Here is a 56,614-nt window from a genome sequence, read left to right as displayed (position 1 = left end):
CGGGAAGCTTCCCTCCGACGGCGAGTTCGACGGCATCGGCGAGTGGATCCCGCTGGCCAGCGGCGACGAGTCGTTCGTCCCCGGTTTCACGGCCGAGGAGGTCTACGTCTTCACGCGGCTGGCCGCCGACCAGGTGGGCGCGACGAAGATGGACCGGCCCGAGGACATCCAGCCCAACCCGGTCAACGGCAAGGTCTACTGCGCACTGACCAACAACAGCAACCGCGGCAGCGAGGGCAACGCCGCTCCGGACGAGGCGAACCCGCGCGTCGGCAACAAGCACGGTCACGTGCTGGAGGTCGACGACGACACCACGGGCACCCGCTTCGGCTGGAAGCTGCTGCTGGTGTGCGGCGACCCGAACGACGCGGGCACCTACTTCGGCGGGTTCGACAAGACGAAGGTCAGCCCGATCTCGTGCCCGGACAACGTGGCCTTCGACCGCCACGGGAACCTGTGGATCTCCACCGACGGCAACGAGCTGGACTCCAACGACGGACTGTTCGCGGTGCCGGTCGACGGGCCGGAGCGCGGTTTCGTCAAGCAGTTCCTGACCGTGCCCAAGGGCGCCGAGACCTGCGGCCCCGTGGTGCGCGACAAGCTGGTGACCGTGTCGGTGCAGCACCCGGGCGAGCTCGACGGGCACAGCGCGGAGAACCCCGGATCGCACTGGCCGGACGGCGGCACCTCGCAGCCGCGTCCGTCGGTCGTGGCGATCTGGCGAGAAGACGGCGGTGAGATCGGCCGCGGCTGATCCACCTTGCGAGCGCGGGGGTCCCCGGCCACACGGCCAGGGACCCTCGTTGCGCTCTCGGGCCCGGAGGTCGGCCCTGGCGTTGCGCGGGGGCACCCCCGGGGCATCCCAATTTCGCGCGAAATTGGGATCCTCCCCCGTGCTCGGGCGAGTCTTCGCAGTTCAGGGGACGTTCTCGAGCCAGGGTGATTCCAATTTCGCGCGAAATTGGGATCACCCTGGCTCGGGTGGAGTTCGAGGTCAGTCCTGGCGTTGCGCGGGGGCGGCGCGGAGCGCGATGACCGTGAGAGCTGCGGCGATCATGACGATGCCGACCACCCAGAGGCCGGTGCGCTGGGATCCGGTGACGTCGGCCAGGGCTCCGGTGATGTACGGGGCGGCGAAACCGCTGATGTTGCCCAGCGAGTTGATCAGCGCGATGCCGCCCGCCGCCGCGGCGCCGGCGAGGAAGTTGCTGGGCAGCGCCCAGAAGGTCGGTAGCGCGGCGCACACGCCAACCGCGCAGATCGTCACCGCCACCATCGCCATGAACGGGTTGCCCAGGTAGAGCGCGATCGGGATGGACACGCCGCCGAGCAGCATCGGCAGCGCAACGTGCCACACCCGCTCGCGGGTGCGGTCGCCGTGCGCCGCCCAGATCACCATCGCCACCGCACCGATCACGTACGGAACCGCCGTGACCAGGCCGGTTTCCATCGTCGACAGCTCGGTCCCGTACTGCTGCTCGAAGCCGTTGACGATCGTGGGCAGGAAGAAGCCCAGCGCGTACAGGCCGTAGGCGATGCCGAAGTAGACGAACGCCAGCGCCAGGATCCGCGGGTGCGTCAACGCCTTGCGCAGCGGCCACGCGTGCGCCGACTCGGTCTCGGCGCGCTCGGCCTCCAGCTGGCCGGACAGCCACTCGCGCTCCTCGGCCTCGAGCCACGTGGCCTGCTCCGGCCGGTCGGTCAGGAAGAACCAGGTGGCCACCGCCAGCAGCATCGCCGGCACGCCCTCGACCAGGAACATGAACCGCCAGCCGGACAGGCCGAGGAGTCCGTGCCCGCTGCTGATCAACGCGCTGGAGACGGTCGCGCCGATGGCGCTGGAGACGGGGACGGCGGCCATGAACAGCGCGACCGCCTTGGCCCGCTGCACGGCCGGGAACCAGTACGTCAGGTACAGGATGATGCCCGGGAAGAACCCGGCTTCGGCGATGCCCAGCAGGAATCGCAGCACCACCAGCGTCGTCGCGTTGGGCACGAACGCCATGACGGTGGCGACGATCCCCCAGGTGATCATGATCCGAGCCAGCCACTTGCGGGCGCCGAAGCGGTGCAGGGCGAGGTTGCTCGGCACCTCCAGCACCAGGTAGCCGAGGAAGAAGATCCCCGAGGCGAAGCCGAAGACCGTCGCGGTCATGCCCAGCTCGTCGTTCATCCCGTTCGGCCCGGCGAAACCGATGTTCACGCGGTCCAGGTAGTTGACGAAGTACAGGAGGCACAAGAAGGGCATCAACCGGACCGCGACCTTGCGCAGGATCCGGTTCTGCATCTCGGCGGAGACGACGTTGGCGCTGCTCACCGGAAGGGCATACGCGCCCGCCACCCACCCGGTCAAGACCGGACCGGAGGATGGGACGGCCGGTGACCTGCGTGAAATGCGCCACCTGTAGCGTTAAAGACATGCCCGAACGCCCGATTGCCCTGGTCACCGGCGCCTCACGAGGCATCGGGGCCGCGGTCGCGCGTGAGCTGTCCACCACACATGACCTGTTGTTGGGCGGCCGCGACACCGACGCCATCCAGTCCCTGATCGACGAACTACCGGGCGCCGCCCGCGCGTGGCCGGTCGAGTTGACCGACCAAGCCGCGCTGGCCGACGCCGCGACCGACATCGAGCGCGTCGACGTCCTGGTGCACTGCGCCGGACTCGTCGAGCTCAACACCATCGCCGACGCCACCGGCGATTCCTGGCGGCGCACCTTCGAGGTGAACCTCTTCGCCGTCACCGAGCTCACCCGCCTGCTGCTGCCGCAGCTGCGCGCCTCGAAGGGGCACGTGGTGCTGGTGAACTCCGGTTCCGGCCTGAACCCCAAGCCGAACTGGGGCGCCTACTCGGCCAGCAAGTTCGCGCTGCGCGCGTTCGCCGACGTCCTGCGGGCCGAGGAAGCCACCAACAGCGTGCGCGTGACCTCGGTGTTCCCCGGCAGGACCGCGACGGACATGCAGCGCACCGTCCGCGAGCAGGAAGGCGGAGCCTTCGAGGCCGACCGCTACCTGCGCCCCGAGTCCGTCGCCCGGCCGATCATCTCGGCCGTGCACGCCACGCCGGACTCGCACCTCACCGAGATCATCGTGCGCCCCGCCGCTGCTTGATCTTCCACACCGAGCCCCGGACCTGCGCGGTCCGGGGCTCATTCGTGTCCTGACCCGGTTGGTTCGGTGGGTGGGGAAGTTTTCATGAAAACTTCCCCACCACTCAACCCCTGACGTGCTGGGCGGCGGTGCGGGCCGCGGCCTGGACCGTGCGGCGGTCGACGCGGGTGGGTTCCCGGTCGCTGAGGACCTCCTCGCCGGCCACCCACACGTCCCGCACGCTGCGAGAACCCGCCGCCCACACCACGTTGGACAGCACCTGCTCGTCGGGTGCGTCGAGACCCGTTGCGAACGCCGGGTTGTCGACGTCGAGGTGCACGATGTCAGCCCACCGGCCAGGTTCCAGCACGCCGATGTCGTCGCGGTGGAGCGCCTCGGCGCCACCCCGGGTCGCGGCCAGCAGCGCCGCCCGGGCGCTGAGCGCGGTCGCGTCGCCGGTCACGGTGCGCGCGAGCAGGCCCGCGAGCTGCACCTCTTCCCACAGGTCGAGGTCGTCGTTGCTGGACGGCCCGTCGGTGCCCAGCCCCACCGGGACACCGGCGCTGAGCAGCTCGACCAGCCGTGCGGTGCCGGAGGCGAGCTTGGCGTTGGAACCCGGGCAGTGCGCGACGCCGACGCCGCGACGCGCGAAGAGCGCGATGTCCTCGTCGCTGAGGTGCACGCCGTGCGCCGCCACGACGCGGCCTTCCAGCACGCCGAGCTTGTCCAGCAGCGCCGGAACCGAGCCGTACTCCTCGCGCTGGACGACGTCCTCGGTGAGGGTCTCGGCGACGTGGGTGTGCACGAGGGCGTTGCGCTGCTGCGCCGACTCGCCGATGGTCTGCAGGGCCTCGGTGGGCAGCAGGTAGGCCGAGTGCGGGCCGTAGGCGAGCTCGACGCGCTCGCCGGGGCCGAAGCGCAGGCCGTCGGCGTCGATCCAGCGGTCGATGGTCTTGACGGCACCGCGCCAGCCACCGAGCGCCTCCAGCGCCGGGGTGTCGATCACGGCGGAGGCCAGCACCGCGCGGGATCCCACCGCCAGCGTCGCCTCGACCATGGACTCGGCGATGAAGTACATCTCGGCGCTGGTCGTGATGCCCGCGCGCAGCATCTCCACGCAGCCCAGCTCCATCCCCGCCCGCACGTCGGACGGCCGCAGCCTGGCCTCGGCCGGGAAGATGACCTCGTTGAGCCAGCGCAGCAGCGGGAGATCCGCGCCCATGCCGCGCAGCAGCGTCATCGGGCTGTGGGCGTGCGCGTTGATCAGACCGGGCAGCAGGATCCCGACGCACTCCCGGACGACGGCGTCGTTCGGGCGTTCCGGTGCGCCCTGTCTGGGCCCGCAGTAGCTGATGCGGCCGGTGTCCTCGACGTCCACCACGGCGTCCCGGATGACCGAGCAGGTCGGGTCGCAGGGCAGGACCATCGGTGCGTGCAGGCGGAGTGCGGTCGGCATGACGGCATTCTGCCGCACCGCTTTCCACGCTCGGACGACCTCGGCGCCGTGGCCCCGACCGCCCAGCTCACCGCCTCCGGCGTTGGCCGAAAGGTCGACGGCGCGCTGGCCGATGGGCTGATCTCCGAGCCCTGATCGCTGGCCTGCGGGCCGATACCGGTTTCCGGCCTGGTGGACGAACCTGGAACCAGGCCGCAGCGAGGCCCCGCCCCTTAGGGCAGGACCCCGATGGGCCAACCGAATGATCAGGGAAAACATCCCCGGCTGGCCGATCCGCGCAGGCCCTGGCAACAGCCACGCTGGGAATGACGAACCCGAGTCGGGGAGGTTCACCATGTTCGAAACGACGATGACCGCAATCGCCGCCGCGATCGCCATGCTGGCGTTGCTGCTGATGGCGCTGAGCTCGGTGCTGCCGGATCTGCTGGAGAACGGCAATCACGGCGAGAGCACCGGCCGCTTCAGTCCTGGGGCAGGTCCGTGCCCAGACACCGGCGGCTCATCCGGGCCAGAACGTCGTAGCGGGGCCGATTTCGCCCTTCTGGAGACGCGGCCTGCTCAGGCGCGACCGGCGCTCGGCGCCCGGTTACCCGCGCCTCCGGCGCTGGTGGATCGTCCGCTCCGCTTCTGGCCCGGTGGGCCGCGGTCCTGCTCACCGTGAACGCCGGCGCCGAACCGCTGGGACGCCGTCCCGCGCGCAGCCACTCGAGCCGGTGCAGGGCTTCGCTGTGGTGATCGGTGATGGTCACGCGGGCGGCGTCGAAGGAGTGCAGGACGGCCCGGTTGATCTCGACGATCGCCCGGTCCCGCCACAGGCTGCGTTCGGTCGAGGTGTCCATGCCCAGGCGTTCGGCGACCTGCCGGGTCTGGCCGTAGGCGTTGTCGTCCGCCAGGCCGCGGGTGCCGATCTCGGTGCCCACGAACCAGGTGTTGAACGGTGCCGCCGGGTAGCGGATCCCGCCGATGGTCAGCTGCATGTTGCTGATCAGCGGAACGCTGTGCCAGCGCAGTCCGAGCTCTTCGAACCAGCGGTAGTCGGGGTGCTCCAGCGGCACTTCCTGGACGACGTCGCGCGGCACCGGGGCGAGCTTGACGCCCTCGTGCCGGGTCTCCACGACCAGCGGCAGGTGGTCGAAGCGCCCGCGCTCGGCCGGGGGTTTCCACCCGAGGCGCTGCGCCTGCGAGGTGAAGCCCTGGTAGCGGGCGTCGCCGAGCACGCCGCCGCCGGCCAGCGCGTAGCCGGCGTAGCGGACGACCTGCTCGTTCCAGATCTGCGGCCCGGGGGCGTCGGGGGAGTCCGGGGCGAAGACGGTGACCAGGGGCTGGATGCGGCCTGAGTTGGTGGCCAGCCGGAGGTGCTCGAAGCACTCGCTGGCGATGGCCGAGGCGTTGCGCAGCCCGCGCAGGTCGCGGACCTTCAGCCGCCGCCAGGGCAGGCCGCTGGTGCACCAGCCGCTGTCCCGGAGCGCGACGCGAGCGCCGTAGGCGAGCTCGGCGGTGGTGTGCCGGTAGGTCCCGGTCTCGGCGATGCTGCGGCGGACCTCGGCGAGCCGATCGCGCAGCGAGCCTGCTCCGGAGTGGGCGGAGTGGAACGAGCGCAGGAATTCCTCGGCGGCCGATTCCGACGGGGTCGTCTGACTCGGGGTGAGTTCCTCGCGAATAGCCGTCACGCCGCGCAAACGTAGTCGTGAAACCTGCTCACTCGGCAGCCCGTGATCTGTCCTCTTTCCGGTGATCTTGGCTCGCCACGAATGAGTGGTCAATGACGTGATGTAACTAGTTTCGACGCGATTGACGGATCCCTTGATCGACCATTCGAGTGAACATCTCGGTCGATCAAGGTTCGTCCACGTGGAGTCAGACCCGCTCGTAGATGAGGTCGTGGATCTCGCGGCCCTCGTCGTGCGCGCGGTTCTCGAACTTCGTGACCGGACGCCACTCGGGCCGCGGAGCCCAGCCGCCGGGCTCGTCGGCGTAGCGGTTGCGCAGCTGCGGTTCGGCCTCGCACACCTCGAGCATCTGCTCGGCGTAGTTCTCCCAGTCGGTGGCCAGGTGCAGCACGCCGCCCGGCCGCAGCCGCGAGGTGATCAGCTCGACCGATCCGGGCTGCACCAGGCGGCGCTTGTGGTGGCGCTTCTTCGGCCACGGGTCCGGGAAGTAGATCCGCACCTCGTCCAGCGAGCCGGGCTCGACGTGGTCGCGCAGCAGCACGACGGCGTCACCGCGCAGCAGCCGGAGGTTGGTGGCCTCCAGCTTCTCGGCGCGCAGCATCAGCTGGGCCAGGCCGGGCTTGTAGACCTCGACCGCCAGGTAGTTGACGTCCGGCTGCGCGGCGACGAGCTGCGCGGTCGTCTCGCCCATGCCCGAACCGATCTCCAGCACCACCGGGGCGCTGCGGCCGAACCAGGACTCGACGGCCAGCGGCCCCTCGGGCAGCTCGGTGACGTCGGAGCCGAGCTCGGGCCAGTAGCGGTCCCAGGCCCGCTGTTGCCCGACGGTCATCCGCTCGCCTCGCTGGACGTAGCTGACGACGGTGCGGCGGAACGGAACCTGCTGGTCAGAGGAACTCACGAGGAAGAATTATCGCAAACCGGCGACAGCCCCCGCGTGCAGGCCCGGCCTCGCAGGCCCGGCGATGGCTCACGTCACCAGGCCTCGACCTGCGGGAGCAGGGACAGCAACGTGGCGGTACTGGTCGGCACGGGCAGCGGTTCCGCGTCCCGGTAGGCGGGCACGACGTTCAGGTAGCCCTCGTGCTCGTCGGTCAGGACGACCGCGGTGGGCATCTTGACCGTGCCGTAGTCGGACGGCGCGTACTCCCAGTACCCGGCTTCGCTGATTCCGGCCCAGGGCACGAAGACCCATCCGGGCCGGGCGGAGAGGACGGCGTGCACCTCGTCCTCGACCTCGAAAGCCGCAGCGCGCGAAGCGATGTCACCCCGGTCGAGCGCGCGCAGCCACCACGGAGCGGGCAGCCTGCGCTTCGCCCCGTTGAGCTTGCGGAACAGCTCCAGGACCTGGCGCTCGGACGCGGTGTGGATCCAGCTGCCGCGGAGGGACGCGGGTGACGCCGCCTCCGTGGCGGGCGGGTGCGCTTCGGTCGCCAGCGACCACTCCAGTCGCGGGACCGGTTCCAGTTGGACGTCGTTGCCGACGCGCTTGGGGCGGATGTTCCCTCCGCGCGTTGCCTCGACCAGTGCAGGCTCTTGTGAAGACAGCATGTGGCCCACTCCTCATCGTGTGGAGAAAGACGCGAGCCGAACTACTCGCCCACGGCCAGCGCATGCCCCCAAGCGACGCTGGTTGCGGGACAACTTCTCCTTAATGCCTTACCACAGCCAAAACGACGGATGAGACATCCATGTAAAATGTGATCGCAATCACAGACAAAACTCGTTCGGTTGACCTAGTGGACGTTGGCTCGACAACACGAGCCCAGGCGGTTGGAGTAGAGGCGTGCCGGACCAGACGTTCCAACGCGTGGAGATCAACGGCGGGGTCGTGGTGGGTGTCGACACCTCCGCCTCGTCGCTGCGAGCCCTGACCGTGGCCTGCGAGGAGGCCGAGCGGCGCAACGCCGTGCTGCACGTCGTGCGGGCCTGGAGCATGCGCACGGCTCCCCGCCCCGCCGACTGCCCGCCGAACGCGGTCCCCAGCACCGAGGCCTTCCAGCGGGAGGTGGAGCGCGAGACGGCGAACCTGGTCGCGAGCAAGGTGGGCGACCCGCCGAAGGTGACCGCCGAGATCCACGTGGTCCACTCACCCTCCCCGCAGGCCCTCCTAGCCGCCTCCAGAGGCGCGGACCTCCTGGTGGTGGGCCACAGAGGCAGAGGAGGCTTCGCAGGCCTCATGCTCGGCTCAGTAGCCGAACAATGCGTCCGCCACGCAGCCTGCCCAGTACTGGTGGTCCGCCCACAGGTCTGAGAAGAAGACCACAAGAGCACGTCAGGCAAACGGCGAAGCCGTTTTCTCCTTGCCCCACCTGAGCAACGCGCACCGCCGGGGGTTCTGAGCGGCGCTGTGGCGAGCACGCCGCGACGCCGCGTATTGGCATACATCAGGAGTGGCGCGCGGAGTCCACAGCGCCGCTCAGGTTCCCCTACCCGCACCGCCAAGCAGGATGACCACGGAGTCGTGTCCGTAAACAGGACCACGCCCAGGACAGAAGGCGAGCCGAGGAACGGCCGCGACAAAGCGAAAAGAGAAAAGAGAAAAGCACAGGGCCCGGGCCATCCCCCGAATGACAGCCCGGGCCCTCCCCCGTCCCGACCGCCGGCGCCCCCGAGCGCTACTGCAGTCGGTCGTCTTTGGTTGTGCTTCAGCGTTCTCGAATCACCGGGTGATCCTTCGCTGACCCACCGTGTCCGATGTGACCCGGTGCGATCGGGGTGCCGATGGCGACCGCTCGATCTTGCAGGTGATCCTATCGGTCGGCGTGATCAGACTCTCGGCCGGGCTCGGTAACGTTTTGCGATCCCGGGCCCAGCTGGGGATTCCCCGGTTTGATCAAGGTTTTCGGGTTCCATGATCAAATCCGCTGGTCAGGCATCGCGCCGGTGCGTCACGGCCAGTCCGATCACCCAGACACCCACCGTGACCGCCGCGAAGTACGCGAGCGCTCCCCAGGGCCCCAGGGGCATCTCGATGGCCATGCTGCCGCCGCCCGACAGGAAGTGGTCGGCCATCACGAAGGGCATCCACTGCTGGACGTCCGGGCCGATCTCGGGGATCAGCGCGACGAGGTTCTCCACGAGCAGCGACCACAGCAGGAGCAGGGTCACCGCGCCGGCGGTCTGGCGCAGCAGCATGCCGACGCCGACGGCGAGCACGGCGGAGAGCGCGAACACGGGCCCGATCCCGGCGACCTGGCGCCACTGCTCGGCGGTGGTGATCGCGAGTTCGCCGGACTCGGGGTGCAGGAGCTTGGAGACGCCCCAGGAGCCGAACGCGCCGACCTCGCCGATGATCAGCGCGAGGACGCCGACGACTCCGGTCTTGGCCAGCAGCACGGCGGTTCGGTTGGGCACGGCCTGGAAGGTCGCGCGGATCGTGCCGAACCGGTACTCGGTGGTGATCGCGAGCGCGGCCAGCACGAGCGTCACCATCAGCCCGAACTGGTGGCCGAACTGCGTGGTGCTCAACGCGATTCCGTCGGAGTAGGCGGCGATGAGCGCGGTGAAACCGATGGGCAGCGCCAGCGCGAGGAACACGCACCACCACGGGGAGCGGGTGGAGAAGAGCTTCATCCGCTCGACGGCGAGCAGGGTCATCGGGCCACCCCCTGGGCGGTCAGCTCGGTCGCCTGGCCGAGCGCGGTCTGGTATTCGACGGCGTCGCTGGTCATCTGCATGAAGGCGTCCTCGAGCGAGCCGCGCTGGGCGGTGAGCTCGTGCAGCACGATCTGGTGCTGGGCGGCGAGTTCACCGATCTGCTCGGTGGTGGCGCCGTCGACGACGAGCCGGTCCGCCTCGGAGGTGCGGACGGTGAACTGCTCGCCGAGCAGCTGCTGGAGCTGCTGGGCTCCCGGCGAGCGGACCAGCACCGAGGTGCTGCCCGCGTTGTCGACGAACTCGGCGGTGCTGCACTGGGCGATCAGCTTGCCGCGGCCGATGACGACGAGTTCTTCGGCCGTCAGCGCCATTTCCGACAGCAGGTGGCTGGAGACGAAGACCGTGCGCCCTTCGGCGGCGAGGCCCTGCATGAACCGACGGATCCAGTGGATGCCTTCCGGGTCGAGGCCGTTGACGGGTTCGTCGAAGAGCAGCACCTCGGGGTCGCCGAGCAGCGCGGTCGCGATGCCCAGGCGCTGCGACATGCCCAGCGAGAACCCGCCCGCGTTGCGCCGGGCGACGTCGGTGAGGCCGACCTGCTCCAGGACCTCGTCGACGCGCTGCATCGAGATGCCGTTGGAGCGCGCCATCCACCGCAGGTGCGCGCGGGCGGAGCGGTTGGGGTGCACCCACTTGGCGTCCAGCAGCGCTCCGACGGTGCGCAACGGGTTGCGGAGGTCGCTGTAGCGCTTGCCGTTGATGTGCACTTCGCCGGCGGTGGGGTTGTCCAGGCCGAGCATCATCCGCATCGTGGTGGACTTGCCCGCGCCGTTGGGGCCGAGGAACCCGGTGACGTGGCCGGGTTTGACGGTGAACGACAGGTCGTCGACCGCCACCTTCTGGCCGTATCGCTTGGTGAGGCCTTTCGCCTCGATCATGATCACTCCTGTTGCTGGGACGCGGAGCTGTGCCGGTAGTAGTGAACCGGCTTCGAGGATGACGCACCTCAGGGTTGTCCCCGAGCGGCACCCCTGTCCCAGGGGCCCGACCCGCAGATCGGGTCCACAGTGGATCTCTCAGCGGAAGAGGCGGTCCAGCTCCGCGGCCAGGCCGTCCTCGGCGACGGTGCCGATGGTCGCGTCGGCTGCGGCGCGCAGCTCCAGTGGCGCCTGGCCCATGGCGACCCCGCGAGCGGCCCAGCGCAGCATCTCGAAGTCGTTGGTGCCGTCGCCCGCCGCGAAGGTGTGGCCTTCGGCGATGCCGAGTTCGGTGCGCAGCTTCTCCAGCGCAGCGCCCTTGGACAGGCCCTCGGGGACCACGGTGACCCACGGCTCGTAGGTGTCGACGGTGATCGTGCATTGCGGCAGCCGGACGCCGGCGACGGTCTCGGCGAGCTCGGCCGGGTCGTGCCCGGTCCACTCGGCGATCAGGCGCGGCACCGGCTCGGCGGTCAGCTCGCCGACCGGCGTGAGCCGCTGCGGCCCGTGCAGCTTCTCCGGGTCGAACGGGGCGGAGACGAGGTTGCCGATGCCGACGTCCTCCGCGGCGAAGATCGCGCCGGGCAGGTGCTCCTGGAGCACGCGCAGCGTCGGGGTCGCGTCGAACGAGGCCACCGACACCGGCTCGCGGCGAGCCACGTCCGCCAGCACCGAGCCGTTCGAGCACAGTGCGAATCCGCTGGTCAGCGACAGCTCGTCGAGCACGGGGAGGACGCCCAGGAAGGTGCGGCCGGTCGCCAGGACCAGCTGCGCGCCTGAATCCACCACGCGCCGCACGGCGGCCTTGACCGCATCGGAGATCGTGTCGGTGTCCGGGTTCAGCAAGGTTCCGTCGATGTCGAGGGCGACGAGTTCGGGCTTCAGATCAACGCTCACCTCCGCAGGCTAGCCGCGCGGGCGGGAGGGCCGGGCGGTGATCGCTCATCAGTCCTCTGTGGACTGATCCCGTGGCGTGGGTGCGGCGTGGCAGGATGGGGCGGGCGGGTTCCCGGGAAGTCCGGATCGTCCGAACCGCCGGAAGGGCATCGAGCGCGTTGAGCACGGCACCCGAGCAGCAGAGCTGGCCAGGCCCGTTGTCGGCCTCGGTGGCCCGGCTGTGCGCGGGACTGCAGCCGGAGGTCTCCGAGCGGACCGCCGAGGGCTTCGCCGAGGTGCTGGACCGGCTCGGCGCCCCGCTGCAGGTCGCCGTCGCCGGGCGGATCAAGTCCGGCAAGTCCACCCTGGTCAACGCGCTGATCGGGCGGCGGGTGGCACCCACCGACGTCGGCGAGTGCACGCGACTGGTGACGCGCTTCCAGTACGGAACGGTCGACCGCGTCGAGGTCGTCTTCCACGACGGCCGCAAGCAGGCGGTGCCCTTCGACCCGGGCGGCGGCATCCCGGCCGACCTGGGCGTGGACTTCGACGAGGTCTCGCACCTGGAGGCCTACCTGACCAACGCGGTGCTGCGGGACCTCACCGTGATCGACACCCCCGGGCTGGGGTCGCTGGACTCGGCCTCGGTCGCCCGCACCGAGCAGGCGCTGGGCACCCAGCAGCTCGACCCCGTCTCCCGAGACGCCGTGATCGGCGCGGAGGCGGTCGTCTACGTCGTCACGCAGGGCGTCCGAGCCGACGACGAGCAGGCGCTGGCCGCCTTCACCGCGGCGACGGCGAGCCGCGAAGCCGGCCCGGTGAACGCGATCGCGGTGCTCAACAAGGCCGACATGATCGAGGCGGACACCGTCGAGGGCGCCGACGACGACCTCTGGAAGGCCGCCGAGATCCTGGCCGCCAAGCAGTCGGAGCTGCTCAAGCCCAAGGTCGCCGACGTGCTCCCGGTGATCGGGCTGCTCGCCGAGACCGCCGAGACCGGTGGTTTCACGGCCCACGACGCCGAGGCGCTGCGCTCGCTGGCCAAGCTCGACGCCTCGACGCGGGAAACCCTGCTGCTGTCGGCGGACCTGTTCACCAGCTGGGAGTGCGACGTCCCGGCGGGCACCCGCACCCACCTGCTGGAGCGGATGGACCTGCACGGCGTGCGCCGGGCCCTGGACGCGCTGGACGGCGAACCCGACATCACCGCGGGCGAGCTGCGGCGCCGGGTCCGCGACGCCTCCGGGCTGGCGTCGGTGCTCGACCGGCTGGACTCGGTGTTCCGGGTGCGCGCCGACGGCATCAAGGCGGCGGCGGCGCTGGCGTCGATCACCGCCCTCGCGCACTCCTCCGGTGAGCGCGAGGAGCAGCGGAAGGTGCACGACGCGATCGAGGGGCTGCTGGCCAGGCCGGAAGCTCACCAGCTCCGCGTCCTGGAGGCGTTGACGCTGGTCGCGGCCGGCTCGGTGGAGATGCCGCCGGACCTGGCCGACGAGGTGATGCGGGTGGGCGGCAGCACCGCCCCGGCCGAGCAGCTCGGCAGCCAGGGGCTCTCACCCGCCGAGCTGACCGATCTGGCGCTGGAACGCGCCAACTGGTGGCGGTCCTTCTCCTCGTTCGGCGCGACGCCCGCGCAGAGCCGGGTCGCGCACGTGGTGCACCGGGCGTACTTCCTCCTCTGGCAGCAGCTGCGGACCAGGTGATCACGGTGCGGAGCTGGCGGCGACCGAAGAAGTCACCCGAAAGCGGAACCGAGCACCTTTCGGGTTCGTCTGCTCTGGAAGAAGCCGGTGCCCCGGCCTCCGACGCAGACGCCGATCAGGGGACAGACATGACCGCCGTGACCAGCGAAACCGTCATCGACCCGCTCGACCAAGCGGTGACGGACCGGGCCGCGCTCATCCAGCTGTGCGTGTACGCGGTGGATCGCGCCCGCACCGCAGCCGTCGCCGACCGCCTCGCCGAAGGGCTCACCCAGGTCGGGGTGTTCGCACTGCGGCCCGAGGGCGAGCGCTTCGACCCCGCGATCCACGAAGCCGGCGGCACCGCGCCCACCGACGATCCCGCGCTCGACGGCGTCATCGCCGAGACGGAACTCCTCGGCTTCGCCGACCGGGACCGGGTCCTCCGCACCCCGGTGGTCACCGTCTACCAGCTCCGCAGGTGAACCGGTACGTTCGGAGCGCTTGACGAGCCGCACGCAGGACCAACGGCCAGGAGGTGGGGAGATGACGACTCCTGGAGTTGCTGTTGCCGCTGCGCTCCCGCAGCAGGTCAAGCAGACCCGGGACAAGCTGCTCGGCTTCCTTCGGGAAGCCGACCCCGAGGCGTGGGAGTGGGTCGAGCAGGTCCGCCGCAGCCGTCCCACCACGCCGAGCGCCGCGGTGGTCGGCGAGACCAACCGCGGCAAGAGCTCCCTGGTCAACGCCCTGCTGGAGCACCCGGAGCTGTCACCGGTGGACGCCGACGTCGCCACCGCCACCTACCTGCAGTTCGAGCGGGGGGAGCAGTGGGAGGCGCACGCCTGCTACCCGGGTCAGCAGGACCCGGTGCCCTTCGACCTCGACGAGCTGCCGAACTGGACCACCGCGGGCCGCGAACTTCCCGAGGGGCAGCTGCCGCCGCGCTACGTGCGCGTCACCGCGCCCCTGGACGCGCTGAGCCGGCTGACCGTCGTCGACACGCCCGGCGTCGGCGGGCTGGAGGAGCTGCACGGCGAGCTCGCTCGCGAAGCGGCCGCGTCGGCGACCGCGCTGCTGTTCGTCGTCGACGCCTCGTCCCCGTTCACCCGGGGCGAGCTGGAGTTCCTGCAGCAGGTCGGCGACCGCGTGGAGACCGTGCTGTTCGCGCTGGCCAAGACCGATCAGCACCGCGGCTGGCGGCAGGTGCTGGCCGAGGACCGCAGACTGCTGGCCGAGCACGCACCCCGGTTCGCCGAGGTCCCGATCTTCCCCGTCTCGGCCCGCATGCACCTGCGCGCCGCCCAGGCACCCGAGTCCGCCAACGCCGCGCTGCTGCGCGAGAAGTCCGGCGTGGTCGAGCTCCGCGACGAGCTGGAACGGCTGATCGCCGGCCGCTCGGCGATGCTCGGCGAGGCCAACACGATGCGTGCGCTGTCGACCGTGCTGGGCGAGCTGACCGCGAACCTGGAATCCGAGAAGCGCGCGCTGACCGTCGGCGAGGACGAGGCCGAATCGCTGCGCGCGCGCCGGGACGAGCTGGCCACGGCCCGCCGCTCGTCGACCCGCGGCTGGCAGGTCAAGCTGCGCGGCGAGATCCAGCGCACCCGGGTGGAGACCAGCCACGAGGTCAGCCGTCAGGTCCGCGACGTGCAGAACTGGTTTCGCCGGTCCATCGACAGCGCCGGGCGCAAGGACATCGCCGACCTGCCGCGTCAGGTCGACATCGCGTTGCAGATGGTCTCGACCCGCATCGCCACGATGCTCTCGGCCCGGCTCGCGGCGGTCGCCGAGCAGGCGCTCAACGACCTGTTCTCCGCCGAGGAGCTCGACGTGATCCGCTCCCAGTTCGCGCGGGGCGCGCAGGCTCCGATCGTGCTGCGCCCGCCGGACAAGCGGCCGCCGACCGCCGAGGACAAGCTGCTGGTGTTCATGGGTGTCTCCGGCGGGCTCGGCGTGGGCCGCGCGGCGGCGATGCCGCTGACCGGGCTGGGCGTGGCGGTCCTGAACCCGGTCGTGCTGCCGGTGACGATCGTGCTCGGGCTCGGCGCGGGGTGGTGGATGGCCCGCACCCGCAAGCACGCCGCCGACAAGCAGCACCTCAAGCAGTGGCTCACCGACGCCATCGCCGACGCCCGATCAGCGCTGGACCAGCTCGTCGCGGAGCAGCTCATCGAGGCCGAGCAGCAGCTCTCGCTGGCCCTCGACGACGCGCTGACCAGGCGGATCGAGGCGATCGAGGGCGAGCTCCGCGACGTCGACAAGGCCCTGAAGATGGACGCGGCCGAGCGCAGCCGCCGCCTCCAGATCGTCGACCGCCGACTCGCCGAGGCCACCACCGGCCGGGAGCGCGCCGAGCACCTCCTGGCCGGCATCAGGAACCTCCGCGACACGGCCCCCTGACGCGGCCGTTCCCGGTTCCAGTCCTGATTGGGGCCCTTTCGCGCCCGAGATGTCTGGTCAGTGGGGTGGGGAAGTTTTCATGAAAACTTCCCCACCCCACTGACCAACCTCCCCGGACATCACCACTCAAACCGGGAACTGCCCAGGTCATCGGTCCAGTTGGTCATCGGTCCAGCTGGTCGTCGATCTCGGGGTGGAAGGCGCTCACGTCGGCGAAGCTCGCGTAGTTCTTCTCCTGCGTGAGGGAACCGCCACCCACGACGCCGACGAGCTCGCCGTCGACCACCAGCAGACCTCCGCTGTCGCCTCCTCCGGTGGTGGAGCCGTCGATCGGGTCGCGGGTGCAGACGTACTCCGCCAGGTCGAAGGTCATCGGGTTCAGCCCGTCCTCCTCGTGGGCGCGCAGGCACGGCGCGTCCGGCGTGATCCACATCCGCGCTTCGTGCAGCAGCGGCGTGGCCATCGCATCCTCGGGTGCCTCGGTGAGCGATCCCCAACCGAGCACCACGGCTTCCCGGCCGGGCACGTAGAGGTCCGCGTCGTGCTCGTCGGCGAGCGGGATCGTCGGACGCGACACCGGCGCGTCCAAGGTCAGCACAGCCACGTCCGAGGTCATCCGGGGCAGTTGCCCCGGCGGCGGTGCCTCGTGGCGGAAGTCCGGGTGGATCCAGACCTCCGAGACCTTCCGCTCCTCGCCGTCCTGGGTCCGCAGGTCGGTGCGGCCCGCGGCAACGGTGAAGTCCTCCTTCGGGTCCTCGTCCACGCAGTGCGCGGCGGTGACCACCTTGTCCGGCGCGACCAGCGCTCCACCGCACCCGCTCCGCCACGGCAGCGGCACTGACGGGTTCTCGTCGATCACGTTGACCGCCCACGGGTAGCGATCCGTGGTCGTCTCCTGACCTCCGACGATCGCGCTCGCCGGACCTGCGCTCAGCACCATCCCGGCGGCCACGGCGACCGGGATCCAACTCAGTTTCCGCATGTCCCGACCATGACCGGAGCAGAGGATCACGGGATCCGGCAACACCCCGGCCTCTCCCCGCAGAGCGCCCCGAGGGCCCCGGGATCCGAGCCGTCCATCTCGGTGAAATCGGTGGGTTGCGGGTCATCCGGTTCCGGGCGGGAACCCCTGACCTCTAGGCTGCGTCCAACGCGTGCAGGTGAAGGCGGCGGAGGGTGCCGACGTGTACATCGAGGAGACCGGCGCCGGAGACGGGGACATCAAGGTCACCGTCGACGGCGAGGAGTACACCGCCGAGGCCAACTACGACCTCGACGGCGACGGCTTGGACGAGACCGGGTCGGTGATGACCGACGACGGCTACGTCGCGTACGTCGACGAGAACGCCGACGGCCAGGCCGACCTCATGCAGACGATCACCGAGGACGGGCAGGTCGTCGACCAGGCGCGCTTCCACGCCGACACCGGGGAGTGGACGGCCGAGACCCCGCACCAGAACCCCGGCGGCGCCCCCGACGGGCACCCCGACGAGGGCAAGCAGATGGTCATGGACACCCCGCAGGGCGACGTCCAGGTCGGCCCGGCGACCGAGGACACCAACTCCGACGGGATCGCCGACACCGCGGTCGTGCAGTCCGAGAACGGCAACACCGTGATGGTCACCGACGTGGACGGCGACGGCTCCGCCGACCAGGTCGTCGAGATCACCCAGACCGGCGACGTGACCATCTCGCACCACACGGGCGACGGGGAGTGGACGGTCGTCGAGCAGGGCCAGATCGGCGACAACGGCCAGTACGCGCCGAACCAGGTCGCCTCCGCGACCGACGACGCGACCTGGACGTTCGACGAGCCCGAGTTCCAGCCGAAGCCCCCGGCGGCCGAGGCCGGCCTCGAAGCCCCTTGCACCGGCGAACCGTCGACGTCCGCGAAGGACAGCACCTGGGTGTGACGCCCGGTCGCGAATTTCTCGACGGAATGTGATTCCGCCACCCGCTCGTGGCTCATTTCTCCAGCCATCGAGCGGTTTTCGTGTTTTCTCCTCAGCAAGCAGCAACCGCCATTCGGCGGCTATCCCGGGTTCGCCGGTCGTTCGCACTCATGTCCGCTTCGCCGGAAAATCTGGCACCTCAGGCACGTCCTGCGACGAGATTTCCGCGAGCACCGGAGCGGAAAAGCCAACTGAATCGATTCCCTTATCGTTCCTGTGAGAGAACCGACAACCCCGATCTTCATTGCGCGCCGCTATCCCCGTTAGCCTCGTTGCATCCCTTTTTTGACTTCGCCCGGCTCTCCGGGCCGGGCGAAGCGTTCCCTGCACACGTCGGCGGGTGAGCTCGCCGATGACCAGTCCGGGCTGTGGCGCCCAGTCAGGAGACACGTCGCGATGACCGCATTGACCATTCCCGGTCTCGACCAGGCCCCGACCAAGCACGAGCGCCTGTTGTCGTGGGTGCGTGAGGTCGCGGAGCTGACCACACCCGACCGCGTGGTGTGGTGTGACGGTTCGCAGGACGAATGGACGCGGCTGACGGACCGCCTCGTGGAGGCAGGCACCTTCAAGCGTCTCGACAAGAAGACGAACTCGTTCTACGCGGCATCGGACCCGTCCGACGTGGCGCGCGTCGAGGAGCGGACCTACATCTGCTCCGTCGAGGAGAAGGACGCCGGGCCCACCAACAACTGGATGGACCCGGCCAAGATGAAGGCCACCATGACCGAGCTCTACCGGGGCTCCATGCGCGGCCGCACGATGTACGTCATCCCGTTCTGCATGGGCCCGCTGGGCGCCGACGAGCCGAAGCTGGGCGTGGAGATCACCGACTCCGAGTACGTCGTGGTCTCGATGCACATCATGACCCGGATGGGCGAGAAGGTGCTGGAGCGCCTGGGCACCGACGCCCCGTTCGTACCCGCCCTGCACTCCGTGGGTGCGCCGCTGGAGCCGGGCCAGGAAGACGTGCAGTGGCCGTGCAACGACACCAAGTACATCACCCACTTCCCCGAGGAGCGGATGATCTGGAGCTACGGCTCCGGCTACGGCGGCAACGCGCTGCTGGGCAAGAAGTGCTACTCGCTGCGCATCGCCTCGGCGATGGCGCGCGACGAGGGCTGGCTCGCCGAGCACATGCTGATCCTCAAGCTGATCTCCCCGGAGAACAAGGTCCACTACATCGCGGCCGCGTTCCCCTCCTCCTGCGGCAAGACCAACCTGGCGATGCTCCAGCCGACCATCCCGGGCTGGAAGGTCGAGACCCTCGGTGACGACATCGCCTGGATGCGCTTCGGCGAGGACGGCCGCCTGTACGCGGTCAACCCCGAGGCCGGCTTCTTCGGCGTCGCGCCGGGCACCGACGAGCACACCAACCCGAACGCGATGCGCACCATCGAGAAGGGCAACTCGCTGTTCACCAACGTCGCGCTGACCGACGACGGTGACGTCTGGTGGGAGGGCATGGGCGGCGAGACGCCCGCGCACCTGACCGACTGGAAGGGCAACGACTGGACCCCTGACAGCGACGTCAAGGCCGCGCACCCGAACTCCCGCTACTGCACGCCGATGTCGCAGTGCCCGATCCTCGCGCCGGAGTGGGACGACCCGCAGGGCGTGCCGATCTCGGCGATCCTGTTCGGCGGCCGCCGCAAGACCACGGTTCCGCTGGTCAACGAGTCGTTCAACTGGCAGCACGGCGTGTTCATGGGCGCCACCATGTCCTCGGAGACGACCGCCGCCGCAGCCGGCCAGGTCGGCGTCGTGCGTCGCGACCCGATGGCCATGCTGCCCTTCATCGGCTACAACGTGGGCGACTACCTGCAGCACTGGGTCAACACCGGCAAGGACGCCGACGCCTCCAAGCTGCCGAAGATCTACTACGTGAACTGGTTCCGCCGCGACGAGTCCGGCAAGAAGATCGTGTGGCCGGGCTTCGGCGAGAACTCGCGCGTGCTCAAGTGGATCGTCGACCGGATCGAGGGCAACGCCGCCGCCGTGGACACCCCGATCGGCCGCGTCCCCTCCGCCGACGAGATCGACATGTCCGGCCTGGACACCCCGGTCGAGGACGTCGAGATCGCGCTGAACTTCGACGCCGACGAGTGGAAGGCGGAGCTGCCGCTGATCCAGGAGTGGTTCGACACCATCGGTGACGACCTGCCCACCTCGATGCGCGACGAGTTCGAAGCCCTCAAGCAGCGCCTGGGCTGATACCAGCGCGGGCGGTGGGACCGGATCGTCGTGGGAAGCCCCGGTCCCGCACCCGCCTGACGCGGACGTCGAACGTGCGCGTACCCGAAGCGGCGTCTCCCCTCTGCGGAGGGGAGGCGCCGCTTTCGCATGTCCCCGAACTAGTTCGATGACGATCAGCAACCCGGCGGGTGTGCCGCGCGTCCTACGGACATCCGCTTCGCGACGACGCGAGGCGGCAGTCCGGACCAAGGGGGTGTGTCCGATGGCCAACCTGGCGATGCTGGCGTTGTCCCTGGTCGCGACCGCAGCGGTGCTCCTGATGCCGCGCAGCGCGACCGTCGGGTCGAACGAGAAGACCAGCGCTTCGTCCGACGAATCGCTGCGCCACCGCGAGGGCGGAGGAGCCCGTTGAGGCCTCCGCTCCCGGTGCGGGGGCGGAGGTTCCAGCCGGGACTCCCGCCCCCGCGCCGCTAGTTCTTGATGGCGCCTGCCAGGTTGAAGGCCCCGCCCAGGTAGCGGGAGACGACCAGGTAGAGCGCGATGACCGGTGCCGTGTAGAGGATCGAGTAGGCGGCGAGCTGGCCGTAGGCGATCAGGCCGCCTTGGCCGAAGAACGCGAAGACGCCCACGGACGCCGGTTGTTTCGCCTGGTCCAGCAGGAGCACGAAGGGGACGAAGAAGTTCCCCCAGGCGTTGATGAAGGTGAAGATCGCGACGACGCCGACGCCCGGGACGATCAGCGGCAGCACCACGGCGCGCAGGGCCTGCATCGCCGACGCGCCGTCGACCCACGCGGCCTCTTCGAGGCTGATCGGGACACCGTCCATGAAGTTCTTGGTCATCCAGATCGCGATCGGCAACGATGTCGCGGCCAGGAACAGCGTCGTGCCGAACATCGAATCCACGAGCTCCACCTGCACGAACATGCTGTAGACCGGGACCATCACGGCGGTCATCGGCAGGCCGGAGGCGAACAGCACGAGGTACAGGAACGGCCTCCGGAACCGCAGCTGGTAGCGCGACAGCGGGTAGGCGCACAGCACCGCCGAGATCACCGAGATCGCCGAGGCGCCCCCGCACATCAGCACGCCGTTCCACAACGGCCGGCCGCTGGTCTCCCAGCTGAGCACCTGCGCGAAGTTGTCCAGGGTGAACGCGCTCGGAATCCGCGCCGACAGCGGCGCTTCCGCGTCGACGGACGCGGTGAGCAGCCACAGCAGGGGCGCGAGGAAGGCGAGGGCGACCACGCCCAGCACCAGGTGGACCACCACCGACACCGAGCGCCGCTTCGCGAGGGTGACTCCGGCCATCACGTCCCGCCCTCGTCCGGATCGCCGATGCTGTAGGCGTAGAGCACCGCGAACAACCCGCCGATCGCCAGCAGGACCAGCGAGATCGTGGCGCCGTAACCGATCTCGTCGAACTCGAACGCCGAGTCGTACATCAGCAGCGGCAGCGTCTGCGTCGCCGCGTTCGGCCCGCCCGCGGTGAGCACGTAGATCAGCGTGAACACGCCGATGGTCTGCAAGGTGATGAGCATCAGGTTGGTCGCGATGGTCCGGCGGATCACCGGCAGCGTGACGTGCCAGAACCGGCGCAGCACCCCGGCACCGTCGACCTCGGCGGCCTCGGTGAGATCGCTGGGCACCTCGGCGAGCGCGGCCTGGTAGACCAGCATCGAGAAAGCCGTTCCCCGCCAGACGTTTCCGAGCACGACCGCGAGCATCGGCGCGTGGTAGAGCCAGTCGACGCCCTCGGCTCCCAACGCCACGAGCAGGTTGTTCAGCGTGCCCTCGGAGTTGAGGAACGCGTAGATCGCGAACGCCGCGACGAGCTCCGGCAGCACCCAGGCGGAGACGACCGCGATGCCGACGACGTTGCGCAGCACGCGGTTGCGGTGCCGGGTCAGCAGGGCGATGAACATCCCGAGGCAGTTCTGGCCGATCACCGCCGAGGCTGCGGTGAACACCACCGTCATCCACACCGCGTGCCACAGAGCCGGATCGGCGAGCATCCGCCGGTAGTTCTCCAGCCCCACGAATTCCGGTTCGCCGGCCGCGATCCCGGTCAGCGCGGCGTCGGTGAACGAGACGTAGCCGCTCCACAGGATCGGGCCGATCACGAACAGCCCGAGCAGCAGCACGGCAGGCGCCATCGGCGCCAGCCACCGCCGCACCGCCGTCATCGTCAGCCCGCCCGCGTGTTGGCCGGTTCGACGATCCGCGAGACCTGCTGCGACCACTGCTCGGACACCTCGGCGGGAGGTCGTCCGGCGACGACGTCAAGCACCGATTTCTGGATCTCCTCGGAGACCTTCGGGTACTCGGGCAATGCCGGGCGGTAGTGGGTGTTGTCCAGCAGGCCGATCCAGAACCGGTTGAGCGGGTTGGCCTCGGTCACCCGCGGGTCCGCGGCGGCATCGGTCCGCGCGGGGAGGTTCCCGGTGGCCGCCGAGTACTGCACCACGTTGTCCTTGCTCAGCGCCTGCTTGATGAACTCGAAGGAGTCGTCGGGCTTGTCGGTCTCGGCGCTGACCGCCAGCGTCCAGCCGCCGGAGAGCGTCACGGTCCCGGGCGCCTGGCCGAACTGGGTGGGCATTGGTGTGGCTGACATGGTCTGGGCCCAGTCCGTCCAGCCCGCGTCCTGCCAGTTGCCGGAGGCGAAGCTGCCGTCGAGCCGGATGCCGACCTTGCCCTCCTGGGCGAGCTGGTCGCGCTGGTTCTTGTCGTACTGGGCGTCGGCGATCTGCGGTTTGCTCTGCGTCAGGTTCTCGCCGACCGCCGTGGACAGGAAGCTCATCGCGTCGGTGAACCCCTTGCTGGGCGCGATCCACTTGCGCTGCTGCTCGTCATGGAGGGTGCCGGTTTCGGTTCCGTAGAGCAGCATTTCGACGGTCTGCATGCTCACCGACTCGCCTTCGGCCTTGCCCAGCGGCATGTCGATGCCGATCGCGTCGGGACGCTTCTGCTTGATCTGGCGGGCCGCGGCCAGGACGTCCTCCCAGCTGCGCGGTGTCCACTCCTGCGGCAGCCCGACTTCGGCGAACAGCTGCCGGTTGTACCAGAGCCCGCGGGTGTCGGTGTCGAGCGGAACGCCGTAGATGCGGCCGTCGGCGGCCTTGCCCGCCTGCTTGGTCGTGCCGATGTACGAGGAGTTCCAGTCCGGCCACTGCGCGAGCCGGTCGTCCAGCGGCAGCAGGTAGCCGGCGTCGACGTCGGAGTTGACCTGGAAGCTGTCCTCGTAGAGCACGTCCGGCGCGGTGGACTTCGAGCGCATCCGCAGCTGGAGCTTGGACAGGTACTCGCTCTCGGGCGCCACGACCGGGTCGAGCTTGACGTGCTTGCCGGGGTGGGCCTGCTCGTACTGCTGCTTGACCCGCTGCATCAGCGCGTCCACCTGCAGCGTGTTGCCGTAGCGGTGGTAGGCGACGGTGATCGTGTTCGGGTCCTCGGCGGATCCGCCGCAGGCGGACAGGCCCAGGGCAGCGGTGAGGATGGCGGCTAACGCAGTTCTCCGGCGCATCTGGCTCCTCCGGCCTGTGACGCTTGCGGCTAACCTGAGATCCGGATCACACTCGTGGGCAACATAAGTCCAAACGTTTGCACAAGTCAATGATCTTGCGGGTCTCAACGAGGAGCGCTGCATGACCAATCCGTCGTGGCAAGGCACCAACCTGCCCCGAGTCGGTGGGTTCAACCGCGCGGTCGTGCTGGACACGATCCGCCGCCACGGCGAGATCAGCCGCGTGGAACTGGCGCAGCGCACCGGGCTCACCGCCCAGACGATGTCCAACATCGTGCGCGCGCTGATGGACGACGGGCTGGTCACCGAGAACGGGCACGCGCCCTCCACCGGCGGCAAGCGCCGGGTGCTGCTCAAGGTCGTGCCCGACGCGTACACCGCCGTCGGCCTGCACCTCGACCCGGAGCGCATCACCGGCGTGCTCGTGGACCTCGCCGGTGGCGTCCGGCTGCGCGCCACCCGGCGGCTGCCCGCCGACGCCACGCCCAGCTCCATCGCGGCCGCGCTGACCCGCATCGGGCAGCAGCTGGTGCGCCGCTCGGGGCTCGAAGCCGAACGCGTCCTCGGCGTCGGCCTGGCCGTGCCGGGACCGCTGGACCCGGCGCACCGCACCGTCCTCGACCCGCCCAACCTCGACGGCTGGACCGAGGTGCCGCTCGCCGACCTCGTCGAGGAGCGCTTCGGGCTGCCGGTGGTGATGGACAACGACGCGACCGCCGCCGCGATCGGCGAGCGCTGGTCCGGCTGCGCGCAGCGCTCCGGCTCGTTCGTCTACGTCTACCTGGGAACCGGCGTGGGCATCGGCGTCGTGCTCGGCGATCAGGTGCACCGCGGGGTCAGCAACAACGCGGGCGAGATCGGGCACGTGCACAGCGGCGGCGCGCGGGAGTGCCACTGCGGCAGGCGGGGCTGCCTGGAGGCCTACTGCTCGATGCGGTCCATCGTGGCCGACTGGCGCACCGCCATCGGCCGCCCCGCGCCGACCTCGGTGGCCGCCGCCTACGACCAGCTGTGCCGCGACGCGGTGGCCGGCGAGCCCGCGGCCCGCAAGGTGCTGCGGCAGACCGCGACCCGGCTCGGCCAGGCCCTCGCGTCGGTGGTCAGCGTGCTGGACGTGGACCGCGTGGTGCTCGGCGGGCCCGCGCTGCGGCAGGTCTCCGAGCTGGTGCGCAACCGGGTGTCCAAGGTGATCACCGCGCAGGTGTGGGCACCCCAGGTCCGGCCGGTGCGCGTGGAGAACGCGCTGATCGGCGAGGACGCCGCTGCGGTCGGCGCGGCGTCACTCGTGTTCGACCACGCCTACTCACCCCGCCTGAACACGCTGCTGGGTTCCTGACACCGCGTCCGCGACGGCGTTGCCGAAGGCCGTCATGCCCTGGGCGTTCGGGTGCAGGGGAGCGGCCCAGGAGGTCGGGACGACGCCCTCGAAGTACTTCTGCTCCGGCGCCTGGCAGACGTCGTGGCCCTCGCTGACAGGCCCGAGGTCGACGAAGGTCGCGCCGTGCGCGCGAGCCCGCTCGCCGAGCCGGGCGCTGAGCCCGTCCACGGAGGACTGGACGTAGTCGGCGTCGCGCGCCCACATCGGCTGCTTCGGGTAGCAGCCGCCCGGCGGCAGGTAGGTGCCGTAACCGACCACCACGACGTCGGCGTTCGGCGCGCGGTCGGTGATCTCCTCCAGCGCCTCGTCGAGGTCCGGGGTGAACTCGTCGATCCGCTCGGCGAGCTCGTCACCGTTCGCGGTGAAGCGGTCCGCGCAGGACTTCCCGACCGGCTCGGGGAAGGCGTTCAGGCACGAGACCGCGGCCTGGACCAGCGCGACGTCGTTGCCGCCGATGGTCACCGTGACCAGGTCGGTGGTCTCGCTCAACGCGTCGTACTGCGGCGGGAGAACGGCGTGCTGCCTGCCCGCGAAGTCCTCGGTCTTGGCGCCCGAGCACGTCACGTCCTTGAGCTCGGCGCCCAGCCTCGCCGCCGCGACCTGCGGGTAGTTCTTCGTGGAGCGGAAGCACAGCAGGTTCGGGTCCGGGTTCGGCACCAGCGGGCCGGCCGCCGCCGAATCCCCCATCGCCACGTACTCGAACCCGTCCCGCTCCGCTCCCGCGGGAGCTCCCGAACCCAGCAGCGCCACAACACCGGCACCGGCAACGACGGACAACCGGATTCCGACCACGCAGACCTCCCGAGCCGATCAAGGCGACAACTCCTCGATCTGAGCACGAGATCGGCCCCGAACCCCCGGACAACACCCGGTCGCGCGCAGGAATCCCCCGATGGAAGGCGCCTTTTCGCTACCCGAAGTGGCGTCGTGCAGCCGGGATCACTGGATGTCGCGGCGGAGGGCTCGGGTGATGCCCGCCGCGACCGTGGTCGCCAGGATCCAGCCCGCCGCGATGAGGGCGACGGTGATCCACTGCGAGGGGCCCTGAGTCTTCCACATGACGTCGTGGCCCAGGTTGATGATCGGGACCAGCTGGTCGACGGTGTAGAGCAGCGGGCTCCAGTGCGGGTGGTCCTCGGCGTTGATCGGCGTCAGCGGGCCGTGCGACGAGAACCAGGTGGTGCCCGCCGCCGTGAGCAGCACCAGCCAGATCAGCGCGCGCAGCGGCCGGTAGCCGTAGCTGACCGTCGCCAGCTGCAGCAGGCTCCACAACCGGACCGGCGGCCGGAACACCGCGCGGCTGGAGGCCGCGATCGACTTGTAGCGGTGCCGCTGCTTCTCGATCAGGACCGCGACCGCGTGCTCCTCGTTGCCGTTGCCGCTGAAGACCCGCGCGAGCTGGTCGTAGGAACCCGGCTGGTAGCGATCACCGGAATTTGCCCGGAGCCAGGCCAGCCGTTCCTGGACCTTGCGCACGTCGGTGGGTTCGACGCTGTCGGTGAAGTTGTCGTAGCTGAAGTCCTCGACGTCGACGCCGCCGCTGGCCTCCCACAACCGGGCGTTGTCCGCGAGCAGCTCGCACTGCGCCTGCCGCAGCAGGATTCGGCCCCTCGGCGGCTCGTCGACGCCGAGCGTCAGCTCCTGCACCACCATGCCGAAGCCGTTGATCGCGTTGCGGCTCAACCCGTCCCCGAGCCGCGCGCCCCAGAAGTTGGCCTGCCTGCCGATCTCGGCCCTGCGCAGCTGCACCTCGCCTTCGGAAACGAACGCGCGAACTCCCGACGCGCACACCAGGTCCCGCGCGATCCGCGCCCCGCGCAGGTCGATCGAGGGCTTGTAGGCGAGCTTGTGCCGGTGCCAGGCGGGTTTGGTGAGCTCGGTGGCGCGGAAGTCGACGTTCGCGCCGATCGAAGCGCCCTGCAGCTGGATCGACCCGCTCACGTCGGCTTCCCGGCAGTCGAAGTTGCTGCCGACGACCATCCGGCTCGCCTGCAGCACGTCGGTCCGCGCACCCGTCAGGCGCGCCCGATTGAGCTGGAAGCTGCCGTGCACCTGCACGTCCGTCATCCGCCACTCGCCCCAGACGTCGACGCGACCGGCGGCGAGGTTGCCGCGGATCTCGGTCCCGTCGATGTGCAGCGCGCGCAACGAGCGGTCCACCGCGGCCCGTGCCGACTGCGCCCAGGTGAGGTCGATCTGCGCGCCGGAGAGCCGGAGATCACCGTCTATGCGGGCGCTGACCATGCGAATCGTGCCGCCGCTGCGGAAGTTCTCGTCCATCTCCACATCACCGGCGACGTGGCTGCGGTCGGCGATGAGCGTGCTCGTCGGGTCGTCGTAGGGCGACTCACCGCGCCGCGGCGGGCTCATCCCCGGCTCCAGCACGGCATCGCGCATCCGCAGATCACCGGCGATGGTCGCACTCGGGATGAAGATCAGCCCGGCCACGGTGAAGGACTTGCCGGTGCTCGGATCGGCGTCGCAGCGCAGCGAACCGCCGAGCTGGATCCCGTTGGCGTTGAGCGCCAGGCGACCTCGATTGCGCAGCGTCGCACCCGCCAGCGTGAGGTTGCCGCCGATCTTGGCCCCGGGGATGCGGATCTCGCCCGCGACGGTGATCCGCATGGCCAGCATCGCCCCGGCCACGGTCAGCCGGTCGGCGTAGATGGCGCGGCGGCCGGGGTTGTTCAGGTCGCTGCCGTTGAGCAGCAGCGATCCGCCGAGTTCGGCGTCGGCGAGGTCGATGACCCCGTCGCGGCTGGTGCAGTGCAGCAGGTGGGTGTCGCTGGTGGTGCGCAGGTTCCGCGCCTGCATCCCCGGCAGCAGGCACTCGCGCAGGACCAGACCGGCCATCGACGCCTGCCGGACGTCGGGCGCTTCCACGAACCGGCAGCGGACGAACTCCAGCAGGTAAGGCAGCTCGGCGGCGCGCAGGTTCAGGCGACCGCTGATCACCGCGTCCTGGATGAGGATCACCGGCTGCTGCCGGGCTCGCCGCTGGAACGGGCGCCAGCTCGATTCGTCCGGCGACTCGATCAGCCGCCGGGAGAGGAAATCGCCGCGGATCTCCTGCTCCTGATCGTGCTCCTCGGCCTGCACGTCGAGCTGCTCTCCCTCGGGCGTTTCCTGCACGCCCTGCCGCAGCAACTCGTCCACCCGACGCTCGGCCGCGGTCAGCGGACCGTTGCCGTTCTCCCTCACCTTGCCGCTAGGCACAGCAGCCCCCGAAACCCCGCGAAACGTTGTCGATCATCTACCTATTAGGACGTCTGACCACCGCTCGAGGTTTCGCCCCACGCCGGAAAACACCGGGATGGCGTATTTCCCCAGCCGTTCCACGTGAAACGGCCCCGGCGTGTCGAAAACCGACACGCCGGGGCCGTCCATCGACTCAAGTCCCGGATCCAGGAACCAGAAGGCGTGTCATGGGTGGGAAGTTTTCATGAAAACTTCCCCCACCGCCAACCCCCCGGTTCCGTCACCACACCGCCAAGCAAGAAGCCGGCTCAGTCCGTCTGGACGGGGTTGAGGACTCGGGCGAGGAACGCCTTGGTGCGCTCCTCCTTGGGGTCGCTGATGACCTCCGCCGCCGGTCCCTGCTCGACGATGCCGCCGCCGTCCATGAACAGCACGCGGTCGGCGACCTCGCGGGCGAACTGCATCTCGTGGGTCACCACCAGCATCGTCATGCCCTCGTCGGCGAGCTGGCGCATCACGCCGAGCACGTCGCCGACCAGCTCGGGGTCCAGCGCCGAGGTCGGCTCGTCGAAGAGCATCACGTGCGGGTTCATCGACAGCGCCCGCGCGATGGCGACCCGCTGCTGCTGACCGCCGGAGAGCTGCGCCGGCATCGAATCGGCCTTCTCAGAGAGCCCGACCTTCGCCAGGTTCTCCTTCGCGACCTCCTCCGACTCGCCCTTCGAGCGGCCCAGCACCTTGCGCTGCGCCACCGTCAGGTTCTCCAGCACCGACAGGTGGGAGAAGAGGTTGAACTGCTGGAAGACCATGCCGACGTGGCGGCGCGCGCCGTCGAGGTCGGTTTCCGGGTCGGTCAGCTCGGTGCCGTCCACCGAAACCTTGCCCGCCGAGGGCTCTTCCAGCAGGTTCACGCAGCGCAGCAGGGTCGACTTGCCGGAACCGGAAGGTCCGATGACGCACACGACCTCGCCGCGCTCGACCTGCACGTCGATGTCGCGCAGCACTTCCAGCGAGCCGAAGGACTTGCTCAGCCCGGAGAGCTCGATCATCACGTCGCTCACTTGGTGGCCCCCTTGGTCCGGACGCCGCCGAACTTGCGCTCCAGCAGGTCGGAGACGCGGGACAGCGGAATCGTGATGATCAGATAGCACAGACCGGCGATCAGGATCGGCGTCAGCGACTGGTACTGGTTCAGCGCCCCGCGCCCGAACTTCGCCAGCTCGTACTGGCTGACGGACAGACCCAGCAGGTAGATCAGCGAGGAGTCCTTGGTCAGCAGAATCAGCTCGTTGGTCAGCGGCGGGAGGATGATCCGGAACGCCTGCGGCAGCACCACGGTCACCATCGTGCGGCTCGACGACATGCCCAACGAGCGGGCCGCCTCGACCTGACCCTTCGGCACGGCCTGGATGCCCGCGCGAATCGTCTCGGCCATGTAGGCCGCGCCGACCAGACCGAGGCTCAGCATCACGGTCGAGAGGTTGGTGAACTTGACGCCGAAGGCGATCGGCAGGCCGTAGCCGAACGCGATGAACACCAGCAGCGCCGGAAGTCCGCGGAACAGCTCGATGTAGCCGGTGGCGATCCACCGGTAGGGGGCGACCGGCGACATCTTCATCAGCGCCAGCAGGACCGCCAGCGCGAGGCCGAACGCGAAGCCGACCGCGGTGTAGAGGACGGTGTTGAGCAGCGCGGTGGTGATCACGTCGGGGAACTGGGCCTTCGCGACCTCGACGTTGAAGAACGCCCGGCCGATCGAACCCCAGTCCGCGACGAAGACCAGCGCCACGACGGCCACGATCAGCACCGCGTACTGGATGCCGAGGTTGAGCCGTGCCCGCTGTCGTCGGCCCATGCCTGCCTTGGGCCGCTCGATCTCGGTTGTCATCGACTTCTCTCCATGTATCCGGCGGGCACCGCGACGGTGTTCACGGCCCCGCAGCACCGTTCGGGGCCGGCGTGATCGACGCCGGCCCCGATCAGGCACGAATCAGCGGGTCACTCCGGCTTCTTGCCGAACCACTTCTCGTAGATGCGGTCGTACTCGCCGGACTGCTTGGCCTTGGCCAGCGCTTCGTTGACCTTGGTCTGCAGCGCGGTGTTGCCCTTGCGGACGCCGATGCCGTACTTGTCGCCGGTCACGAACTCCTTGGTGACCTCGACGTCCTGGTTGTTCTTGGTGAAGCTGTAAAGCACGCCGTTGTCGTTGATCGCGGCGTCGACGCGGTTGATCTGCACGCCGTTCTGCTGCAGGGCCAGGTCGTCGAAGTCCACGACCTCGTAACCGAACTCGGCCTTGTGCGCCTCGGCGTAGTCCTTGCCGGTGGTGCCGACCTGCACGCCCAGCTTCTTGCCGCGCAGCTGGGAGAGGTCGGTGATGCCCGAGCCCTTCTTGACCATCAGCGCCTGCTCGGCGTCGAAGTACGGGTCGGAGAAGTCCAGGTTCTGCTTGCGGGAGTCGGTGATCGTCATCGCGGCGGCCGCGACGTCGCACTGCCCGCTGTTGAGCGACTCACCCGACTGGATGCCCTCGTCGAAGGGAGCGTCGACGATCTTCTGCTGCACACCGAGGTCGCGCGCGACCAGGTCCACCAGGTCCACGTCGAAGCCGACGATCTTGCCGCCTTCGCCGGGGAACTGGAACGGCTCGTAGGGCAGGTGGGTGCAGGTGGTCAGCGAACCCGGAGCGATGAGGCTCAGCTCGCCGCCGCCCTGGGCGCCGCCGCCCGTGGATTCGACACAACCTGTCACTGCCACGGCCAGGCTCAGCGCGGGCAGCACTGCCAGCGCACGGAGGGTTCTGCGACGCGCCACGATGTAACTCCTAGTAGGTGAGAACGCGGGTGAACGAATGGTGCCACTCGATCGGACGTAAACCCAATACCTCATGTTGCGAATCAATCAAGTTCACCGAAAGCCGCGATCCACCCGGCGGCCATCACGCGGCAAACCTGCCTCACCAGGACTGGTCGAGCGAAAGGATTTCCGGTGCTCGCACCCGTTTCGCACCAGAACCACGTCCTCCCACCAGCGCGAACGCCGCTGATCTGTGTCCACCACCACGGCTCCGGCCCCACCTTCCACCACGCACGGTGGCCGTCGCGCCCTCAGAAGACCGACATGTCGACATCTCGCCACCCCAAAACCCTCAGCAACCCCTCGGGAGCAGTCAGAACCACCTCGGGAAGCCCTTGAGGACGCCCACCTGGAGCACCCCGGTGCGGGACCGAGGTTCGTCATCAGTGGGCAGTTTTGGTCCGAATCGTCCGGACAAATGGGACTTCGATCATGGACGGTTCGGACCAAAACTGCCCGCTGTCCCCACGTAGACAAATCTTCACGGCGGTGTCGACAAGTCCCCATGACGACGAAAGGGCCCTTCCCGGTGCGGGAAGGGCCCTCGTCATCGCTGATCAGCGCGGTGCTCCTGGCGGGCAGTGGATGATCGGCTGCGGGTTGTACTTGACCTTCTTGTTCTCGGTGCGGACCTCGCCGGTCGTGATGTCCCGGATGGTCCGGGTGTCGACGACGGTGAAACCGGGCGCGCCCTTGCTCGGGCTGCACGGACCGTTCGTCGGCCCCGGCTTCTCCACCGGCGGCGTCGGTTCGGTGCGCGGGCCCGTCGACGACTGCACGTCGAACTGCTTGGTGCCCCAGAGCTTCACCTTGATCGACGAAGGCGTCCACTCGGTGGTGATCAAGATGCCGCTCTTGGCGACGTTCTTGAACTTCACGTCGATGATGCTCGCACCGCTCGGGCTCTGGAACACCGTCGCCTCGCGACCGGCCGGGTAGCGGCTGATGTAGTAGCTGTGCGGCTTGTGCTCGATGTCCTTCATGCCCGCGAAGTACGAGGCGTTGTAGATCGTGGTCGCGAACTGCGAGATGCCACCGCCGACGGCCTTGCCCGGGTGACCGTCCTCGATGATCCCCGACTCCACGTAGCCCTGCGGGACACCGCGCGGACCCGTGTAGCCGTTGAGGCTGAACGTCTCGCCCGGACGCAGCAGCGCGCCGTTGACCTGCTCGGCGACCCGGCGGATGTTCACGCCCGAAGCCGGTTCGAAACCGCCGGTCTGGAACTCGCCGACGACCTCGCGGACGCCCAGCTGGTTGGCCTGGTCGGTGGTGAACTGCGCCGGCGCGGGCACGTAGACCGCCTGCACCGCGCGGTCCTGCGGCTTGCGCACGGTGTCGAGCATCGGTGCCAGGGACTTCTCCCAGTCCACGCCGACACCGTCCTCCGACGGGTGCACGACCGGGGCGCCGCCCTCGACCTTGATCTCTGCGTTCTTGCCCGGCTTCATGGTGTCGCGCAGCTGCGGTTCGATCGCCCCGACCAGCGTCGGGCCGTCGAGCTCGGCCTTCAGCCCGCCCTGGCCATCAGGGGTGAAGCGCAGCGCCTGGGCGATCGCCTCCGGCTCCAGCGTCGCGTTCTTGCCCTGCCCGCGCACCGTCACCGGAGCGGACACCGCGGGCTCGGCGATCTGGTGCAGCGCCTTCTGCACGCCCTCGCGGGTCGTGCTCACCGGCAGCTGCGTGACCGGCAGCGGAATCGTCTTGCCCTCGGCCCACTTCGCCTGCACCGCGTCCGCCGCGTGCTGGATGTCGAGGTTCTGGCCGGGCACCGGGTTCACCGGGATCGGCTTGGTGCCCTCGAAGCGGATGTTGCCGTCCGTGGGCTCCAGCCCCAGCTGGGGGCTGACCTCCTGCAGCGCGGCCACCAGCTGCTCGCGGTCGCTGTTGCTGACCGGGACCACATCGTGCGTGCTGAACAGCGAGCCGATCCGGGTGAACGGGTTCAGCGGCTGGTCGTCGGCCTTCTTGACCGTCTCGGACCAGTCCATCTGCAGACCGACCTCGGCGGGTTTGACCGTGGCGCCGCGGTCGCCGACCTGCAGGCGCACCGGCTTGTTCAGACCCGGTTCGAGCTCGTCGCGCAGCTTGGTCTCGGCCGCGGCGGGGTCGAGCGTGCCGACGTCCACCCCGGCGACGACGGTGCCGCGCGGCAGCGAGCCGCTGGTGAACAGCAGGTCACCGACGTAGATGAGGGCCAGCGCAGCGGCGGCGGCACCGGCGATCAGACCACCCTTGAGCAGCTTCTGCCGCTTCTCGTCGACGGGCCTGGGCTCGTCGTGCGCGTTCCAGCCGAGCTGGGTGCCCGCGACGCCCTGGTACCCGCCCTGCGCGACACCGGGGTTCGTCTGCTCGACGCCGCGGTAGGCGGTGGGCTGCTCGACGCCGCGGTAAGCGGTGGGCTGGTCGGATTCGCGGTAGGCGGTGGGCTGGTCAGAGCCGTGGTAAGCCGTGGGCTGATCGGAGCCGACGGCGTTGATGGTCTGCGTGGCGCCGATGGGGAAACCGCTGAAGTCAGCGGGCAGCGCGGCGATCTGCTGGGTGCGCTCGCTGTCCGACTCGGACGCGGCCGATCCGCTCTGACCGTGGGGGTCCTGAACGGGCCAGGCCTGCTGCGTTGTCTCGGCGTCGGACGCGTTCTGCTGGTCCGAGTCGGTGCGCAGCCGTTCGGTGGACGGATCCGCACCGTTGCGGTTGTCGTGGTTTTCCGGCACCGCTTCCCCTTCTCCTGTCGGTCGTGCGGTGGGGGCGTTGAGAAGTGCTCGCCCGCTCTCGCCGGGAGCCCGGCCAGGGGGCGCCGACTACAGGTACAGGCCCGTGCCCTGCTCGGTCTGCTCCGTGGCCACGGCGTGCAGATCCCGCTCCCGCATCACCAAGTAGGCCTGGCCCTGGACCTCGACCTCGTACTGCTCATCGGGGTTGAACAGGACCTGGTCACCGACCTTGACGGTCCGCACGTGACTTCCCACGCCGAAGACCTCTCCCCAGATCAGCCGCTTGGCCATCTGCGCGGTCGCCGGAATCACGATCCCGCCGCTGCTTCGGCGTTCCCCGGACTCGGCGGCGATGCGCACCATGACCCTGTCGTGCAGCATCTGGATTTCGAGCTTGGCATCGGTCACCCGAAGAGTTTACGTGCCCCCACCGGGTGACCCGGGGACCAGGGGCCCCTCGAAACACCGCGTTGACCACGCAATTCGCGATCGCGCAGGGCAACCCGCGTCGAAGGGGCCGACCCCTGGCGGGACCGGCCCCTTCCGCACGCTCACGACCTGGGGTTTTGGGGCGGGTACCAGAACGGTCTCAATTCACCCGCCGCGCTGGTCAGGCGTCCAGACCACCCATCACCAGCGGCAGCCGACCAGGCCCGCCCGGCGAGAGCGTGATCGGCACGCCCCAGTCCTGCCGGGTGAGCCGGCACGCGGGGTGCTCGACCTCATCGTCGTCGTCGCAGCTCGCGGCCTGGGCGACCACGTGCAGGACGCCGTGCTCCACGCCCTCGGCCAGTACCAGGCGACGAGTCAGGTCGGTGCCCACGCCCCCGCCTTCGACCAGCAGGTCCTCGGGCGTCGAGGTGATCTCCAACCGGGTGGAGGGTCCGTAGCGCTCGTCGAGCTTGGTGCCGGGCGGCGGCGTGAACACCACCGCCAGCTCCACCTCACCCGAACCGATCTCGGTGGCCGGCCGCTTGACCTGCTGCGACGCACCGTCGATCAGCTTCGCCGCCAGGCCGGGCGGCACCGGGCGCTCCAGCCGGTGCGCGGCGGAGGCCACAACCACCAGCTCGCCGTCGACAACGGTCGCGCCGGACGGTTCCGAGACGTCCGTGGCCAGTGTGGACACCTCGTCGGCATCAGGTTCGTAGCGGCGGATCGCGCCGTTGTAGGTGTCGCAGACCGCGACCGATCCGTCCGGCAGCACGGTGACGCCGAGCGGGTGCTGGAGCAGCGCCTCGCCCGCCGGTCCATCGGCGTGCCCGAAGTCGAACAGGCCGGTGCCCACGGCCGTGCGGATCGCGAACCCGTCGCCGGAGGCCTCCACCCAGCGCAGCGCCGAGGTCTCCGAGTCGGCCAGCCACAGCTTCTCGCCGCCGTCGGCGAGGCCCGAGGGCTGCGCGAAGAAGGCCTCCTCAGCGGGACCGTCGCGCAGTCCTTCCACCGTGGTGCCCGCGAAGCGGCGGACCTCGCCGGTGCGCGGGTCGAACAGACCGAGGGTGTGGTTCCCGGCCATCGCGATCACCACGCCGCCCGCGGGCTCCCACCACGCGACGTCCCACGGGCTGGTCAGCGGCGTCTCCAGAGCGGACCCGCCGTCGGAACCGTCCCGCCACTGCTCACCGGTGCCCGCCAGAGTCGTCACCTCGCCGTCGGAGAGCCGCAGTCCGCGCAGCAGGTGGTTCACGGTGTCGGCGACGACCACGTCGTAGCCGACCTCCGCGGCCACCTCGGCGGGCAGCGCCGCGAGCCCGGCGGGCTCGGCTAACGTCGGCTCGACGCCGTCGGCTCGCCCGCGCTCACCGGTGCCGATGCGCCGCACGACGGTCTCGCCGTCGGCCTCGAACTCCACGAGCGAGTGGTTCGCCGAGTCCGAGACCAGCAGGTTCCCGCTGCCGAGCGCTATCACCTTGCCCGGGAAGCGCAGCGTCGTCGCGGGCGCGGGCGGCGGCACGTACGGGCCGTCGCCGCGGTGCAGCGTCCCCTTGGCGTCGTGCTCGGCGACGACCTCGGAGATCACGCTGCGCAAGGCCTCGACATGCCCCTCACCTGCGGCGACGTGCACGACGTAGCCCTCGGGGTCGATCACGACGAGGGTCGGCCACGCCTTCACGGCGTAGTTCTGCCAGGTGGTCAGCTCGGGATCGTCGAGCACCGGGTGGTGCACGGCGTAGCGCTCGACGGCCGCGATCAGCGCGTCCGGATCGGCTTCGTGCTCGAACTTCGGCGAGTGCACGCCGACGGTCACGACCTCCTCGGCGAACTCGGCTTCCAGCGGGCGGAGCTCGTCGATCACGTGCAGGCAGTTGATGCAGCAGAAGGTCCAGAAGTCGAGGACCACGACCTTGCCGCGGAAGTCGGCGAGCCGGAGCTCGGCGCCTCCGGTGTTCAACCACTGCCGTCCCACGAGCTCGGCGGCCCGCACCCGACCTCGACGTTTCTGCTGCTCAGTCACATCGGGAGTCAACAACACCGGCCGCGCGTGCTGTTCCCAGCCCCACCCGATCGAGCCGAACATCACGCACCCGGCAGCCCGCTCCGGGCGCCACGCGACCTGCGGTCCCGAGACCAGGGCATTTCCCAGTTTTAGTCCAAACCGAGCCATGATCATGACCGTTTTGTCCGCCTAGTTAGGACTAAAACTGGAAAATGTCTCCCCGATCGGACGACGCACCCACCACGCCCAACGCGAGTGCCGCATTGGCGGGGTGCCAGGTCGGCGGGATTGGGTTCGGCGGGGGTGGGGTCTGCCGAGGGGAATCAGGGCGGGGGGAGGAGGGTTCTGGCCGTGGTGGTGATGGTGGTCAGGGCTGTTCTGGTCATCGGGTGGGTGCTGCCGCCGAGACGGGTGGCGGCGAGGATCCGGCGTGCCGGGGCCGGTTCGCCGTGCAGCGGGATGCGGACGACGGGCCAGTCGTGCAGCCGCGCGAGCCGGGAGACCAGGATGACGCCGAAGTGGTGCGCGACCAGCGCCGTTCCGGTCTCCCACTCGTCGGCGTAATGGGCGATGTTCGGGCTGAAGCCGGCGGACATGCAGGCCGCGCGCATCAGCTGGTGGTAGCTGCTGTCCGGGCGTCCGACGATCCACTGCTCGTCGGCCAGGTCCGCCAGCCTCACCCGGGAGCGGTCGGCCAGCCGATGCCCGACGGGCACCACCAGGTCCAGCGGGTCGTCGACGAGCTGCCGCTGCTCGAAGCGCTCATCGGCGGACGGCGGCAGACCGGCCGTGTTGACCACCAGCGCCAGATCGGCATCGCCGGAGAGCAGCAGGTCGAAGCAGCGCTCCGGTTCCGCCTCGATCACCCGGACCCGAGCGTGCGGGTAGTGCTCCCGCAGTGCCGACGCGGCAGGCGGCAGCAGGCGGGTGGCGGCGGTCGAGAACCCGCACAGCGTGAACGACCCGCTGAGCTCGTCGGTGGTCGCCGCGAGCTCGGCGTAGGCGCGCTCCACCTGGGCGTGCAGCACCTCCGCGTGGCGCAGCACGGTCCGGGCCGCGGCGGTGAGCTTGATGCCGCGCCCGGATTGGACGATCAGCTCCGTTCCGAGCTCATCGGCGAGCTGCCTCAGCTGGTACGACACCGCCGACGGCGTGTAGTTCAGGGCCGCTGCAGCGGCGGTGACGGTCCCGTGGTGCGACACCATCTGCAGCACCTTGAGCCGAGGGTCGATCATGCGACCATTTTGCACGGTGATCATGAGAAACGTTTGATTTTCCTCAGCGTTCCCGATCGGCACGCTGGGCCCCGTGATGCCCACAGCGCCCCCGCCGACCCCCGTCCGCTCCCGCTCGCTGCACACCGGTCTGTACGTCCTCGTCCTGCTCACCGTCGGCGCTTACCTCCCGAGCCCGCTGCTGCCCGGCTACCAGCACGCGTTCGGCTTCAGCGACCTGTCCATGACGCTGATCTACGCGACGTTCGCGCTGGTCAGCGCACCCGCTCTGCTGCTCATCGGACCGGCCACCGACGTCGTGGGCCCGCGCGGGGTGCTGCGCGTCAGCCTGGTGGCGGGTGCCATCGCCTCGCTCTGCTTCGCGCTCGCCTCCGGCCCGGTTTGGCTGGTGGCGGGGCGCGCGGCTCAGGGCATCGCGCTGGGCGCGGCCACCAGCGCCGCGACCGTGCTGATCACCGCGAACGCGCGGGAGCGCGGCCCGCTGCTGGCAGGCACCGCGTTCGTCGCGGGCACCGCGGCCGGGCCCGTCGTGGGCGGCGTCCTCGCCCAGCACGCGCCGGCGCCGTTCACGCTGCCCTACGTCCTGCACCTGGTCGCGCTGGGCTACGGCTGGTTCCTCGCGTCGTCCCTGCCCAGGCCCGCCGCGCGGGCCGGCCGGTGGCGGCTCACCCCGCCCGGGATCCCGGCCGGGATGCGGGCGGTGTTCGGCTTCTCCGCCGCGACCGGTTTCCTCGCCTGGACCGTGGTCGGCCTGTTCCTCGCGCTGATCCCGGCGCTGCTCGACCGCGCGGGACACACCGACCTGGCGCTGTCGGGCTGCGTGCTCGGCGCGGTCCTGATCTGCTCGCTGCTGACCCAGCCGCTGGTGAGCCGTCTCGGCCCGCTGCGGGCGCAGCGCCTCGGGCTCGCAGCCCTGTTCGCTGGACTCGTGATGGTGGCCCTGACCAGCGGGGACTCGGCATGGGTCACGCTGATCGCCGCCATCACGGCCGGTGCCGGCAACGGGCTGGCCTACGGAGGAGCCACCGCCGCCGTGGAGGCGGCGGCACCACCGGCCCAGCGCGGCTCGATCACCGGAGCGCTCTACCTCGCCTTCTACCTCGGGGCCGGCTGCCCCGCGATCGCGGTCGGGTTCATCAGCCTCGGGCACGAGCTCGCCACGGCGACCTCGTGGGTCGCGACCGCTGCCGCCGCGCTCGTGCTGCTGACCTCGATGTGCGGAAAATCGGTCGCACCGGACGTTCCGGCACGGCAACATCAGCGCAATGGCGACGAACGACGGCGAACGCACTTCACGAGCTCTGAACGCGGCGGTGGCCGCGGGCCGGGAGCTGGGTCTCGACGTGGCCGAGCCCCGCGTGCTGCACGACCTGTTCTCGGTCGTCGTTCACCTCGCCCCGGCACCGGTGGTGGTGCGAGTGCCGGTGGTCCTGCCCCGGTGCAACGAACTCGCAGCTCAAGCCGCGAGGCAGCGCAACGAGCTCGACGTGGTGACGTGGCTGGCCGAGCAGGGACATCCGGTGATCCCTCCTAGCCCGCTGGTCCCCGGGGAACCCGTCCAGCGCGACGGGTTCTCGATGACCTTCTGGCAGTTCACCGAGATCGTCGAGGACGTCGAACCCGACTACGTGCGCAACGCGGGCCTGGTCGCCGACCTGCACCGGGCGCTGCGCGACTACCCGGGTGAGCTGCCGTTCCTCTCGGCGGCCGAACCGCAGATGATCACCGACTCCCTCGACGACCTCGAAGCCAGGCCCGACCTGCTGGATCCGGCCGACCTCGACCGGGCACGGCAGCAGTGGCGGGTGCTGGAACCGCTGGTGACCTCGCGCGAGGCGTTCGAGGCGGAGTTCCAGATCGACCTGCAGCCGGTGCACGGCGACGCCGCGCCGTTCAACATCGTGCCCACCCCGAACGGCGAGCTCTACGCCGACTTCGAGCTGGTCACGGTCGGTCCGGTCGAGTGGGACCTGGCGGCCTTCGGCCCGGAGTGCGAGGCGTCCTACGACGCCCGCGCCCGCTCGCTCGGCCTGCGCGGGCTGGACGAGCGGGTGCTGCGGTTCGTCAACGCCATCGGCGAGCTGCGGTCGGTGGCGTGCTTGGCGCTCGTGCCTCAGCTCCCGATGCTGGCCGATGCGGTGAAGCCGGCGATCGAGCAGTGGCGGGCCACGCCCTTCACCGGTGGTCTGAGCGGCTGAGCCCGGTGATCCTCCCGGCGCGGCGATCGGAGCAGCGCTCGGCGAATACCCGTCACCGGTGTTCCCAGAGGTGCGCGCGTTCCGAAGACTCCTGGTCCTCCGAGACGATCAGGAGGCGCCATGCGCCGTCGTGCCCTCGCCCTGCTCGCATCCACCGCATGCCTGACGGCCTTCTCAGCACCGGCCCACGCCGCACCTCCCGCTGATCCGCTGGAGTTCCTGAAGTCGATCTCCGGCAACAACGTGCTCTCCGGTCAGCACAACAAGGAACCGCTGTCGGACCCGACGCGGTGGACGCAGAAGATCCACGACATCACCGGGGACTACCCGGGCCTGTGGGGCGGCGACTTCCTGTTCGCCGAGTCCGACGTGCAGCAGCGCCAGAACCTCGTCGACGAGGCCATCAACCAGTGGAACAACGGCGCCCTCGTGACCCTGACCTGGCACGTCTGCCCTCCCACTCAGGGATCGTCGTGCGGCTGGGAGGACGGCGTGATGAGCGAGCTGTCCGACGAGCAGTGGGCGCAGCTGATCACCGACGGCACCGAGCTCAACCGCGCTTGGCGGGCACGAATCGACGAAGCGGTGCCCTACCTGCGGCAACTCCAGGACGCCGGGGTGCGGGTGCTGTGGCGGCCGCTGCACGAGATCAACGACGGCTGGTCCTGGTGGGGCGGGCGCCCGGGCCCCGACGGCAGCGCGGCGCTGTATCGGATCACCCACGAGCACCTCGACCAGCAGGGGCTGACGAACCTGGTGTGGAACTGGAACGTCAAGGACTCCAGCATCGCCGGGCTGCACGACTACTGGCCCAGCGACGACCAGGTCGACGTCGCCAGCATCGACGTCTGGGAGAAGGCCGCGCCGTCCCAGGCCGACTACGACGCGATGAAGCAGGTCGCGGCCGGCCGACCGATCGCGTTGGGCGAGGTGGGCAGGGTCCCGGCGCCCGAGCTCCTCGACGCCCAGCCGGAGTGGTCGTACTTCATGCTCTGGGCCGAGTACCTCGACCAGAACGATCCTGCGGAGATCCAGCGGACCTACTGGGACGACCGGGTCCTCGTCCTCGATGAGATGCAGGGTTGATCGGGTCCTGATCAGCGGTTTCGGACCCCGGCCGCGACGGCGGGAGCGGGGCGCGAACGGCCCCGGAAATTGGAAAGCCCCGCGATGCTGCCAGGTCGGGGGTCCGACAGCACCGCGGGGTCATCATGAATATCGACACCCACCCTGAGTTCGTTACACATGACGGTTGGTGTGTTTCAGGTCACTTCACATCACCCGTGCTGGCGACCCCGCGCGACCACACCCGCACGCGGGGTGCCGATCACGGGACCCCTAACCCCGTATTCCGAAATATAGGGCCAGGGAAATACAGCTCTAGATTCCTCGATGAAGAGTGGGGGCGCCTCACCCGTGGGCAGTTTTGGTCCGAATTGCCCATGATCAATGTCCGTTTCGCCCGGACAATTCGGACCAAAACTGCCCTCGGCCTAGTCCTGGGTGAGGAGGTAGCGGCCGAAGTGGGGGACCGTGAACGCGATCTGGCCTCGCTCGCCGGAGTAGACGAGCCCCTTCTTGATCAGCGCGTCCCGTGCGGGCGACAACGAGGACGGACGTCGCTCCAGGTACTCCGCGATCCTGGCCGTGGGCGCCGGTTCGTCCTTGCCCTCGACGAGCTCGGCCATCGCGCGCAGGTACTCGCGCTCGGCGGGCGTCGCTCGTTCGTAGCGCGACCCGAAGAACCCGACCGCCAGCTCCGACTCGGCTTCCGGGGCGGCGAGCCGGACGTCCTCCTCGGCGATCTCGGTGCGCACGGCCGCGTCCCAGGTCGCCTTCCCGTAGGCCTGCACGAAGTACGGGTAACCGCCGGACACCGTGAACAGCGTGTCGAGGGCGGCCGGGGTGATCTCGGCTTCCTCCCGCTCTATCGGGGCGATCACCGCGCGGTCGGCGTCGGAGCGGTCCAGCCGGTCGATCCGGACGTAGCGGAACAACCGCTCCGAGTAGGACTTGCTGGCCGACAGGACCGCGGGCACGTGCGGCAGGCCCGCGCCGACGACGACCAGCGGCGCACCCGACTGGGAGAGCTCGTGGCACGCGGCGCACAGCGCGGAGACGTCCTCGGCCTGCACGTCCTGCATCTCGTCGAGCAGCAGCGCGATGCCGGTCCCGACATCGGCCGCCAGGTCCGCGACCTCGGTGAACAGCTCGACGAGGTCGATCTCGATGTCGCCGGAGTCGGCTCGCCCCACGGCCGCGGGCACGTCGATGCCCGGTTGCCAGCGGTCGCGGAGCTTCGCGTCGTTCGGGTTGGCCTTCAGGGCGAAGGCCTTCAGCACGGCCAGGACCTCCTCGACCCGGTCCGGCGCGCGGTGGCGGACCGCCAGGTCGCGGATCGCGCGGTGCAGGGCGGCGGACAGCGGCCGGCGCAGGCCCGCTTCCGGGCGCGCCTCGACCTTGCCCGCGCCCCAGCCGCGCCGGACCGCCATCGAGCGCAGCTCGCCGAGCAGTACCGTCTTGCCGACGCCGCGCAGTCCGGTCAGCACCAGGCTCCGTTCCGGACGACCTCGGGAGACGCGTTCCAGCACGACCTCGAAGGCGTCCAGTTCGCGGGTGCGTCCGGCCAGCTCGGGCGGTCGCTGTCCGGCGCCGGGGGCGAAGGGGTTGCGAACCGGGTCCATAACCGTCGGACTGTATCCGCGTTTCTAGCTCAGATTCGATACTTGGCGAGATTCCGGTAGGGCGTTTCGCCTCCGCCGATGCCGCGATCCTGTTTGCTCGCGGTGTATCCCGCTGTATAGCGATACAGCTAGATAGGAAGATACGGCGCGATGCGCATGCGAAAGCCCCGGTGACGGGGGCACCGGGGCTTTCGAATCAGACCGCGCGTCAGCGCTCGACGATCGCGGTGAGGCCCTGACCGCCTGCGGCGCAGATCGAGATCAGGCCCTTGCCCTTGCCCTTCTCCGAAAGGATCTTGGCGAGGGTGGCCACGATGCGGCCGCCGGTCGCGGCGAACGGGTGGCCCGCGGCCAGCGAGGAGCCGTTGACGTTGAGCTTCTCGGTGTCGATCGAGCCCAGGACCTTGTCCCGGCCCAGGCGGTTCTTGCAGAAGTCCGGGTCCTCCCAGGCCTTCAGCGTCGAGAGCACCTGCGAGGCGAACGCCTCGTGGATCTCGTAGTAGTCGAAGTCGCCCAGCTGCAGCTTGTTGCGGTCCAGCAGCTTCGGCACCGCGTAGGCGGGGGCCATGAGCAGGCCCTCGTCACCGCTGACGTGGTCGACGGCGGCGGGCGCGACGTCCGACAGGTAGGCGAGCACCGGGATGTTGTTGGCCTTGGCCCACTCCTCGCTGGCCAGCAGCACCGTGGAGGCACCGTCGGTCAGCGGGGTCGAGTTGCCCGCGGTCATCGTGGCGCCCTCGCCCTTGCCGAAGACCGGCTGGAGCTTCGCGAGCTTCTCCACAGAGCTGCCCGGGCGCAGGTTCTGGTCCTTGGCCACGCCCTGGAACGAGGTGAGCAGGTCGTCGAAGAAGCCGCGGTCGTAGGCGGCGGCGAGCCGGTGGTGGCTGCGCGCGGCCAGCTCGTCCTGCGCTTCCCGGGTGATCTCCCAGGCCAGAGCCGTCTTGGCGGCGTGCTCGCCCATGGACAGCCCGGTGCGCGGCTCGGAGTTCTGCGGGATCTCCGGCACCACGTGCTGCGGACGAGCGCCGGCCAGCGCCTTGATCTTGGCCCCGGTGCTCTTGGCGTGGTTGGCCTTGAGCAGCACCCGGCGGAAGTCATCGTTGACCGCGATGGGCGCGTCGCTGGCGGAGTCGACGCCGCCGCCGATGCCGACCTCGATCTGCCCGAGGGCGATCTTGTTGGCGATGGAGGTGATCGCTTCGAGCCCGGTCGCGCAGGCCATCTGCACGTCGTGGGCGGGGGTCCGCGGGTCGAGCTTGGAACCCAGCACGGTCTCGCGCGCGAGGTTGAAGTCGCGGCTGTGCTTGAGCACTGCGCCTGCGACGAACTCGTCTACCGTCTTGTCCGAGAGACCGAAGCGGGCGACGAGTCCGTCGAGCGCTGCGGTCAGCATGTCTTGGTTGGATGCGCGAGCGAAGGGGCCGCCGGATCGCGCGAACGGGATCCGATTGCCGCCGAGGATCGCGACTCGCCGAACGGTGGCCATGACTACTCCCTCGTTGCTGGTTCGTTCCTGGCCAATCTAACCTACCCGTGGGTAGGTTAGCCGTCGAGTGACCGTGCGACTTCGTGTCCGAACCCTCATGAACCGCCTCCTCGGGAGAATCTGAAGATGTCCGATCGATACCAGCAGTTCACCCAGTCCGCGTTCGGGCGCCAGTTCGTCAAGAAGCTGGGGCTGCCCGACCCGACCCCGCTGCGCCGCTTCAAGCCCGGCGAGCCGCTGATCACCGGGCCGGTGCTGCTCGGCGGTTCGGGCCGGCTCGCCGACTCGCTGAACGCGACGTTGCAGGAGGTCGGCGCCGACGTCCGCAAGGAGCGCGCCGACGCCGACCGCTACGGCGCGCTGGTCTTCGACGCCACCGGCATCACCTCCAGCGAGGGCCTGCGGGCGCTCTACGACTTCTTCGCGCCCGCGATCCGGCAGATCGACCGCAGCGGTCGGCTGATCGTGCTGGGCACCCAGCCGGAGAGCCTGTCCGACCCGCGCGCCGCGACCGCCCAGCGGGCGCTGGAGGGCTTCACCCGCACGGCGGGCAAGGAGCTCAAGCGCGGCGCGACCGCCCAGCTGGTCTACGTCGCCGACGGTGCCGAGAAGGCCACCGACTCCACGCTGCGCTTCCTGCTGTCCGGCAAGTCCGCCTACGTGTCCGGCCAGGTCATCCGCATCGGCAAGGGCGACGTGCCGGAGATCGCCCAGGACCGCCCGCTGCAGGACAAGATCGCGCTGGTCACCGGTGCGTCCCGCGGCATCGGCGCGGCCATCGCCGAGACCCTGGCCCGCGACGGCGCGCACGTGGTGTGCCTGGACGTGCCCGCGCAGGGCGGCGAGCTCAGCGAGGTCGCCAACCGCATCGGCGGCTCGACGCTGCAGCTCGACATCACCGCCGCCGACGCGCCCGACAAGATCGCCGAGCACTTCAGCGAGCGCTACGACGGCCTGGACATCGTCGTGCACAACGCGGGCATCACCCGGGACAAGACGATCGGCCGGATGAGCGAGGCCCAGTGGGACTCGGTGCTCGCGGTGAACCTGTCCTCGCAGGAGCGGATCAACGACAAGCTCCTCGGCAAGGACTCCCCGCTGCGCGCCGGTGGCCGCATCATCTGCGTGTCGTCGATGAGCGGCATCGCCGGCAACGTCGGCCAGAGCAACTACGCCGCGTCCAAGGCGGGCGTGATCGGCCACGTGCAGTCCATCGCGCCGCTGGCCGCGAAGAAGGGCGCCACCATCAACGCGGTCGCGCCCGGCTTCATCGAGACCAAGATGACCGCCGCGATCCCGCTGTTCGTGCGGGAGGCCGGCCGCCGGATGAACAGCATGTCGCAGGGCGGGCTGCCGGTCGACGTCGCCGAGACCATCGCCTGGTACGCCAACCCCGCTTCGGCCGGCGTCAACGGCAACGTGGTCCGCGTCTGCGGGCAGAGCCTGCTCGGCGCCTGAGGTCAGGAGAGGACATGCCTGAGCTTTCCACCGCTCCGAGCCTGGGGCCGCTGTACCTCAAGGCCGCCGCGACGGGCCCGACCCGGCGCGGCGGCGAGCTGCCCGACACCGAGTACGTGCGGCGCGACATCGCCGTCGACCCGGTGGAGCTCGCCGAGTACAACCGGGTGTGCGGGTTCCGGCTGCGCGACGAGCTGCCGATCACCTACCCGCACATCCTGTCGTTCCCCGCGTCGGTCCAGCTGATGACCGACAAGGGGTTCCCGTTCCCGCTGGTCGGTCTGGTGCACGTGGCCAACCGGATCCAGCAGGACCGGCCGCTGCTGGTCACCGACGTGCTGACGCAGTCGGTCCGGGTCGCCGACCTGCGCCCACACCCGAAGGGCAAGCAGTTCGACGTGGTCACCGAGACCAGCGCGGGCGGCGAGGTGGTGTGGCGCGAGACCAGCACCTACCTGCGGGTGGGCAAGCGGGACGAGAGCGCGCCGCAGAAGGAGCGCCGCGAGATCGAACCGGGTGCCGCTTCCGGGACCTGGCGGATCCCCGCCGACATCGGCCGCGAGTACGCGGCGGTGTCCGGCGACCGCAACCCGATCCACCTGCACCCGCTGACGGCCAAGGCCTTCGGATTCCCGAAGGCCATCGCGCACGGCATGTGGTCCAAGGCCCGCTGCCTCGCGGCCCTCGAAGGGCGGCTGCCGGACGCGTTCACCGTGGACGTCGACTTCGCCAAGCCCTTGCTGCTGCCGTCGAAGGCCGACTTCACGATGCGCCGGGCGGGCACCGGCTGGGACTTCGCGCTGCACTCCCGGTCCGGGAAGCCCCACCTCACGGGCTCCGTCACGGCCTGACGCGACTCACCCGCAACGCGAAGACCGCGGCTCTCCCACGTGCGAGAGCCGCGGTTTTTCGTCTTCGCTGTGGTCAGGAGCCCGTGGAGTCCCCGGTCCGGGGCACCGGCGCGGACGGGAACCAGGAGCGGCCCTCGACGAGCTCGCCGAAGCCGAGCCAGAGCATGTTCATCAGGCGCATGGCCATGCCCTCGGCGGTGAACTCGGGGTGCTGGAACCACCACTCGACGAGCGCTTCACCCGCTCCGACCAGGGCCGCCGCGAAGGGCTCGGTCTGCTCGGACTGCATCGGCTGCGGCTGGTTCGTGGTGGCCTCGGCGAGCAGCGCCGCGATCAGCTCGGTGGCGCGCTCCCGCCACTCGGAGAGCTCCTGGACGTAGGGCTCGCCCGGCACATCGCCCTGGCGGTGCAGCAGCTGCCAGCCCGCCTGGTTCTCGTGCACGTAGGAGAAGAACATGTGCAGCCGGTGCCAGAGCTGGTCCGCCGGGGTCAGGTCGGTCCCGATGTCGGCGCCGATGGCCTCGACCAGCTTGGTGGCCTCGCGACGGACGCAGGCGATGAACAGCTCGTCCTTGGCGCCGAGGTAGGCGTAGAGCATCGGCTTGGAGATGCTCGCCGTCTCCGCGATCTCGTCCATCGATGCGTTGTGGAAGCCGTGCTTGGCGAACACCTCCACGGCGGCGTCGAGGATCTGCCGTTCACGCACAGCCCTGGGCAAACGCCGGGATCGGGGGCGCTCGCTGTCCCGATGATCTTCCATCTCACCTCATACGCTGGTAATTCGCCTCAGGCTAGTGGAGACGGGCCAGGCTCCGGAGGCTTGCCCACCAACCTACTCGCCCGTAGTCTTACTCCCCAGTAGGCAATGGAGGTGGCAGCGTTGCCGCAGTCCCCGATCGACCCGATCACCGCGCTCGCCGAGATCGACCCCCGTCGTCTCGACAAGGCCGAGCTGGTCGAGATGCTGCACGCCGCCTCCAACGCCGCCGAGCAGGGACTGGACCTCAGCACCCTCAGCGCTGAGCGTTTCGCACAACTGATCTCGCGCGCGTCGACCGAACAGCTCAAGGCCGTGCTCTCCCGCCCCGAGCTGAGCGAGAGCATCATCGACGAGATCTTCCGCCGCATGAGCAGGCACTACCAGCCGGAGAACGCCAAGCGCCGCCACGCGGTGGTGAACTGGCGGATCGGCAAGGACGACGACCTGCTGCACTACGAGTGCGCGCTCGACGAGCGCGGCTGCCAGGTCACCAAGGGCTCCCAGAACGAGGCCGGGACGGTCACGATCACCATGAGCCCGCTCGACTTCGTGCAGCTGACCTCGGGGAACACCACAGCGCCGAAGCTGGTCATGGCGCGGCGGGTCAGGCTCGCGGGCGACATCGGGTTCGCGGTCAACCTGCCCAAGCTCTTCCAGATCCCGAAGGCGTGAATCGCACCACCGGACACCGGGTCGCCGGTCAGCCCCCCACGACGACCCGGTCCCAGGCGAACGGACCGCGCTCGGCGACTTCAGCGGAGCCCGGTCCGTTCGCGGTCTTCCCAGAAGCGAATCAACGTGATCCCTGGGTTAACCGCAGGTCAGTGGCATATGACACGGTGCGGAATTGCACAACGGCTACCGATGTTGTGCACGGAGAGGGCACTATGCGCCCTGGCGGATGTGTGAGATCGATTCATCGAGCCGGATCGTGATCGTTGCTGCACCATGTGCGTGGGCAGGGTGCAACAGCCTGGTCCGATTGGATGAACTGCGGGTCGTCGCGTCAGGATGAGCGGCGGCACGCGTCCCACCGATGAGCGAAGGGCTTGGTCCCTTCGGCCCATCGACGAGCTCCGCGGGGAGAGCTCGGCTCGGCCAACGCTTCGATGACGAACGGGAGGGCGAAGCGGTGAAGAACGTGACGACCCCAGAGGTGGAGACACCGATCTTCCGGGAGCTCAACAAGGAGCTCGGCGAACTGCCGGAGATCGACATCCACGACTTCGACAAGCACGCGTTCGACTTTCTCCGCGAGTACGACGAGCAGAAGTCCCAGGAACCCGAGCAGGACGCCTCGGCGGAGGCGGCGGAACCCGTCGCCGTGTCGGCAGGCTCCGCAGCGTCGGGATCAGGCACTTCGAGCTCCGGTGCTTCCGGATCCCGCCGCGGCGGACGCCGCCGCAAGGGGAACTGAGCAGACTTGGCCGAACGGCCCGCACCGCATCCGGGGGGATCGCGCTGCGGGCCATTCGTCTGTCCGGACACCGTCGTCAGTGCCCTCTGCCACTCTGACCGGCATGACCGGATGGCAGGAATTCGCTGATCGAGAGCCCGAGCTGGCCGCCGCGGCCCGCGCACGGCTGGAGTCGGCCAGGCACCACGTGCTGGCGACGCTGCGCGTGGACGGCGCGCCGCGGGTCAGCGGCACGGAGGTCGCCTGGTACGGCGGTGAGCTGACCCTCGGCTCGATGCCCGGCGCCCGCAAGGCCCGCGACCTGCAGCGGGACGGGCGCTTCGCGCTGCACACCAACCCCGGTGACGGCACGATGGCCGACCCCGACGTCAAGATCGCCGGCGTGGCCACCGAGGTCACCGGGGACGAGCAGGCCGCGTGGGTGACCGAGGTCCAGCCGCCGCAGTCCGACGCGCACCTCTTCCGCTGCGCGATCACCGAGGTCGTCACGACGGAGGTCGCCGACGACCAGACCCACCTGGTGATCACCTCGTGGACCCCTGAACTGGGAGTCCGAACCTTCAAGCGCGCGTGAGGGGCGCCCCCGGGATCCGGGGGCGCCCCTGCGCCGTGCCTCAGTAGGTGAACGCCATGCTCGGGTTCGCCAGCAGCGCGCCGACGTCGGCGAGGTACTGAGAACCCTGCTGGCCGTCGACCACGCGGTGGTCGAAGCTCAGCGCCAGCTGGCACACCTTGCGCGGCACCACCTGGCCGTCGACCACCCAGGGCATGTCGCGGATCGCGCCGAACGCGAGGATCGCGGACTCCCCGGGGTTGATGATCGGCGTGCCGGTGTCGACGCCGAAGACGCCGACGTTGGTGATGGTGATCGTGCCGCCGATCATGTCCGCCGGGGCCGTCTTGCCGTCCCGGGCGGTGTTGGTCAACTGCTCCAGCGATTCGGCCAGCTCCCGCAGGGACATCCGGTCGGCGTCGCGGACCTTGGGCACCACCAGGCCGCGCGGCGTGGCCGCCGCGACCCCGAGGTGCACGTAGTCCTTGTAGACGATCTCGCCGGCCGCCTCATCCCAGGTCGCGTTGACGTCCGGGGTCCGGCGGGCGGCCAGGCACATGGCCTTGGCCGCGAACGCCAGCGGCGTGATCTTCACGCCGCGCAGCGCCGGGTCCGACTTGAGCTGCTCGCGCAGCTCCATCATCGGCGTGACGTCGACCGTCAGGAACTCGGTGACGTGCGGCGCGGTGAACGCGCTCTCCACCATGGCCTGCGCGGTCGCCTTCCGGACGCCCTTGATCGGCACCCGCCGCTCGCGGTCACCGGACGGAACGGCCGCCGGAGCGGTGGTCGGAGACCCGGCCGGAGCGGCCGCGGACTCCACGTCCTCGCGGGTGATCACCCCGCCCGTGCCCGAGCCGGCGAGCGAGCGCAGGTCCACGCCGAGGCCCTTGGCGAGCTTCCGGACCGGCGGCTTGGCCAGCGGGACCTGCCCGACGACCTCCTGGACCTGCGGTTTCCGCGGTTCCGGAGGCGCGGCGACGGTGGCCACGGCCGTGCCGTTGGACTCCGTGCCGCCGGTGGCCGCGTGCCGGCCCTTGCGCGGACGCCGCTTGGCCGAGGCGGTCCGCGGGCCGTAGCCGACCAGCGTGGCGATCCGGCCGTTGGCCTCCTCGCCGATCTTGCCGGAGCTCGCGTCCGGCTCCGGTTCCGGCTCGGCGGCACCGGCCATCTCGATGTTGATGATCGGCGTGCCGACCTCGACCGTCTGGCCGGGCTCCACCAGCAGTTCGCGGATCGTGCCCGCCCACGGGCAGGGCAGCTCCACGGAGGCCTTGGCCGTCTCGATCTCCACGATCACCTGGTTGACCGTGACGTTCTCACCCGGCTGCACCTTCCAGCCGACGATCTCCGCCTCGGTCAGCCCCTCGCCGACGTCGGGCAGGGGGAAACTCTTGAGCGCCATCGATGAACTCCCCTCAGTACGCCAGCGAACGGTCGACGACGTCCAGCACCCGGTCGAGGTCGGGCAGGAAGCCCTCCTCCAACTTCGACGGCGGGTAGGGCGCGTCGAACCCGGTCGCCCGCAGCACCGGGGCCTCCAGCGAGTAGAAGCACTCCTGCTGCACCCGGCTGGCGATCTCAGAGGTCACCGACGACTCCGACGGCGCCTCGCTGACCAGCACCAACCGGCCGGTGCGCCGCACCGACTCGAACACCGGCCCCAGGTCCAGCGGGGACAGCGCGCGCAGGTCCACGACCTCCAGGTCCAGCCCGTCCTCGGCAGCCGCTGTGGCCGCGTCGAGGCAGGTGCGCACCATCGGGCCGTAGGCCGCGACGGTCACCGCCGAACCGGAGCGCACGACCCGGGAGCTCAGCAGCGGCAGCGGGTCGATGGTGGTGTCGAGCTCGGCCTTCTCGTAGTAGCGGCGCTTGGGCTCGAAGAACAGCACCGGGTCGTCGGACTCGATGGCCTGCTGCAGCATCCAGTAGGCGTCCACCGGGTTCGAGCAGGACACCACCTTCAGGCCCGCGATGTGCGCGAACAGCGATTCCGGCGACTCCGAGTGGTGCTCGACCGCGCCGATGCCGCCGCCGAAGGGGACCCGGATGACGATCGGCACCTTGACCTTGCCCTGGCTGCGGAAGTGCAGCTTGGCGAGCTGGCTGATGATCTGGTCGAAGCCGGGGAAGATGAAGCCGTCGAACTGGATCTCGCACACCGGCCGGTAGCCGCGGATCGCCAGGCCGATCGCGGTGCCGATGATCCCGGACTCGGCCAGCGGGGTGTCGAGCACCCGGTGCTCGCCGAAGTCCTTCTGCAGGCCGTCGGTGATCCGGAAGACGCCGCCGAGCTTGCCGACGTCCTCACCCATGATCAGGACCTTCGGGTCGCGCTCCAGCGAGGCGCGCAGGCCCATGTTCAGCGCCTTGGCGATGGTGACGGTCTGGGTTCCCGGCGCGGTGGTCGGGCGTTCGAGAGCGGGCGCGGCCATCAGTGCGCACCTCCTGCCATCGCGTCGGCGCCGGCGGTCTCGTCGGCGAATCCGGCCAGGTAGCGCAGGTGGTCCTCGCGCTGCGCGGCGATCTGCGGGGTTTCCTCCGCGTAGACCTGGGAGAACATCCGCTCCGGCGGCGGTTCGGGCATGGTGAAGCAGAACTCGCGGAACCTCGCCGCGAGCTCGTCGGCCTCGGCATCGATGGAGTCGAAGAACTCCTGGTCGGCGGCGTGCTCGCGGATCAGGTGCACCCGCAGGCGCTCGATCGGGTCCTTGAGCTTCCAGGCCTCGTGCTCGTCCGACATCCGGTAGCGGGTCGGGTCGTCGGAGGTGGTGTGGGCGTCCATCCGGTAGGTGAACGCCTCGATGAGCACCGGGCCGTTTCCGCTGCGGCACTCGTCCATCGCCCACTTCGAGACGGCGAGGCTGGCCAGCACGTCGTTGCCGTCCACCCGGATCCCGGGGAAGCCGTACCCGCTGGCGCGCTGGTAGAGCGGTACTCGGGTCTGGCGCTCCAGGGGCTCGGAGATCGCCCACTGGTTGTTCTGGCAGAAGAAGACGACCGGCGAGTCGTAGACCGCCGACCACACCATGGCCTCGTGGACGTCGCCCTGGCTGGTGGCCCCGTCACCGAAGAACACCATCGTGGCCTCGCCGTCGGGGTCGCCGACCTTGCCGTCGAAGCGCTGTCCCATGGCGTAGCCGGTGGCGTTGAGGCACTGGTTGCCGATGACGATCGTGTACAGGTGGAACCCGGTGCTCGCGGGCTCCCAGCTGCCGTGGTCGGTCCCTCGGAAGATCCCCAGCAGTTCGGTGGGGTCGATGCCGCGGGTCCAGGCCACGCCGTGCTCCCGATAGCTCGGGAAGGCCATGTCCTGGGGCTTCAGCGCCCTGCCCGCCCCGATCTGGGCGGCCTCCTGGCCGAGCAGCGGCACCCAGATGCCGAGCTGGCCCTGGCGCTGCAGCGCGTTCCCCTCCCGGTCGGCGCGGCGAACCAGCACCATGTCGCGGTACAGGCCGCGCAGCTGCTCGGGGGAGATGTCGATGTCGAATTCCGGGTGCTGGACCCGCTGGCCTTCTGGGGTGAGGAGCTGAACGAGGTCAGCCCCGCCTTCACTCGTCGCGCGCAAACCGGCGATCACCTGTTCCCGTGTGGGCTTGGCTGCGGTTGCGGCAGGGAGGTCGCTGGGGTTCGCGGGCGGATTGTCTGAAGAGGACGTCCATTTCTCGGGGGACATGTGTGATCTCCTCGTCTCGCGCCGACGGCCACCGCTTGTGGCGGTGGTGACCGGCTTGCCCCGCCGGCCTGCCGCAGACCTGGTGGGTCACCCGGTCAGCCCAGCGGAGCGGTGGATCGCTCCTCGTCATCCTGGCACGAAAACCACGTGGTCCGTGAGCCCTGCCACAGGGAGTGGATCGGTTCAGCGGTGAGCGATCGACTCCCGTGAGATCACGTTAGTTCTTCTGTGGACGAAGCGAATTCGCAGGTCATCGAATTAATGGACGCCCAACTAACGACTTCCTGACCATTGCGGTACCGATATTGGGGAGGTGGGTCCTCGGGTTGCGCAAATACGACAACACCCACCCCGGTGACGCCTGCCCCGAACGGACCAGCGGCGGGCGCACGAGTTGACCTGACAAACGTCACTAGCTGCGACGAACCCGCGCCCTCGCGCCCGGTCGGGTGCCAGACTCCTGACATGACCACCTTGAGCCTGCCCGAGGAGTTCGTGCTGCTCCTGCACAAGCCCAACGGCTCGTACTACGCCTCCTCGAACCACGTCGGCGCCGCCGAACTGGGCGAGCTGGTGCTCGCCGGCCGCATCGGCATCGAGGACAAGAAGCTCCGCGTGCTCGACGCCGAGCCCAGCGGCACCCCTTGGATCGACGAGGGAATCGCGCTGATCAGCCGCAAGGCCGGGGCGAAGAACAAGCCCGTGCCCGCGACGACCTACATCCAGAGCCGGGGCCCGGCTCGCAAGCAGCACGCCGAAGCGCTCGCCGCGCGCGGGCTCGTGCAGCACGAGCGCAAGAAGTGGCTGTTGTTCACCAGCGACTCCTACACGCCCGACCCCGGCACGCGGGACGCGCTGATCGCCCGCGTCCGGGCCGCGGCGCGCAACGAGGTCGAGCTCGACGAACGCCTCGCGCTGCTGGCCGCGCTGGTGCACGCCACCGGGCTGCACGCGCACTTCGGCCTGGACAGGGCGGAGCGCAAGCGGCTCAAGGAGATCAGCAAGGGCGAGCAGCTGGGTGCGGCCGTCCGCGACGTGATCGCGCAGACCACGGCCGTGATCGCGGTGACCGCCGCGGTCACCGCCAGCGCCGGCACCGCGGGCGGCTGACGGCATCCCGCCACTCGACCGGCGAGGCCCGGACATCTCCGGGTACCGGGCATAGGATCGCGACCGTGGATCGAGCTGCTGTTTCCAAGACCGTTGACCAGGCGTGGGACGAGGCGATTCTGCCGAGTCTCTCCGATCTGGTGAGGATTCCCGCGGTGTCGCCGTCGTTCGACGCCGACTGGGAGAACACCGGATACCTCGACGCCGCCATCGAGCACGTGCGCGCCTGGATCGACGGCCGCGGGATCGACGGCGCCGAGATCGACGTCGTGAGGCTCCCCGGGCGGACCCCGCTGCTGCTGGTGGACGTGCCGGGCTCGCCCGGTGCACCGGACGAGTCGGTGCTGCTCTACGGCCACCTCGACAAGCAGCCGCCGGTCGGCGGCTGGTCCGAGGGCCTGGGCCCGTGGACGCCGGTGGTCCGCGACGGCAAGCTCTACGGCCGCGGCGCCGCCGACGACGGCTACGCCGGGTACGCGGCGGTCACCGCGATCGAAGCGGTCCGCGCGCACGGTGGCGCGCACGCGCGCTGCGTCGTGCTGCTGGAGACCGGTGAGGAATCCGGCAGCCCCGACCTGCCCGCCTACCTGGAGCACCTGCGCGACCGGCTCGGCGCCGTGTCGCTGGTGGTGTGCCTGGACTCCGGCGCGGGCGACTACCAGCGGATGTGGCTGACCAACTCGCTGCGCGGAATGGTGCAGCTGGAGGTCGAGGTGCAGGTCCTCGACTCCGGGCTGCACTCCGGCATCGCCAGCGGCATCGTGCCCAGCTCGTTCCGGATCATCCGGCAGCTGCTGGACCGCATCGAGGACTCGGAGACGGGCGAGATCCTGCTGCCCGAGCTCAACGTGGACATCCCGGCGAACCGGATCGCCGAGACCCGGGCCGCCGTCGCCGCCGTCCCCGGCATGATCCGCGACTCCGTGCCGTGGCCCGAGGGCCTGCGCCCGGTCGACGAGGACGAGGTCGAGCTGGCGCTGAACAACTTCTGGCGTCCGACGCTGTCGGTGATCGGCGCGGACGGCCTGCCCAAGCCCGCCGACGCGGGCAACGTGCTGCGGCCGTCGACGACGCTGCAGCTGAGCTTCCGGTTGCCGCCCACCGCCGACCCCGAGACCGCGCTCGAAGCGGTGCAGCGGCGCCTGTCCGAGGACGTGCCCTACGGCGCCCGGATCAGGTTCGGGCACTCCGAGGCCGGCCTCGGCTGGAACGCCCCGGACCCCGCGTCCTGGCTCTCCGACGCCCTCAACACCGCAGGTGAGGAGATCTTCGGGGAGGAGTGGCGGACGATGGGCCTGGGCGGCTCGATCCCGTTCATGGGACTGCTGCACGAGGCCTACCCGGACGCCCAGTTCGTGGTCACCGGTGCGCTCGGCCCGGACAGCAACGCCCACGTCCCGGACGAGAGCCTCGATCTCGCCTTCGCCGCGAAGATCACCAGCGCCATCGCCTACGTCCTCGACGCGCACGCGACCCGGTGACCCTCGACGCGGCGCAGCCCGTCTCCGCCGCCCGGTCCGCCGTGGCCGCGTCCGGTGTGACCAAGCGGCACGGCAGGCGGACGGTGCTGCGCGGCGTCGACCTGGAGATCCACCCCGGTGAGGTCGTCGGCGTCCTCGGCGCCAACGGGACCGGGAAGTCGACCTTGCTGCGGATCCTGGCCGGGGTGTCATGGCCGTCCGCGGGCGCTGTCCGGACCGCGCCGCGCGTCGGCCACGTGCCGGACAGGTTCCCGGCCCAGCAGCGGATGAGCGCTCGCGCCTATCTCAGGCACCTCGGCAGGATCAGCGGTCTGACCAGCGCTGATGCCGACGATCGGGCTGCTCGCTGGGTGGCGCGGTTCGCGCTGGCAGGTGGTCCGGACACACCGCTGCGGGACCTGTCCAAGGGCAACGCGCAGAAGGTGGCGCTCGCCCAGGCGCTGCTCGCCGACCCGGAGCTGCTCGTGCTCGACGAACCGTGGTCGGGGCTGGACGCCGAGACGCGTCCGGTGCTCTCCGAGGTCATCGCCGAGGTGGCGGCCGATGGCGCGGCCGTCGTGTTCACCGATCACCGGCCGGACCTCGTCCGCGCCACCGCGACCCGGTCCTACCGGCTGACCGGCGGGCGGCTCGCCGAGCTCGAAGCGGGACTCGCGCTGTGCCGGATCGTGCTGCACGGCGGCCGGGACGTGGACTGGGCCGCGCACGACGGCGTGGTCGGCGTCCGGCACGGCCGGAACGTGGACCTCGACGTGGACCTCGCCCGGCGGGAGACCGTGCTGGCGGAGGCGATCGAGCTGGGCTGCGCGGTGATCGCGGTGGATTCAGCGGGCAGGTCCCGTTGATCGCGCTGATCCGCTACCAGTTCGCCGAGCTCGGCCACTCCCAGCGCTACCTGCCGCCGGTGCTGGTCCACCTGGGAGTGCTGGCCGTCATGAGCAGCGCGAACCAAGGACCCGCGCTCCCCGGATACGCGGTGACGGCCGCGTCCTCGCTGCTGGTGTCCGGGTGGTTGATCATCGCGCTGACCGGGATCTCGAGCCCGGAGCAGCGCGCGATCGTCGTCGCGCACGCGGGCTCGTTCACCCGCGTGCTGATCAGCATGGTGCTGACCGTCCTGACCTGCTCGGCAGGGCTCGCGGTGCTGGCGGTGGGCTGGGGCGCCGTCACGCACGGCGCCGACGTCCCACCGGCCACGCTCGCCCTGGGAGTCCTCGTCCACCTGATCTGCTCACTCTTCGGCATCGCCGTGGCGCTGCCGTGCTCGCCCCTGGTGATCCCCCGCATCGGATACACCCTGGTCGCGGCGGTGGTCCTGCTGACGGTGGCGCTGCTGGCGAAGTGGGTACCCCTCGCGTTCCCACTGCTGCTCGCCCTCGGCGCCGACACCGCACCCCCTGCGGTGCTCGCGCAGGCCGCTCTCACGGCAGTGCTGCTGCTGGTCCTGACCACGGCGTTCACCGCGTGGCGTCAGGACTTCGGGATGAGGACCCAGAGCACGAGGTAGACCACGAACTGCGGTCCGGGCAGGAGGCAGGACAGCAGGAACAGGACGCGCACCGTGGTCGGCTTCATGTCGAAGCGCCGCGCCAGCCCGGCGCAGACGCCGGCGATCATCGCCTGGTCGTGGGGACGTTGCAGGGCGGTCTTCTGGTAGGTCGTCATGCATCAAGGATGCGTCCCGGGCGTCCGCCGAACCTC

The 56,614-nt window shown here is 69.9% G+C and carries 50 protein-coding genes (1 of these 50 cut by a window edge); 22 read left to right on the top strand and 28 right to left on the bottom strand.

Translation table 11 applies throughout. The annotated features are described in order from the left end of the window. Positions 1-754 carry the final stretch of a PhoX family protein gene (locus ACYVF3_RS06425; protein ID WP_461153265.1) on the top strand. The gene continues 1,304 nt to the left of window position 1, outside the view, so the window shows 754 of its 2,058 coding nt (coding positions 1,305-2,058); its start codon lies beyond the left edge, outside the window; it ends in the stop codon at positions 752-754. 240 nt (positions 755-994) lie between these two features. Here the strand turns inward: ACYVF3_RS06425 and ACYVF3_RS06420 are convergent, their stop codons facing one another. Next, the gene (locus ACYVF3_RS06420) at positions 995-2,287 is read right to left on the bottom strand and encodes an MFS transporter (RefSeq protein ID WP_461153814.1); all 1,293 of its coding nucleotides are present in this window, start codon (positions 2,285-2,287) and stop codon (positions 995-997) included. A gap of 131 nt (positions 2,288-2,418) precedes the next feature. On the opposite strand from ACYVF3_RS06420, the gene ACYVF3_RS06415 reads away from it, so the two are divergent. Continuing rightward, positions 2,419-3,111, top strand: coding sequence for an SDR family oxidoreductase (locus ACYVF3_RS06415; RefSeq protein ID WP_461153264.1), 693 nt, complete (start codon positions 2,419-2,421; stop codon positions 3,109-3,111). Between the two features lie 103 nt (positions 3,112-3,214). Here the strand turns inward: ACYVF3_RS06415 and ACYVF3_RS06410 are convergent, their stop codons facing one another. The 4 genes from ACYVF3_RS06410 to ACYVF3_RS06395 form a co-directional block, all read right to left on the bottom strand. Continuing rightward, positions 3,215-4,546: an amidohydrolase family protein gene (locus ACYVF3_RS06410; RefSeq protein WP_461153263.1), complete on the bottom strand. Its 1,332-nt coding sequence runs from the start codon at positions 4,544-4,546 to the stop codon at positions 3,215-3,217. A gap of 461 nt (positions 4,547-5,007) precedes the next feature. Then, a complete protein-coding gene (locus tag ACYVF3_RS06405; protein WP_461153262.1) occupies positions 5,008-6,216 on the bottom strand; it encodes a nitric oxide synthase oxygenase in 1,209 nt (402 codons plus the stop codon). A gap of 187 nt (positions 6,217-6,403) precedes the next feature. Further along, positions 6,404-7,048 (bottom strand): tRNA (guanosine(46)-N7)-methyltransferase TrmB, encoded by a 645-nt coding sequence (trmB, locus tag ACYVF3_RS06400; RefSeq protein WP_461153813.1) that lies wholly within the window; start codon positions 7,046-7,048, stop codon positions 6,404-6,406. 143 nt (positions 7,049-7,191) lie between these two features. Beyond that, complete coding sequence (locus tag ACYVF3_RS06395) at positions 7,192-7,767, bottom strand: hypothetical protein (RefSeq protein ID WP_461153261.1); 576 nt, start codon at positions 7,765-7,767, stop codon at positions 7,192-7,194. A gap of 235 nt (positions 7,768-8,002) precedes the next feature. Between ACYVF3_RS06395 and ACYVF3_RS06390 the strand changes: the two genes are divergently transcribed. Next, positions 8,003-8,470, top strand: a complete 468-nt coding sequence (locus ACYVF3_RS06390) for a universal stress protein (protein WP_461153260.1) — start codon at positions 8,003-8,005, stop codon at positions 8,468-8,470. 617 nt (positions 8,471-9,087) lie between these two features. Here the strand turns inward: ACYVF3_RS06390 and ACYVF3_RS06385 are convergent. The 3 genes from ACYVF3_RS06385 to ACYVF3_RS06375 form a co-directional block, all read right to left on the bottom strand. Then, a complete protein-coding gene (locus ACYVF3_RS06385; protein ID WP_461153259.1) occupies positions 9,088-9,816 on the bottom strand; it encodes an ABC-2 transporter permease in 729 nt (242 codons plus the stop codon). Beyond that, entirely contained in the window at positions 9,813-10,754 is a 942-nt protein-coding gene (locus ACYVF3_RS06380) for an ABC transporter ATP-binding protein (RefSeq protein WP_461153258.1), read from the bottom strand. Before ACYVF3_RS06380 ends, ACYVF3_RS06385 begins: the two co-directional genes overlap by 4 nt. 138 nt (positions 10,755-10,892) lie before the next feature. After that, the gene (locus tag ACYVF3_RS06375) at positions 10,893-11,690 is read right to left on the bottom strand and encodes an HAD family hydrolase (RefSeq protein ID WP_461153257.1); all 798 of its coding nucleotides are present in this window, start codon (positions 11,688-11,690) and stop codon (positions 10,893-10,895) included. A gap of 158 nt (positions 11,691-11,848) precedes the next feature. Here ACYVF3_RS06375 and ACYVF3_RS06370 point away from each other — a divergent pair, with 158 nt between their 5' ends. From ACYVF3_RS06370 to ACYVF3_RS06360, 3 genes are all read left to right on the top strand, one after another. Then, entirely contained in the window at positions 11,849-13,372 is a 1,524-nt protein-coding gene (locus ACYVF3_RS06370; RefSeq protein WP_461153256.1) for a dynamin family protein, read from the top strand. Continuing rightward, positions 13,372-13,836, top strand: a complete 465-nt coding sequence (grpE, locus tag ACYVF3_RS06365) for a nucleotide exchange factor GrpE (RefSeq protein ID WP_461153812.1) — start codon at positions 13,372-13,374, stop codon at positions 13,834-13,836. Before ACYVF3_RS06370 ends, grpE begins: the two co-directional genes overlap by 1 nt. Before the next feature lie 61 nt (positions 13,837-13,897). Beyond that, on the top strand, positions 13,898-15,751 hold the full coding sequence (locus ACYVF3_RS06360) for a dynamin family protein (RefSeq protein ID WP_461153255.1): 1,854 nt from the start codon (positions 13,898-13,900) through the stop codon (positions 15,749-15,751). Positions 15,752-15,914: 163 nt separating this feature from the next. Here ACYVF3_RS06360 and ACYVF3_RS06355 read toward each other — a convergent pair whose 3' ends face one another. Continuing rightward, entirely contained in the window at positions 15,915-16,733 is an 819-nt protein-coding gene (locus ACYVF3_RS06355; protein ID WP_461153254.1) for a S1 family peptidase, read from the bottom strand. 172 nt (positions 16,734-16,905) lie between these two features. Here ACYVF3_RS06355 and ACYVF3_RS06350 point away from each other — a divergent pair, with 172 nt between their 5' ends. The 3 genes from ACYVF3_RS06350 (at position 16,906) to ACYVF3_RS06340 (ending at position 20,311) form a co-directional block, all read left to right on the top strand. After that, positions 16,906-17,664 (top strand): DUF6802 family protein, encoded by a 759-nt coding sequence (locus ACYVF3_RS06350; protein ID WP_461153253.1) that lies wholly within the window; start codon positions 16,906-16,908, stop codon positions 17,662-17,664. A 435-nt stretch (positions 17,665-18,099) separates the two neighbouring features. After that, complete coding sequence (locus ACYVF3_RS06345) at positions 18,100-19,917, top strand: phosphoenolpyruvate carboxykinase (GTP) (RefSeq protein WP_461153252.1); 1,818 nt, start codon at positions 18,100-18,102, stop codon at positions 19,915-19,917. A 244-nt stretch (positions 19,918-20,161) separates the two neighbouring features. Further along, positions 20,162-20,311 carry a hypothetical protein gene (locus ACYVF3_RS06340; RefSeq protein WP_461153251.1) on the top strand — a complete coding sequence of 50 codons (150 nt, stop codon included), beginning with the start codon at positions 20,162-20,164 and terminating at the stop codon, positions 20,309-20,311. Positions 20,312-20,369: 58 nt separating this feature from the next. Here the strand turns inward: ACYVF3_RS06340 and ACYVF3_RS06335 are convergent, their stop codons facing one another. Genes ACYVF3_RS06335 through ACYVF3_RS06325 form a run of 3 tightly spaced genes read right to left on the bottom strand, consistent with a single transcriptional unit; the run spans position 20,370 to position 23,421 of the window. Beyond that, complete coding sequence (locus tag ACYVF3_RS06335; protein WP_461153250.1) at positions 20,370-21,209, bottom strand: carbohydrate ABC transporter permease; 840 nt, start codon at positions 21,207-21,209, stop codon at positions 20,370-20,372. Beyond that, a complete protein-coding gene (locus ACYVF3_RS06330) occupies positions 21,209-22,075 on the bottom strand; it encodes a carbohydrate ABC transporter permease (RefSeq protein WP_461153249.1) in 867 nt (288 codons plus the stop codon). Before ACYVF3_RS06330 ends, ACYVF3_RS06335 begins: the two co-directional genes overlap by 1 nt. 11 nt (positions 22,076-22,086) lie before the next feature. Then, positions 22,087-23,421 carry an extracellular solute-binding protein gene (locus ACYVF3_RS06325; protein WP_461153248.1) on the bottom strand — a complete coding sequence of 445 codons (1,335 nt, stop codon included), beginning with the start codon at positions 23,419-23,421 and terminating at the stop codon, positions 22,087-22,089. 121 nt (positions 23,422-23,542) lie between these two features. Between ACYVF3_RS06325 and ACYVF3_RS06320 the strand changes: the two genes are divergently transcribed. Further along, positions 23,543-24,757: an ROK family transcriptional regulator gene (locus ACYVF3_RS06320; RefSeq protein ID WP_461153247.1), complete on the top strand. Its 1,215-nt coding sequence runs from the start codon at positions 23,543-23,545 to the stop codon at positions 24,755-24,757. Here ACYVF3_RS06320 and ACYVF3_RS06315 read toward each other — a convergent pair. The 9 genes from ACYVF3_RS06315 to ACYVF3_RS06275 form a co-directional block, all read right to left on the bottom strand. Further along, positions 24,725-25,591, bottom strand: a complete 867-nt coding sequence (locus tag ACYVF3_RS06315; RefSeq protein WP_461153246.1) for an SGNH/GDSL hydrolase family protein — start codon at positions 25,589-25,591, stop codon at positions 24,725-24,727. The genes ACYVF3_RS06320 and ACYVF3_RS06315 overlap by 33 nt on opposite strands. A 147-nt stretch (positions 25,592-25,738) precedes the next feature. Then, positions 25,739-28,015: an oxidoreductase gene (locus ACYVF3_RS06310; RefSeq protein WP_461153245.1), complete on the bottom strand. Its 2,277-nt coding sequence runs from the start codon at positions 28,013-28,015 to the stop codon at positions 25,739-25,741. A gap of 290 nt (positions 28,016-28,305) precedes the next feature. Next, complete coding sequence (locus ACYVF3_RS06305; RefSeq protein ID WP_461153244.1) at positions 28,306-29,058, bottom strand: amino acid ABC transporter ATP-binding protein; 753 nt, start codon at positions 29,056-29,058, stop codon at positions 28,306-28,308. Further along, positions 29,055-29,852, bottom strand: coding sequence for an amino acid ABC transporter permease (locus ACYVF3_RS06300; protein ID WP_461153811.1), 798 nt, complete (start codon positions 29,850-29,852; stop codon positions 29,055-29,057). The genes ACYVF3_RS06305 and ACYVF3_RS06300 overlap by 4 nt, the downstream gene beginning before the upstream one ends. Before the next feature lie 143 nt (positions 29,853-29,995). Next, positions 29,996-30,811: a transporter substrate-binding domain-containing protein gene (locus ACYVF3_RS06295; RefSeq protein WP_461153243.1), complete on the bottom strand. Its 816-nt coding sequence runs from the start codon at positions 30,809-30,811 to the stop codon at positions 29,996-29,998. 599 nt (positions 30,812-31,410) lie between these two features. Then, complete coding sequence (locus ACYVF3_RS06290; protein WP_461153242.1) at positions 31,411-33,567, bottom strand: VanW family protein; 2,157 nt, start codon at positions 33,565-33,567, stop codon at positions 31,411-31,413. Positions 33,568-33,654: 87 nt separating this feature from the next. Continuing rightward, complete coding sequence (locus tag ACYVF3_RS06285) at positions 33,655-33,975, bottom strand: GroES family chaperonin (protein WP_145740778.1); 321 nt, start codon at positions 33,973-33,975, stop codon at positions 33,655-33,657. Between the two features lie 202 nt (positions 33,976-34,177). Further along, on the bottom strand, positions 34,178-36,085 hold the full coding sequence (locus ACYVF3_RS06280; RefSeq protein WP_461153810.1) for an NHL domain-containing thioredoxin family protein: 1,908 nt from the start codon (positions 36,083-36,085) through the stop codon (positions 34,178-34,180). A gap of 242 nt (positions 36,086-36,327) precedes the next feature. Further along, positions 36,328-37,239 carry a LysR family transcriptional regulator gene (locus ACYVF3_RS06275; protein ID WP_461153241.1) on the bottom strand — a complete coding sequence of 304 codons (912 nt, stop codon included), beginning with the start codon at positions 37,237-37,239 and terminating at the stop codon, positions 36,328-36,330. A gap of 76 nt (positions 37,240-37,315) precedes the next feature. Here ACYVF3_RS06275 and ACYVF3_RS06270 point away from each other — a divergent pair, with 76 nt between their 5' ends. The 3 genes from ACYVF3_RS06270 (at position 37,316) to ACYVF3_RS06260 (ending at position 40,523) form a co-directional block, all read left to right on the top strand. Next, complete coding sequence (locus ACYVF3_RS06270; protein WP_461153240.1) at positions 37,316-38,773, top strand: MFS transporter; 1,458 nt, start codon at positions 37,316-37,318, stop codon at positions 38,771-38,773. Further along, positions 38,727-39,437 (top strand): phosphotransferase, encoded by a 711-nt coding sequence (locus tag ACYVF3_RS06265; RefSeq protein ID WP_461153239.1) that lies wholly within the window; start codon positions 38,727-38,729, stop codon positions 39,435-39,437. Before ACYVF3_RS06270 ends, ACYVF3_RS06265 begins: the two co-directional genes overlap by 47 nt. Before the next feature lie 120 nt (positions 39,438-39,557). Beyond that, complete coding sequence (locus tag ACYVF3_RS06260) at positions 39,558-40,523, top strand: glycoside hydrolase family 26 protein (RefSeq protein WP_461153238.1); 966 nt, start codon at positions 39,558-39,560, stop codon at positions 40,521-40,523. A gap of 407 nt (positions 40,524-40,930) precedes the next feature. Here the strand turns inward: ACYVF3_RS06260 and ACYVF3_RS06255 are convergent, their stop codons facing one another. Continuing rightward, on the bottom strand, positions 40,931-42,121 hold the full coding sequence (locus ACYVF3_RS06255; RefSeq protein ID WP_145740770.1) for an AAA family ATPase: 1,191 nt from the start codon (positions 42,119-42,121) through the stop codon (positions 40,931-40,933). A 208-nt stretch (positions 42,122-42,329) separates the two neighbouring features. Continuing rightward, complete coding sequence (locus tag ACYVF3_RS06250) at positions 42,330-43,607, bottom strand: acetyl-CoA C-acetyltransferase (RefSeq protein WP_461153237.1); 1,278 nt, start codon at positions 43,605-43,607, stop codon at positions 42,330-42,332. A gap of 126 nt (positions 43,608-43,733) precedes the next feature. Here ACYVF3_RS06250 and ACYVF3_RS06245 point away from each other — a divergent pair, with 126 nt between their 5' ends. Continuing rightward, positions 43,734-45,065, top strand: coding sequence for a 3-oxoacyl-ACP reductase (locus ACYVF3_RS06245; protein ID WP_461153236.1), 1,332 nt, complete (start codon positions 43,734-43,736; stop codon positions 45,063-45,065). Positions 45,066-45,079: 14 nt separating this feature from the next. Then, positions 45,080-45,916 carry a MaoC/PaaZ C-terminal domain-containing protein gene (locus tag ACYVF3_RS06240; RefSeq protein ID WP_461153235.1) on the top strand — a complete coding sequence of 279 codons (837 nt, stop codon included), beginning with the start codon at positions 45,080-45,082 and terminating at the stop codon, positions 45,914-45,916. 73 nt (positions 45,917-45,989) lie between these two features. Here the strand turns inward: ACYVF3_RS06240 and ACYVF3_RS06235 are convergent, their stop codons facing one another. Continuing rightward, positions 45,990-46,676, bottom strand: a complete 687-nt coding sequence (locus ACYVF3_RS06235) for a TetR/AcrR family transcriptional regulator (protein ID WP_461153234.1) — start codon at positions 46,674-46,676, stop codon at positions 45,990-45,992. 120 nt (positions 46,677-46,796) lie between these two features. Between ACYVF3_RS06235 and ACYVF3_RS06230 the strand changes: the two genes are divergently transcribed. From ACYVF3_RS06230 to ACYVF3_RS06220, 3 genes are all read left to right on the top strand, one after another. Continuing rightward, on the top strand, positions 46,797-47,348 hold the full coding sequence (locus tag ACYVF3_RS06230; RefSeq protein ID WP_461153233.1) for an SCP2 sterol-binding domain-containing protein: 552 nt from the start codon (positions 46,797-46,799) through the stop codon (positions 47,346-47,348). Between the two features lie 469 nt (positions 47,349-47,817). Further along, entirely contained in the window at positions 47,818-48,093 is a 276-nt protein-coding gene (locus tag ACYVF3_RS06225; RefSeq protein ID WP_461153232.1) for a hypothetical protein, read from the top strand. A gap of 103 nt (positions 48,094-48,196) precedes the next feature. Further along, the gene (locus ACYVF3_RS06220) at positions 48,197-48,667 is read left to right on the top strand and encodes a pyridoxamine 5'-phosphate oxidase family protein (protein WP_461153231.1); all 471 of its coding nucleotides are present in this window, start codon (positions 48,197-48,199) and stop codon (positions 48,665-48,667) included. A gap of 40 nt (positions 48,668-48,707) precedes the next feature. On the opposite strand, the gene ACYVF3_RS06215 is transcribed toward ACYVF3_RS06220, so the two are convergent. Genes ACYVF3_RS06215 through pdhA form a run of 3 tightly spaced genes read right to left on the bottom strand, consistent with a single transcriptional unit; the run spans position 48,708 to position 52,322 of the window. Beyond that, positions 48,708-50,051: a dihydrolipoamide acetyltransferase family protein gene (locus tag ACYVF3_RS06215; RefSeq protein ID WP_461153230.1), complete on the bottom strand. Its 1,344-nt coding sequence runs from the start codon at positions 50,049-50,051 to the stop codon at positions 48,708-48,710. A 13-nt stretch (positions 50,052-50,064) separates the two neighbouring features. Next, complete coding sequence (locus tag ACYVF3_RS06210) at positions 50,065-51,081, bottom strand: alpha-ketoacid dehydrogenase subunit beta (protein WP_461153229.1); 1,017 nt, start codon at positions 51,079-51,081, stop codon at positions 50,065-50,067. Continuing rightward, positions 51,081-52,322 (bottom strand): pyruvate dehydrogenase (acetyl-transferring) E1 component subunit alpha, encoded by a 1,242-nt coding sequence (pdhA, locus tag ACYVF3_RS06205; RefSeq protein WP_461153228.1) that lies wholly within the window; start codon positions 52,320-52,322, stop codon positions 51,081-51,083. The genes ACYVF3_RS06210 and pdhA overlap by 1 nt, the downstream gene beginning before the upstream one ends. A gap of 465 nt (positions 52,323-52,787) precedes the next feature. On the opposite strand from pdhA, the gene ACYVF3_RS06200 reads away from it, so the two are divergent. From ACYVF3_RS06200 to ACYVF3_RS06185, 4 genes are read left to right on the top strand one after another with little or no spacing between them, the layout of a single operon-like run. After that, positions 52,788-53,432, top strand: coding sequence for a GOLPH3/VPS74 family protein (locus ACYVF3_RS06200; RefSeq protein WP_461153227.1), 645 nt, complete (start codon positions 52,788-52,790; stop codon positions 53,430-53,432). A 56-nt stretch (positions 53,433-53,488) separates the two neighbouring features. Next, positions 53,489-54,913 (top strand): M20/M25/M40 family metallo-hydrolase, encoded by a 1,425-nt coding sequence (locus ACYVF3_RS06195; RefSeq protein WP_461153809.1) that lies wholly within the window; start codon positions 53,489-53,491, stop codon positions 54,911-54,913. Beyond that, positions 54,910-55,758: an ABC transporter ATP-binding protein gene (locus ACYVF3_RS06190; RefSeq protein ID WP_461153226.1), complete on the top strand. Its 849-nt coding sequence runs from the start codon at positions 54,910-54,912 to the stop codon at positions 55,756-55,758. The genes ACYVF3_RS06195 and ACYVF3_RS06190 overlap by 4 nt, the downstream gene beginning before the upstream one ends. Then, the gene (locus tag ACYVF3_RS06185) at positions 55,755-56,420 is read left to right on the top strand and encodes a hypothetical protein (RefSeq protein ID WP_461153225.1); all 666 of its coding nucleotides are present in this window, start codon (positions 55,755-55,757) and stop codon (positions 56,418-56,420) included. The genes ACYVF3_RS06190 and ACYVF3_RS06185 overlap by 4 nt, the downstream gene beginning before the upstream one ends. On the opposite strand, the gene ACYVF3_RS06180 is transcribed toward ACYVF3_RS06185, so the two are convergent. Beyond that, entirely contained in the window at positions 56,384-56,578 is a 195-nt protein-coding gene (locus ACYVF3_RS06180) for a PspC domain-containing protein (protein WP_461153224.1), read from the bottom strand. The genes ACYVF3_RS06185 and ACYVF3_RS06180 overlap by 37 nt on opposite strands. Positions 56,579-56,614 lie beyond the last annotated feature (36 nt).

This window comes from Saccharopolyspora tripterygii (genome assembly GCF_054778355.1).
The sequence above is the reverse complement of the archived record's forward strand: the minus strand, read 5'-3'. Positions and strand labels throughout refer to the sequence as shown.

Excerpts from the sequence above, each read along its gene's own strand:
- ACYVF3_RS06250 (WP_461153237.1), bottom strand. The coding sequence starts at position 43,607 with ATGGCCACCGTTCGGCGAGTCGCGATCCTCGGCGGCAATCGGATCCCG.
- ACYVF3_RS06275 (WP_461153241.1), bottom strand. The coding sequence starts at position 37,239 with ATGATCGACCCTCGGCTCAAGGTGCTGCAGATGGTGTCGCACCACGGG.
- ACYVF3_RS06210 (WP_461153229.1), bottom strand. The coding sequence starts at position 51,081 with ATGGCCGCGCCCGCTCTCGAACGCCCGACCACCGCGCCGGGAACCCAG.
- ACYVF3_RS06340 (WP_461153251.1), top strand. The coding sequence starts at position 20,162 with ATGGCCAACCTGGCGATGCTGGCGTTGTCCCTGGTCGCGACCGCAGCG.
- ACYVF3_RS06180 (WP_461153224.1), bottom strand. The coding sequence starts at position 56,578 with ATGACGACCTACCAGAAGACCGCCCTGCAACGTCCCCACGACCAGGCG.
- ACYVF3_RS06220 (WP_461153231.1), top strand. The coding sequence starts at position 48,197 with ATGACCGGATGGCAGGAATTCGCTGATCGAGAGCCCGAGCTGGCCGCC.
- ACYVF3_RS06235 (WP_461153234.1), bottom strand. The coding sequence starts at position 46,676 with ATGGAAGATCATCGGGACAGCGAGCGCCCCCGATCCCGGCGTTTGCCC.
- ACYVF3_RS06300 (WP_461153811.1), bottom strand. The coding sequence starts at position 29,852 with ATGGGCCGACGACAGCGGGCACGGCTCAACCTCGGCATCCAGTACGCG.
- ACYVF3_RS06325 (WP_461153248.1), bottom strand. The coding sequence starts at position 23,421 with ATGCGCCGGAGAACTGCGTTAGCCGCCATCCTCACCGCTGCCCTGGGC.
- ACYVF3_RS06335 (WP_461153250.1), bottom strand. The coding sequence starts at position 21,209 with ATGGCCGGAGTCACCCTCGCGAAGCGGCGCTCGGTGTCGGTGGTGGTC.
- ACYVF3_RS06345 (WP_461153252.1), top strand. The coding sequence starts at position 18,100 with ATGACCGCATTGACCATTCCCGGTCTCGACCAGGCCCCGACCAAGCAC.
- ACYVF3_RS06200 (WP_461153227.1), top strand. The coding sequence starts at position 52,788 with ATGACCACCTTGAGCCTGCCCGAGGAGTTCGTGCTGCTCCTGCACAAG.
- ACYVF3_RS06420 (WP_461153814.1), bottom strand. The coding sequence starts at position 2,287 with ATGCAGAACCGGATCCTGCGCAAGGTCGCGGTCCGGTTGATGCCCTTC.
- ACYVF3_RS06215 (WP_461153230.1), bottom strand. The coding sequence starts at position 50,051 with ATGGCGCTCAAGAGTTTCCCCCTGCCCGACGTCGGCGAGGGGCTGACC.
- ACYVF3_RS06385 (WP_461153259.1), bottom strand. The coding sequence starts at position 9,816 with ATGACCCTGCTCGCCGTCGAGCGGATGAAGCTCTTCTCCACCCGCTCC.
- ACYVF3_RS06255 (WP_145740770.1), bottom strand. The coding sequence starts at position 42,121 with ATGGACCCGGTTCGCAACCCCTTCGCCCCCGGCGCCGGACAGCGACCG.
- ACYVF3_RS06270 (WP_461153240.1), top strand. The coding sequence starts at position 37,316 with ATGCCCACAGCGCCCCCGCCGACCCCCGTCCGCTCCCGCTCGCTGCAC.
- pdhA (WP_461153228.1), bottom strand. The coding sequence starts at position 52,322 with ATGTCCCCCGAGAAATGGACGTCCTCTTCAGACAATCCGCCCGCGAAC.
- ACYVF3_RS06280 (WP_461153810.1), bottom strand. The coding sequence starts at position 36,085 with ATGTTCGGCTCGATCGGGTGGGGCTGGGAACAGCACGCGCGGCCGGTG.
- ACYVF3_RS06240 (WP_461153235.1), top strand. The coding sequence starts at position 45,080 with ATGCCTGAGCTTTCCACCGCTCCGAGCCTGGGGCCGCTGTACCTCAAG.
- ACYVF3_RS06320 (WP_461153247.1), top strand. The coding sequence starts at position 23,543 with ATGACCAATCCGTCGTGGCAAGGCACCAACCTGCCCCGAGTCGGTGGG.
- ACYVF3_RS06260 (WP_461153238.1), top strand. The coding sequence starts at position 39,558 with ATGCGCCGTCGTGCCCTCGCCCTGCTCGCATCCACCGCATGCCTGACG.
- trmB (WP_461153813.1), bottom strand. The coding sequence starts at position 7,048 with ATGACCGTCGGGCAACAGCGGGCCTGGGACCGCTACTGGCCCGAGCTC.
- ACYVF3_RS06360 (WP_461153255.1), top strand. The coding sequence starts at position 13,898 with ATGACGACTCCTGGAGTTGCTGTTGCCGCTGCGCTCCCGCAGCAGGTC.
- ACYVF3_RS06245 (WP_461153236.1), top strand. The coding sequence starts at position 43,734 with ATGTCCGATCGATACCAGCAGTTCACCCAGTCCGCGTTCGGGCGCCAG.
- ACYVF3_RS06415 (WP_461153264.1), top strand. The coding sequence starts at position 2,419 with ATGCCCGAACGCCCGATTGCCCTGGTCACCGGCGCCTCACGAGGCATC.
- ACYVF3_RS06355 (WP_461153254.1), bottom strand. The coding sequence starts at position 16,733 with ATGCGGAAACTGAGTTGGATCCCGGTCGCCGTGGCCGCCGGGATGGTG.
- ACYVF3_RS06395 (WP_461153261.1), bottom strand. The coding sequence starts at position 7,767 with ATGCTGTCTTCACAAGAGCCTGCACTGGTCGAGGCAACGCGCGGAGGG.
- ACYVF3_RS06410 (WP_461153263.1), bottom strand. The coding sequence starts at position 4,546 with ATGCCGACCGCACTCCGCCTGCACGCACCGATGGTCCTGCCCTGCGAC.
- ACYVF3_RS06380 (WP_461153258.1), bottom strand. The coding sequence starts at position 10,754 with ATGATCGAGGCGAAAGGCCTCACCAAGCGATACGGCCAGAAGGTGGCG.